Here is a 57,671-nt window from a genome sequence, read left to right as displayed (position 1 = left end):
GATGGCCTGCATGTGGTGAAATTGATATCATGGAATATGTAGGTTACGAACCTGATGTTGTTCATGCTACAGTTCACACAACTGCTGGTTTTGGTTCTAATGGTGATGGCAGCAGTGTCACACTTTCAACTGCTGAAGAAGAATTTCATATTTACGGACTTTTATGGGATTCGAATGAGATGGTTTTCTATATCGACACTCCTGACAATATAACTCATACTTATGCACCATCTGTTAAAACGGCTGACAATTGGCCCTTTGACAATGCTCAATTCTTTATTTTGAATGTGGCTGTCGGTGGAGATTGGGGCGGAGCACAGGGAATCGACAATGCTATTTTTCCTCAAAGCATGGAGATTGATTACGTTAGGGTATATCAGTAAACAAAGAATTTCATAACACATACATTATGCCACTAAAAAATACCATCCTACTATTGGGGACAATATTTCTCTTGTCTTCTTGCAATTCGAAGAAATCTAAAACTTCGGATAAAAGTGAAGGCGATTCCGACAATTATCAATTGGTTTGGAGCGATGAATTTGATTATACAGGCTTGCCTGATTCAACAAAATGGATTTACGATACAGAAGGAAATTTAGAAGGTTGGGGAAACAGCGAAGCTCAACATTATACAATAGCAAAGAAAGAAAATGCCTGGGTTGAAGATGGTGTTCTCAACATCATTGCATTAAAAGAACAGTGCGAAGGCAAGGAGTATACATCTGCCCGTTTAAATTCAAAAGAAAATTGGCTTTGCGGAAAAATTGAGGTGAACGCCAAACTCCCTAAGGGAAGAGGTACTTGGTCGGCTATCTGGATGATGCCTGCAGACTGGTCTTTTAAAGATGGAGATTGGCCAAATATTGGTGAAATAGACATCATGGAGCATGTTGGACATAATTTAGGCACAATTCACGCTTCCGCCCACTCTAAAGATTACCAATGGCAAATTAACACACAGCAAACCGATACGATACATATATCCGATGTGGCTGAAAAATTTCATTCCTATATCTGGGAATGGACGCCTGAAGTAATGAGGGCCTATGTTGATGATCAATTTTATTTTGAATACAAAAACGAAGGTTTGGGCGTATCAAAATGGCCTTACACAAAACCCTTTTCTTTGATATTAAATGTTGCTGTCGGTGGCGCTTGGGGTGGTGAAGAAGGAATAGATGATAGTGCATTTCCTCAATCAATGGAAGTGGATTATGTAAGGATATATCAGAAAAAATAAAATTAGTTATTACTGATTAAGCTAAATAATTGTTAATTGTAAAATCGAATTTATGAATTTAAGATATACCGTTTTTGTTTCGCTCATAGTTGCATTAGGTGGTTTTTTAATGGGATTTGATGCCTCGGTTATATCGGGCGTTGTGAAATTTATTGAACCTCAATTCGATTTGACTAAAATTCAATTAGGATGGGCAGTTAGTTGTTTAACATTGACCGCAACCTTGGCAATGATGATGGCAGGCCCGTTAAGCGACAAATTCGGAAGAAGAACAATACTTAAATATGCAGCAGCATTATATTTTCTTTCAGCAATAGGATCTGCCTTTGCACCCAATTTTTTGTTTTTAGTAGTTGCTAGAATGCTTGGTGGTTTTGGTGTTGGTGCTTCATTAATTATTGCACCTGTATACATTGCCGAAATTGCACCTTCTAAATTAAGGGGAACTATGGTTTCCTTTAATCAATTGAATATTGTGTTAGGTATTACGGTTGCTTTTTTCACAAATTACATGATTTTGCAATTGGGAAAATCAAATGCAGGCTGGGCTGAATTCTTACAGTTTAGTACTTTCAATTGGCGTTGGATGTTAGGTCTGGAAGCCTTGCCTGCAATTATATATTTTGTATCTCTGAATTTTGTTCCCCGTAGTCCTAGATGGTTAGCCATGAATGGTTTGGATGATGAAGCCTTAGTGGTTATGACAAAATCTCTGGGTGCTGAGGAAGCGGAAATTCAACTGAAATCCATTACTAAAAGCATTAAATCATCCCCACAAAAGGAAAAAGTATCTTTTAAAGAGCTGTTTAAGCCCTCCATGAAATTGGTGTTGCTGATTGGTATTGTGATTGCGGTTACGCAACAAATTACCGGTATCAATTCAGTATTCTTTTATGCTCCTATGATTTTTGAACAAACCGGTATTGGTACCGATGCTTCATTTTCTCAGGCAATTTTAGTTGGCCTGATCAATCTGATATTTACACTTTTTGCAATATGGTTAGTCGACCGTGTTGGAAGAAAGCCACTTTTGATTTTTGGATTAAGCGGCATTGCAATTTCCATGTTTATTCTGTCTTCAGGATTTGGGCAGGCAACCTATCAACTTACTGCGAAAAATATTCAGGAATGCTCGTTAATTGCCGGTTCCGAGGATATTACTTCCATGGAAAACATTGTTTACAATAGCGATGTAGAATTTAATGAAGCTCTAAAGGCTTGCCTTAGTGAACAAACCTTCAAGGAACATCAGACCGATTTTATCTCGAAAGCAATTAGTATCAATCCTTGGTTGGTTCTGATAGGTATTCTTGGTTTTGTAGCCTCTTTCGCTGTTTCAATTGGACCGGTTATGTGGGTTCTTTTTTCAGAATTATTTCCGAACCGTGTTCGGGGTTTAGCCATTTCATTTGTTGGCTTAATAAACTCAGGAATCAGTTTTCTCGTTCAGCTTGTTTTCCCATGGGAGCAGATCAATTTTGGCAATGCAACAACATTTTTGATTTATGGAATTTTTGGTGCCATAGGACTTGTATTTGTCTTTTTCATGTTGCCCGAAACCAAAGGCAAATCTTTGGAAGAATTGGAATTGATCCTTGTAAAAGAATAATGAATGCTTAGATCGGAAGAGTCCGATTGTGAGCTTTAAAATATAAAAAACAGAAGTTTTTACTATAAAAAGGAATTGAAGTAGAATCAATTAAAAATAAAATGAAGAAGAATAACATTTATTTGGGAGACACGAGTTTGAATTGCAGCAGGGCTGAAGTTGAGGGGGAATTCGTAGAACTACATAATGAAAAGTTTTACAAGATCAGCAATTCTGATCAAATGTCAGACTTCTTTATGAGTATAGTTAGTGATTCCGATCACTGGATGTTCATATCGAGCAATGGTTCTTTGTCGGCAGGAAGAAAAGACAGGAATAGTGCATTGTTCCCTTATTATACTGTTGATAAAATTCACGATTACAGAGATAAAACAGGCAGTAAAACTATTGTACTGGTTGAAAAGAACGAGAAAACCTTTCTGTGGAAACCTTTCTCTGATGGTCTGCGAAATATATACAAGATCGAAAGAAATTTGTATAAGAGTATGTATGGCAACAAAGTCATTTTCGAAGAGGTGAATTTGGATTTGGGAATGAGTTTCCAATACGGCTGGAACAACAGTGAAAAATTTGGCTGGGTAAAAAAATCGAAGGTTAGCAATTTAAGCGATGAAGCAGTAAAATTTGAGATACTTGATGGTATTGAAAATATTCTCCCTTACGGTTTGGATTACGATTTTCAGAATGAATACAGCAATTTATTAGACGCCTATAAGAAAAGCGAATTGCTTGCAGAAAGTGGTCTTGGTTTATATATGCTGAGTTCAATTCCTGTTGATAGAGCTGAACCTAGTGAATCATTAAATGCAACTACAGTATGGTCGCATGGATTGGATGAAGAAGGGAAAATTCTTTTATCAAGCAAACAATTCGATCGTTTTAAGGATGGTCTTTCAATTGAGGCTGAATTTGATGTTAGAGCGACAAAGGGAGCCTATATTTTGAATGCAGAATTGGAATTGGGAGCAAAAGATTCGCGCGAATGGATCATTGTTGCAGAAGTAAATCAAACTAGTGCTGATGTTGCCAATCTAAATAATTTTATCAATACTGAAAAGAACATATTCGAATTGGTATCCAATGATATTGCATTAGGTACAAAGAATTTGATTCAAATTGTTGCCGACGCCGATGGTTTGCAAATGGGAAATGATGATTTAGCTTATGCCCGTCACTTTTCGAATACGCTTTTTAATGTGATGCGTGGAGGTATTTTTACTGATAATTACCTTGTTGGATCAGCTGATTTTAAGCTTTTCGTTTATCAAACCAATAAATTGCTTGCTAAGAAATTTGAAGCGTGGATTGATCAATTGCCATCAAAAATCACCTATGCTGAATTGAATCAACTGGCCGAAAAAACCGGCAATTCTGATTTGATTAGAATCTGTTATGAATATCTTCCGCTAACATTCAGCAGAAGACATGGAGATCCAAGTCGGCCATGGAACCAGTTTTCTATCGAAACAAAAAATGATGATGGTTCACCAAAACTTACTTATCAGGGAAACTGGCGAGATATCTTTCAAAACTGGGAAGCTTTAGGCTTGTCGTATCCTGAATTCATTGAGGGAATGATTGGCAAATTTGTAAATGCATCTACTGCTGATGGTTATAACCCATACAGGATAACACGAGAGGGAATTGATTGGGAATGTCCGGATCCGAATGATCCATGGGCTTATATCGGATACTGGGGAGATCATCAGGTTATCTATCTTCAAAAATTTCTGGAGTTATCTAATGAATATCATCCACAGAAATTAGATGAGATGCTTTCGAAAGAGAATTTTGTGTACGCAAATGTACCGTATCGAATTAAATCTTATAAGGATATTGTAAAAAATCCAAAGGATACCATTGAGTTTGATTTTGCTCTAAATGATCAGATTCGAAGCAGGGTAGAGCAAATTGGAGCTGATGCCCGAATGCTGACAAATGGAGGCGATCAATTGTATGAGGTGAATCTTACCGAAAAGATATTGGTAACATTATTGGCCAAATTGAGCAATTTTATTCCTGAAGCGGGTATCTGGTTGAATACTCAACGCCCCGAATGGAACGACGCTAACAATGCCTTGGTGGGCAATGGAGTTTCGATGGTTACTTTGTGTTACCTAAGAAGATTCCTGAAGTTTTGGACCATTAAATTTAATGATATATCCGTTGAGGAAATTCGCATTTCTGAAGAGGTAAAAACTTTACTCGATAGCATTTTTAATCTGTTTACTGAAAATGCATCTCTATTGGAAAAAGGATTTTCGGATGAAGACAGACGCCGTTTTGCCGATGTTTTGGGCGAAGCAGGAACGACTTACCGAAATGGAATTTATGCCAATTCTTTTTCAGGAGTGAAAAAAACAATGAAGGTGAGCGAATTGCTCGATTTCACCAATTTGGCTTTGGTTTATATGGATCAATCCATTAAAGTAAACAAACGTGAGGATGGTCTTTATCATGCTTACAATCTGATCTCATTTACTGATAAAACTGTTTCGGTTCGTTATTTATATGAAATGCTCGAAGGACAGGTTGCTGTTTTAAGCTCTGGCTATTTATCGGCAGACGAAAGTCTCGATATACTGGATTCATTAAAGGCAAGCGCATTGTTCAGACAAGATCAATACAGTTACTTTCTTTATCCAAACAGACAGCTACCTCTTTTTGCAGAAAAGAATAACATCCCTGCCAAACAAGTGAAAGAGTCTAAATTATTATCTCAGCTAATTGCTGATCAGGATCCTTCAATTCTGAATGTAGATAATTTAGGAGGCTATCATTTTAATGGCACATTTAGGAATGCTCAGGTTTTGGAAGATGCCATTAACAATCTGAACACAAATAAATACGGACAGCTTGTTGAAGAGGACAAAAAGAAGGTGCTGGGTATTTTTGAAGAGATGTTTGATCATCAGTCATTTACCGGCCGTTCTGGTACTTTTTATGGATTTGAAGGTTTGGGTAGTATTTATTGGCACATGGTTTCGAAACTATTGCTTGCCACACAGGAAAGCTATTTTAATGCCATCGCACAGGGAGCTGATCCAGTGGTAATTGGTAAAATCAAGGATCATTACTACGAAATTAAAGCAGGTATTGGATTGTATAAATCACCGAAATTATACGGAGCCTTTCCGACAGATGCATATTCTCACACACCTTCACATGCCGGTGCTCAACAACCAGGCATGACAGGTCAGGTAAAAGAAGATTTTATATCAAGAATTGCAGAACTGGGAATTCAGGTTAGAAAGGGTGAGATCGTATTTGGCACCTCTTTGTTTAACGATCAGGAGATGTTGAATCATGAGGAGTTATTTGTTTACTATGATGTGAATAAACAGGAGAAAGAAATTGCTATTCATAGCGGTCAGTTGGCGTTTACTTACTGCAAGGTTCCTGTAATCTATACTTCCGCAGAAAAAAATCAAATTACAATTGCATTTAAAAATGGAGAAACGAAAGTGATTCCAAGTAATACAATAGATGGGGAGACAAGTGCTTTGATTTTTAATCGAAGTGGAGAAGTGGAGAGAATTGATTTTTCAATCGGCAGAAAATAATAATTGATACTATCTGTACTCACAAAACACGATTGTGATTGTACAGATTGCCTTAAACTCTAACCTAATAAACTTAAACCGATGTCAGTAAGAAGTGAATATTTAATGTCTCTTGCCGGAATGGATCTTTCCGGTAAAACGGAAGATCAATTAGTCTCTCTGTACAATAAATTGTTGAATAATGGCATGCACGGATTATGTTTTAGTCCATACGAGGAAGGGCAAGAGCCTGGAACTGAGCTGAGCGAGGAGCAAATTAGAAGAAGAATTGATATTATCAAGCCACATAGCAAATGGGTTAGATCATTTTCTTGTACCGAAGGCAATGAATTGATTCCCAAAATTGCCAAAGAAAATGGGATGAAAACCATGGTTGGAGCTTGGTTGGGAAAATACAAAAGCATTAACGAACAGGAAATCACTAATCTGATTGAAGTTGCTAAAGCCGGTTATGCCGATATTGTTGCGGTTGGAAACGAGGTGCTTTATCGGGAGGATTTAACTGAAGATCAATTATTGGATTACATCTATAGGGTGAAAAAAGCACTTCCGGGAATTACTGTCGGATATGTTGATGCTTACTACGAATTTGGCAACCGTCCAAAAATAACAGAAGCTTGTGATGTGATATTAGCCAATTGTTATCCTTTTTGGGAAGGTTGTAGTTTGGAACAGTCTTATTTGTATATGAAAGACATGTACAATCGTGCATTACAAGCTGGAAAGGGAAAAAAAGTAATTATTACCGAAACAGGTTGGCCTAATGTTGGTGAGAATTTTTATGGTGCGGAACCGTCTACTGTAAATGCCCTTAAATATTTTATCAACACGCAATTGTGGTCAAAACAAGATGATATTGATGTTTTTTACTTCTCATCTTTCGATGAGACCTGGAAGACAGATGACGAAGGGGACGTAGGAGCTTCCTGGGGAATTTGGGATAAGAATGAGAAGCTAAAGTTTGCCCAATAAGTTGATTTGCAAAAACAAAACCACACTAGCCACATCAGAATGAATAGAAACGAACCACTTACTATAGAACCTGGAAAAGCGATTTGTTATTCGGGTTTCAGAGAAGGACAGAGCCCGGATACGGGTGTTTATCCAACTTACGAGCAAATAAAAGAGGATCTTTTAATCCTACATGATCATTGGAAATATCTTCGATTATATGATTGCGATGAGCAAACAGATCTTGTTTTGGAGGTGATTCGAAAAGAAAAGCTCGATTTTAAAGTAATGTTAGGTGCCTACATAGGTGCGGAGATGAATAATTTTGGTTGTCCGTGGGGAGGTTCATATTCCGAAGAGGAATTGATCCAAAACAAGGAGCGAAATCAGACTCAGATTTATAAGCTAATTAAATTGGCCAATCAATATCCTGAAATTATTTTTTCCTTATCGGCAGGGAATGAAGCATTGGTTAACTGGTCAGATCATTACGTGCCAATGGAAAGTGTGATTAAGTATGTTCGCATGATTAAAGCAGGAGCGAAGCAACCTGTTACATTTTGTGAAAATTATGCGCCATGGCTCGATAAATTGAAAGCTCTGGTTGATGAAGTTGATTTCATATCCATTCATACTTATCCGGTGTGGGAATATAAAAATATTCATGAGGCAATGGAATACACCAAGCAAAATTATTACAGTGTAGCCGATAAGTATCCTCACAAACCAGTTGTGATTACCGAAGCTGGTTGGGCAACCAACTCTAACGGAAGAGGTATTTCGTCTGAAAATGTGAGTCAGGATTTACAGGAAATTTATTACAATGATTTGATCGGTTGGAGCGAGAAAGAAGAGGTTCTAACTTTTGTTTTCGAGGCTTTTGATGAGCCATGGAAAGGATCTCAGGAACCCATGGAACCGGAAAAACATTGGGGCCTTTTTACGGTCGATCGAAAACCAAAAAAGGTGATGCGAAAAATATACACAGAATTATAATTGAACACAAGCTCGCAATCTATACAAGGATGAAAAACTCACGACTAATTAAAAGGAATACTGGCATGATGATCACTTTGGTGATTTCAATCATGTTGATATCCTGTAAAAATGAAAAGAAAGTGTCTCAAAAAGATTTAGATTCAACCAAGACAACTAAGATAGAAATTAAGCAAACTAGTAAAGACTTATTAAATGGAGTTTCGAAGGCGGTTTGCTATTCTGGTTTTAGAACAGGTCAGCATCCCGATAGAGGAGAAGGAGCCGTTAATCCAAGCGATGAACAGATTCTTGAAGACCTTCAGATTATCTCTCATGATTCACTTTTCAATTTGATTCGTTTGTACGATTCGGGTGAAAATTCGGAAGCTGTACTTCAAATAATTGAAGAAAATAAGCTTGACATTAAAGTAATGTTGGGCATTTGGTTAAAAGCAGAATTGAGTGCTCATGAAACTTGTGAATGGTTAACGGAACCAATTCCAGCTGACGTTTTAGCGCAAAACGCCATTGCAAACCAGAAGGAAATACAAGAAGGAATTCGTTTGGCTACAAAATATTCCGAATCAGTAATTGCTGTTAATGTTGGCAATGAAGCTTTGGTTGAATGGAACGATCACAAGGTAGATACAGATTCAATTATTTCCTATGTGCAGAAAGTTCAGAAGGCAATTCAACAACCCGTTACTGTTGCTGATAATTACGAGTGGTGGGCTGCTAAGGGGCAAACATTAGCGAAGACAGTCGATTTTATTTCAATTCATGTTTATCCTGTTTGGGAAGGCAAAGACATTAACGAGGCGATGTCTTATACCATTGAAAATGTACAAAAAGTTAGAAATGCACTTCCTGACAGCAAGATTGTAATCACCGAAGCAGGATGGGCGACAGCAGCCTCTGAATTTGGAGAAAGAGCCAGCGAAGAAAAGCAGAAACAATATTATAATGACCTGATGAAATGGTCTTCCGAAATGAACATTACAACCTTCTTTTTTGAGGCTTTTGACGAAGATTGGAAAGGAGAAACTGCGAATGCGCTAGGAGCAGAAAAGCATTGGGGTTTATATACTGTAGACAGAAAACCCAAAAAAGTGATGCTGTAATTTTTTCTCAGATCTAGAATCTAACACCTCATAATCTATAAAAACATGACACACTATAAAACAGCACAGGAAGACATTGTCCCATTAGGACAGAAACTCGCATTTGGATCAGGACACTTGGCGAATCAGCTATTTCCAGCTGCGCTTGGTGTGTTTATGGTTGTTCTTGTAATGTCTTTGGGAATGAATCCAGTGCTAGCTGGTATCTTGGGTGCGTTACCCAGATTTCTTGATGCTTTAACTGATCCTATAATGGGATTCATTTCGGATAATACCAAATCAAAATGGGGACGACGAAAACCATATATTTTGGTTGGAAGTGTTATAACCGGTGTTGCCTTTATGGTGATGTGGCAATTGAATCCAGAGGATTCACAAACTTATAATTTCTTCTATTTCTTATTCGTTTCTATATTTTTCTACATCGGATATACCATTTTCGCTACTCCCCTAATAGGTTTGGGCTACGAAATGACTCCAGATTATAATGAGCGCACTCGTTTAATGGCTGTTTCGCAGTGGATGGGACAGATCGCATGGATGATTGCTCCATGGTTTTGGGTGATTATATATGACCCTACCATTTTTGAATCAGCACCCGAAGGAGCACGTGTTTTGTCAATTTGGGTAGGAGCTATTTGTATGGTGCTAGGTATTTTACCGGCTTTATTCAATAAAGAATTGATATTGCCAGAAGATAGCAAGCAGGCCAATTTGTCAATGAAAGATTTAGCTGTTAATACCAAAGAATTTTTGAGAGGTATAAAACTAACGATCAAGAATAAACCATTTATGAAGCTTTGTGGGGCTACATTTTTCATATTCAATGGATTTCAAACTGTCGCACAGTTTGCAATGTTCATTATTGTCTATTATCTTTTTCAAGGAGATAAAGTTGCTGCAGGAGGTTGGCCGGCATGGTTTGGTACTATTAGTGCTATGGCCACCGCTTTTCTTGTTATTCCCGTTGTGACAAAAATATCAGAAAAATTAGGGAAGAAAAATGCCTTTGTTATAGCAACAGTGATTTCCATTATTGGATATGCCCTTAAGTGGTGGGGATTCAATCCTGACAATCCATGGTTGATGTTTATGCCTATTCCATTCTTATCATTCGGAATTGGTGGATTGTTTACACTTATGATGTCGATGACAGCTGATGTTTGCGATTTAGATGAACTGAACAATGGGGAACGAAGAGAGGGAATGTTTGGAGCCGTTTACTGGTGGATGGTTAAGTTGGGGACAGCCTTGGCATTGCTTACAAGTGGTATTGTTTTGCAAATGGTTGGTTTTAACGAATCAGTCGATCAACAAAGCGTTGAAACATTAACTAATCTTCGAATTGCAGATATAATAATTCCAATTGTTACAGCATTAATGGCTATTCTACTTGTGTGGAAATATGATATAACAGAGAAGAGATCTCATGAAATCAGAGAAGCTTTGGTTGCTCGACGCGGTAAGGTGAAGCATGAAGGTAAAGAGATTGGTAATAATGATGTTATAGGCGAAATTATACCTGATAAAATATAAGATAAGCTTAGATGAATAGTTGTGAAGGCATATGTGAGAATGACAATTTAAATCATGCCGAATTTGATTAAAGAGTAACACGATAAAAGCTGCAAATGAAAAATTTTAAATACTACTTATCCTTTTTATTCATACTTGTTTTAATGGGATGCAATGCAAAGCAAGACGATTTGTCCGTTGAGGTTTACGAAACTTCGGCTAATGGCAATAAGCTAAAAAAGATAACTGAATTTACTTCAGGGAATGATGCAGTAACTATTCAGTTATTGCCGGATAATCAGTATCAAACCATTACTGGATTTGGTGGATCGTTTACCGAAGCATCGGCATACTTGCTAAATAATTTGAGTAAGAAAAATCGAGAATTAATTCTGGAAGCCTATTTTGGATCGGAAGGTGCCAAATATTCCTTAACACGCACACATATTAATTCTTGTGATTTTTCCTTGAGCAACTATTCCTACGCACCTGTTGAAGGAGATATGGCTTTGAAGAATTTCTCAATTGAAGAAGATCGGGATGATATCATTCCAATGATCAAAGAAGCAATGGCAATATCCGAAGATGGATTTAAAATTCTTTCGTCGCCATGGACGGCACCGCCTTGGATGAAAGATAATAAGCAGTGGTGTGGAGGTAAATTGCTGCCTGAATACTACGATACCTGGGCGCTTTTTTTCTCAAAATACATATCTGCTTACAAAAATGAAGGCATCGATATTTGGGGATTGACAGTAGAGAATGAGCCACTGGGAAATAACAGCAACTGGGAGAGTATGCATTATTCTCCTGAGGAAATGGTTGAATTTGTAAGTAAGCATCTGGGTCCTAAATTAGAAAATGACGGTCTTGATGTTAAGATTTTAGGCTACGACCAAAACCGTGATGAGCTGGAAGAATGGGCTGATATCATGTACAAAGATGAGGAATCGGCGAAATATTTTGATGGCATGGCCATACATTGGTATGCCAGTACTTACGATTTTATGCCTGAAACTTTACAAAACACCTACAAGAAAGCGCCAAATAAATTAATGATTCAAACGGAGGCATGTGTCGATTCAGAGATTCCTCATTGGCAGGATGATGCATGGTATTGGTCAAAAGAAGCAACTGATTGGGGCTGGGATTGGGCACCGGAAGAACAAAAGCATCTTCATCCCAAATACGTGCCAGTATACCGTTACGCCAGAGATATCATTGGTTGCATGAACAATAATGTACAAGGGTGGATAGACTGGAATATGGTATTAGACAAACAAGGTGGTCCTAATTGGTTTCAGAACTGGTGCGTTGCTCCGGTAATCGTTGATATTGAAACTGATGAAGTCTACTTTACGCCTTTGTACCAAACTATGGCACATTTTAGCAAGTACATCAGGCCAGGTGCAGTTCGTATTGGATTCGAAATTTCTGATAAAGACCTAATGATGACAGCGGCACAAAATCTTGATGGATCTATTGCAGTGGTGGTTCTGAATATGAATAAAGAAGCCAAACAATTGAAATTAGAATTGGAAGGAAAAGAAACTACTTTCAAAATTGATGCTCAAGCTATACAAACAATTATAATTAATACCGATTGGATAAATTAGTGGGCTATTTTTATTCACGAATAATTACAGAGGTGTTCATGAGCTCACTTTGTTCGGTACGCTTTGCTCAATATCGCTTCCTATTTATTCCATCGGCATTATACTGACATGATTTCGTTCGCAATGGCTCACCAATTATTTAAAATGGTATAAGTAGTAATTGATAAGGCTGAAAGCATTAAGCATAATAATTCGAGGCATCGCCCCGGGTACGAAAGTCAATTGTTAACGTCGCAACTACAATATTTAAAAGGAGCAGAATCGTTGTTTTCGACGAAATTAGATTAGGTAGATAAAGTTTGTTTTATATTTAAATAATACTCAGAAATGAAAATCCATATAAGCATTCTTATCCTCTTCATTTTAACGGCATGTAAGTCAGAGGGAATTAATAATAAAGTATCAGTTTCGGAAAGAAATATTCTTGTGAATGATTCGGTTTATACAATCAAAGGGATCTGTTATCACCCGGTACCAAAGGGGGGCGATAAACGGAGCTTTAGTAATTTGACCGAAGATTTAAGTTTGATGGTAGAAGCGGGAATCAATACCATTAGGGTATATTCTCCAATTACAGATCTTGCCGTTCTGGATCAGATTCATGAGGCCGGACTAAAAGTGATTATTGGCTTTGGCTACAATCAAGGCGGACAAAATGATATTCTTTCCGGCACATTTATCGATTATATAAACAGGTACAAGAATCATGATGCAATCCTCTTTTGGGAGCTGGGTAACGAGTATAACTACCATCCTGAATGGTTTGGCAATGATCTAAGGAATTGGTATGTGGCGCTAAACAATGCAGCTGAACTAATTCACAAAAATGATCAGTTACATCCGGTAGCAACAGCACATGGCGAATTACCGGATTCATTAGCTCTTGCAATGAGTCTGAATATTGATGTTTGGGGAATGAATGTTTATCGATGGGACAATCCGGAAAAGATTTTTACTGAATGGAAAGCTGTTAGCACAAAGCCAATGTATTTGTCCGAAGCAGGCACCGATAGTTATATGACTATCGCAAAAAGTGGCTACAGCAAAGGCGTAAATGAGTTGGCACAGGCCGATGCTACCCAAAAAATATTGGATGTCACTTTTCAGAATCAATCGATTTGTTCAGGGCTAACATTGTTTGCTTTTGTTGATGAGTTGTGGAAAGCAGGCAACAATAATATACAGGATAAGGGAGGATGGGCGCCAAACAGCAGTGGTGTTCCTTACGACGGAGCACCAAATGAAGAGTATTGGGGAATAGTAGATATTGATAGAAACAAGAAGAAAGCTTTCTCTGTGGTAAAAGAAAAATATTCAAGTTTATCGGTTTCCAAATAGTCCAATCCAACATCCATAAGAATGAAAAAAGCAGTATTGTTTTTAATGATAATCTTACCCTTGGCAACTATTGGTCAGCATAAAAAAGATAACAGCATGACACACATCCTAAAAAATAAGAATCTGGAAATTCACATTGATATGCCATTGGAAAATTATCAGTTTTCGAGATTCGATTGGACAGGTAAAATTACCTCAGTAAAATTTAAAGGAATTCCTGTTTGCACTCAAGAAAAAATAGAAGGGGATGTTGACAATATCTATGGCAAAGGCTTTTACAATGAATTTGGCATTGAAATGCCTATCGGCTTTGATGATATTAAAGATGGAGAATGCTTTCCTAAAATAGGAGTAGGATCACTAAAGAAAGAAGGAGATTCGTACGGTTTTAGCAAAGCTTATGAGATTCAACCAGCCATTTTTAATGTGACTACCGATACCAATAAACTCATTGTTGAATGTGAATCACAGACTGTGAATGGCTATTCCTATGTATTGCGAAAAGAAATTGAACTATTGGAAAGTAGTTTTGTAATTCACTATCAATTGAGAAATACCGGTGTAAAAACGATTACAACGAATGAGTACACTCATAACTTTTTAGCCATCAATAAAGAATTAATGGGTAGTGATTACATTTTAAAATTTCCATTCGATCTTAAACCGGAATCTTTCGATGCAGCACTTAATCCAGAAGAGAAAGTTGTAGTGGGAGAGAAACAAGTTACATTCAACAATACACCTGAAGAACAATTCTTTTACGGTAATCTGACCGGTAATAAAATAGTCGACGCACACTGGGAATTGATAAACACAAAAAGTAAAATTGGCATCAGCGAAACAGGAAGTTTTAAAACAAACAAAATCAATCTGTGGGGATGGAAACATGTGGTGAGCCCAGAATTGTTTTATGATGTGAACGTTGAAGCCGGAAAGACGATTGAATGGTCAAGAACCTATGCGGTGTTTGAAACCGATAAAAGAGAGAAATGAAAACCGTATTTCACTGAAATAGCTTGACTATAAATTAAAACACATTCAATTTATTAATATTTGTCAAAAAAGAAGTGTATGAAACGAAGTTTAGTATTAATAATCATCCTGTTTCTTGTTCCGGTTATCTCTGGATATTCGCAATCAAAAACGAAAATTGAATTAAAAGACAATTGGTACCACCTTGACGGGGAAAAGTACTTTATTAAAGCAATCGGGTATGAAATCGGTGCGCGTCCGGGACAAGCCCCTTATGAGGATGAACGGAAAGATGAACTTGAATTAATGAAATTTGATCTGGAAAATATTAAAGAAGGTGGTTATAATACCATTAGAACCTGGAGTCAATATTCTGAAAATCAATTGAAACTTGTTCAAGAATCGGGTTTGAAACTTATTATGGGTATAGATATTAAACCTGAGGAAGATTATGGCGATCCAGAATTTGTGAAAGATAGCGAGATAGAGCTGAAAAGAGTTTTGAATTATGCAAAAAAATATGATTGTATCATTACTTATCTGGTTATCAATGAACCTCAAACAGACCATATTCATAGTGTTACAGGCAAGGCATTTGTCGATCTGATGAATACCCTGATAAATATAATCCACAAGGGACACCCTGGAATTCCGGTAACTCTTTCGGCAAATGCTATGATTAGCGACTATATGGATGAAAGTATATTTGATGTATATGCCTACAATTGTTATGATCACAATGAGGGTCAAACAGCAACAATGGGATTTAAAGATTATATTAAAGGCTTGAATGAATTAAACGGATTGGACAAACCATTTATAACTACCGAATTTGGATATTCGGTTTCGCCAGAAGGCGGCAATGGCCAGTATGGTTCGAATACCCTAAAACAACAAAGCGATGGGCTTATCTCGAATTATCGAGACCTTATTGATGCTGGTGCTGTTGGCATGTGTCCGTTTTATTATGCTGATGGTTGGTGGAAAGGTGGCGAAAAAAGTGATCATAGTTTAAATCAACCAGAGGAATGGTTCGGTTTCTGGGGCTATAGCGATTTGAACGACAAATATGGTACGCCCCGTCCAGTTTGGTTTGCAATGCGAGATTATATGAAAGGACTGATTATTAGTCCAAAAAATAAATCCATCCATACCAATACTAAAATTCCTTTAGAGCTTTATAATGACAAGGATGTAAAAAAAGTTGTTGTAAAATTTCGTGATAAAGTCATCTATTCTAAAAATATAACAAGCGAAGGATATATGGCTGATGAATTGACAATTGACCCAGTTGGAATAGAAGATATGGAACTTGCTTTCGAATTTTACGATAGTGACAATAAAATTATTAAAAACGAATCTATCAATATTTTGGCGTCAAAAACAGCTTTTGAATTGCCTGAATTAACCATTGAAGTGACACCTGAAAAAGATTTAAATGAAGGAAAAATAGCGAGCATCAAAACCAAAATAGAGACCAGTGAAAATTTTACATTACTTGATGATTTGAAGATTAGCTATAATACTCACCTTGGATGGGCAATAGGATCACAGGCATCAGTTTCTATTTCTGATCAATTGGATAAAAAGATAATCACTTCTGAAAATTTCTTTAACATCCCTGATAATTGCTGGGTTGTAAATGCATCAGCTGGAATATCTGTTAGATATGGCAAATTCACCTTTAAAATTCACGACCAAAAAATAATTTACAGGGGTGATTGGGCTAAGGAAGTTGGTCGGAAATAATCCATCAACTTCAGTGACATTTATCCTTTGATAATTATTGTGCTTTTATCATGATTCCATGCTTCAAGCTAGTTTGGCCGCATGTAAGCTAATGTCTTTCATGGGAGGGGTTGAGTAATATAACAAGAAAATAAAATTTAGCCTAGCGCGAATAAAATATATTGGAAATGAACGAAATAGAATCAAAACTGTCGATAAAAGAAAAAATAGGCTACAGCTTAGGCGATACCGCTTCTCATTTTGTATGGGATATGGTAGGCTTCTGGATTCTAATTTTCTATACCGATACCTTTGGAATCTCCGCGGCAGCAGCAGGAACCATAATGCTTATCGCTCGTTTTTGGGACATGATAAGTGATCCAATTATGGGAATTATTGCTGACAGAACAAACACTCGCTGGGGAAAATTCCGGCCTTACATCTTATGGATGGCTTTACCCTATAGTGTGCTAGCAGTTTTGACTTTCACCACTCCAGATCTCGGACCAACGGGTAAAGTGATTTATGCTGGCGTTACCTATATGTTATTAATGACAGTATTTACGGCTATAAATCTACCTTATTCATCATTAGGAGCGGTAATGACTTCGGATTCTTACGAAAGAGCAGGCTTAAATTCGTACCGATTTATTTTTGCTTTTATTGGTCAGTTTATCGTGTCAGGAACAGCTCTTTCACTTGCCTTGTATTTTGGTCAGGGCGATAATGCAAAAGGATATCAGTACACTTTGATTCTATTTTCCATTATCAGTTTTGCGCTGTTCATGATTACTTTTAAAACAACTAAAGAGAGAGTGAAACCTCCGAAAGAACAAAAAGAGAACTTAAAGGAGGATTTTAGGAATCTGTTTAAAAATCGTCCGTGGGTAATTTTGTTTTTTGTTGGAATTATCTCATTTATCATGTTTGCAATGCAGAATTTATCCATTGCATACTACTTTAAATACTATATAGGCAAGGAAGAAAATGTTCAGTTGTTTAATGTGATTGGAACTGTTGCATTGATTGTGGCAATACCTTTCTCAAAACCATTGGCAAAAAAATTCGGAAAACGTAATGTGTTTTTGGCTAGTTCATTACTTTCCGGATTTTTCTTCATCTGCCTATACCTTCCGGGAGCCAATAATATTAGCATGATTTACATCCTTAATATCCTTGCTAAAATGACTTATGCTCCGGCAGTGCCTTTGCTTTGGACCATGCTTGCCGATACTGCTGATTACTCCGAATGGACAACAGGACGACGATCAACCGGATTGGTATTTTCTGCGGCCACCTTTGCTCAAAAGGCAGGTTGGGGAATTGGTGGAGCTTTGGCAGGATGGATGCTTGCCATATTCAAATTCACACCCAATGTTGAACAAACAGAAACAGCCATAACAGGAATAAAACTGATGATATCGGTTATTCCGGGAATCCTATACATGTCCTGTGCAATTCTATTGTATTTCTATACCATCGATCATGAAACTTGTGTGATCATGAAATCTGATCTAGACAAGCGCAGATTGGCAGAAACAACGACTTAATTAGTTTTGGTTAGCGAAGGAAATAGAAGTATTCCCTTCATTCATTTTGGTAAAGATCATCTCGAAAGAGATGGTCTTTTATATTTCAATATTGTTATTCAAATAGGCTCTTTACTATTTTCTCGAAGTATATTCTATCTTTTTTTTTGAATAGAGATGGTTTGTTTATTATAGAATTTATATTAAATCGTCAATTTCCATAATAATATGTACTGAAAGTAATCGATATTTAATCTGCTTTTAAAGTATATGATTTATTGTATATTTGAGAGTTCATAGCCTCTACCGATGATGAAAACCATAAAAAATAAAAAGTTTTTTTTAAGTGTACTGTTTATTTTGTGTCTTAAATTTTCGTTTGCACAATACAGTTTCAATAAGATCACAAAAGAACAAGGCCTCCCTCATAATAATATCGAATGTATTTTGCAAAGCAGTACAGGATTTATGTGGTTCGGTACTCGTGATGGCCTTTGTCGTTTTGACGGTTATGAGGTAAAAGTTTATCGAAATACACAAGATTCCAATTCTATTTCCGGTAATAGAATATTATCCATGGCAGAAGATAAAGATGGATTTGTTTGGGTAGGCACTTATCAAAACGGACTTAATAAATTTGATCCCAAAACCAATCAATTCAAAAAATATGGCTCCGAATATGGCGTTGGAAATCAAATTCATCGAATCAAAGTTCTAAAAGATGGAACGGTATGTATTGGCAGTAATGATGGTCTTGCTTTGTTTGATAAAAACACAGATTCATTTGTGGTATATCGGTCTGATGGTAAGCCTTTAAGCTTGAATTCTGTTGTTGTTAGTGATATTCTCGAAGCAAAGGATGGACAATTATTTATTGCTACTTGGGAAAAAGATATACAAAACTTTGATAGAGCTACAGGTCAATTTATCTCCATACCATACAATAATTTAGAGCAAAATGCATGGAATTATCGAAAACGCCTTCTTGAGGACAGAGAAGGTAATTTATGGATATCTGCAGACAAACACGGTTTATGCAAATACGATAGGAAGACAAAAAAATCAAAATTCTATTTTAAAGAAAATGGCTTGAGTTCTGAAGTACTTACTGGAGACTTGATTTTAAATTCGGACGGCAAAATTTGGATTGCCACAGATGGGGGAGGAATTAGCATATTGGATCCTCAAAAAGGAACCTTTGAATATGTGAATTTTGATGATGAAGATTTTAATAGTTTGCCAAGCAATCAGGTATATACCTTATATAAGGACAATGCCAACAGGATTTGGGTAGGAACCTACGATAAAGGTGTAGCTTATTATGATCCCCTCGCAAAAAAAATTACAAGTAAATTATTCCCTGATAGTATTCATTCATTTTTTAAAGGTAAATCTGTACTTAGCATTTTACAGGATAGTAGAGGAAATATTTGGATAGGGACGGATGGATCTGGTTTACACGTAATCGACAAAGAGTATAAATTGACTCATTTTTATTCTGAGAACCTGGATGAATCAAGTATATCTGGCAATGTTATTACTAGTTTGGCCGAGGATGTAAATGGTAATATACTGGTAGGGACTTACAATACGGGATTAAATATATACAATTATAAAACGAATTCGTTTACAAATTTTCATCAGAATTATCAAAACAATTCGAGTTTACACTCCGAAAATGTTTGGACCATGCTGGTAGATAGTCAGGGGAAAAATTGGTTGGGACTGTTGGGTAATGGCGTTGATTTGTTTAATGCTGAGACAGAGACATTTAAAAATATAGGTCCTTACTCTAATGAATTGATTAAAATTGATCATCCCAATGTAATGTCTATAATGGAAGATTCCGATGGCGATATATGGTTCGGTACCGAAGGGAATGGGATATTTGTTTACGATAAGCAAGCTAATAATGTATTGAGAATAAGTACAAACTCAAATATTACCACTGAAGGGGTAATTAAGGATTTATTTCAAGATACGTGGGGGAATGTTTGGATTGGAACAGAAGGAAATGGCCTGTTTAAATACAATAAAAAAGACAAGGAGGGCATTCAATACACATTGGACAATGGTTTGCCATCTATGATTATTCTTGGTATACAGGAAGATGCGAACGGTGGAATTTGGGTAACGAGCTATGATGGAATTGCTTTTCTAAGTAAGGATTCAAACGAATTTATGTCTTTTGATAAGTCTGATGGATTATCATCGAATGAGTTTAATGCTCAGGCTTTTATTAAATTACAAGATGGTGCTTTTTTAGCTGGATCAAAAAATGGACTGGACATATTCAATCCTTCTGAATTGTCTTTAAATCTTACGATTCCAAAAGTTTATTTTACGAAACTAAAAATCCAAAATCAAGAAGTTTTACCAGGTGATTCAATTAATCAGCACGTTAAATTGCATAATGATATCACATATACTAAAGAGATTGAGTTAACTTATTCCGATAAGGTTTTCTCAATTGAATTTGCCGCCTTAAATTATACACATCCAAAAAAGTGTCAGTACAAATATAAACTGGAAGGGTTCGATGAAAATTGGTATAATTTAAATTCTGAACATCGCTTTGTATCTTATTCAAATTTAAAGAATGGAAGTTATACCTTTAAAGTTCAAGCTTCAAATAATGATAAAAAGTGGGGAGATAATATTGCAGAGCTTAGTATTCGTGTTCTTCCTCCTTTCTGGAAAACTACATGGTTTGGCTTCTTGGTTGTTGGTTTAATAGTCGGTGTTATAGTAGCCACTTATAATTATCGATTGCGTATTTTAAAGATAAAATTCCTACAGGAACAGGCGTTAAAGGAAAAGAGAATCACTGAACTTGAAAAGGAAAATATCGAATCGGAATTGGAAAAACTAACCTTCTACACGGTAAATCGAAACAGGGTTCTGATCAATTATAAAAATCGTATGCTTGGTCTTGCGGCCAAAGCAATGCCTGCAGTAAAAAGTGGTTTGCAAATCGTAATTGATGAGATTGATAATGAAATCAACGATGATAAGGAGTGGAAATACCTTGAGCCTCGATTGGATAAAATGTACAATGAATTTATAAGTAAGTTACGTAATGAATATCCAGATTTAACTTTGTCGGAGGTTAAGGTTGCTTCGTACGTAAGAATGAACCTCTCCTCCAAAGAGATTGCGGAATTTATGCATAAAACTACACGAGCGATCGAAAACGACCGTTATCGCCTTCGAAAAAAATTAGAACTCGATTCCAATGAGTCATTACAGAGATATTTAATGGATTTATAGGTTTTTTCTCTACGTTTATCACCCTGTTTAGCATCAAATTAATGTGATTTCTTGTTTTCTCAAGAATCAGTTTATGAGGGTGTTGCGTTGATTAGAGTGGTTTTGAGTAGTGTATGTAAACGTTTGAGGAGTATTTGAGAGGCATCAAACTCAGGTTGCCATATTGTGCATATATATATTTGTTTTGAAAATCAAACAAATAGATAGATGACAAGCACAATATTGAAATATTTTTTATTCGCAATTATTAGCATAGGCACTCTTAATGCATGCAATCTAATTGCTGGACAAAGGAATCAACAGGAGGGAGTTGAAAATTTGCAGACGAATAGTCGAAGCAATAATAAGATTACTCTTGAAAAAGCAATTCAATATACTACCGCAAAAGATGGGGATTTAAGATTCTCAAAATCTGATGACCTGTTGGTTGGTGATTTTAATCAGCCGGGAGAACATTTTTCCACTCTTATAATCGATGCAAAAAAGCGTTTTCAAATTATTGAAGGCTTTGGCGGTGCACTTACTGATGCTGCAGCAGAAACTTTTTACAAGCTTCCCAAAAACAAACAAAGCGAAATTTTAGAGGCTTACTTCGATCGTGAAAAGGGAATTGGCTATAGTTTGTGTCGTACTCATATTCATAGTTGTGATTTTTCAAGTGAAAGCTATGCTTATGCAGAAGTCAGCGGCGACACAACTTTAGAGAATTTCTCCATAGAACACGACAACAAATATAAAATACCTTTCATTAAAGAAGCTTTGGCTAAATCAGGGAATGAAATGAAACTTTTCGCTTCTCCCTGGAGTCCTCCTGCGTGGATGAAAACCAACAATAACATGTTAGAAGGAGGAAGCTTAAAGCCGGAATATTTCCAGACTTGGGCTGATTATTTCGTTAAATTCTTTGATGCTTATAAAAAGCATGGGATTGATTTCTGGGGGCTTACAGTTCAAAATGAGCCACTGGCTGTTCAGCGCTGGGAATCCTGTATTTTTACTGCCGAGGAAGAGAGAGATTTTGTGAAAAACTATTTGGGTCCAACTCTCGAAAATAGTTTGATGGGGGATAAGAAAATTATTATCTGGGATCACAATCGAGGATTAATGTATCAGCGCGCTCAAGTTGCTTTAGATGATCCTGAGGCTTCAAAATATATTTGGGGTACCGGTTTTCATTGGTATAGCGGAGATCATTTTGAAAACGTGAAACTTGTATCCGAGGCATTCCCTGATAAGAAAACCATTTTCACTGAAGGATGTGAATTCCCATTTGATTACAACATGTTGAAGAAATGGACTTGGGGAGAAAGATATGGGGAGTCCATTATTCATGATCTTAATAATTCGGCTTCAGGCTGGGTTGATTGGAATATTTTACTCGATGAAAAAGGAGGTCCTAATCATGTTGCCAATTATTGTTACGCACCAATTATCGGTAATACAAAAACGGGTGAAATCATTTACATGAATTCCTATTATTACCTGGGGCATTTCTCAAAATACATCCGTCCAGGTGCACAACGTATTATTTGTTCTTCGAATGATGACAATATTCTGGCAACAGCTTTTGTAAATAAAGACAATAGCATTGCTGTTGTAGCTATGAATCAAACTGATCAGCAACTTGAATTTAAAATATGGTTAGAAGGAAGAGGTACTCTATCTGTTCTTCCTGCTCATTCAATTGCAACAATTGTTATTAACTAAAAATCCATTACCAACTCGGAATAAATCTATACTAATGAAAATACTGCTAAACCATAAAAATATGTTACGACGACTTGAATATCAATCAGAAGGAAAAAGTTTGAATTGTTGGATGAAGAATTTCATTGCTCTCTCTTTTCTTGTATTGTTTTCCCTAAGTTTTTCTGTCACTGCTTTTTCACAAGGCTTTGTGCATGTAGATGGGAAAAATATTGTCGACGGTAATGGTGATAATTTCCTTATTAGAGGTATTGGAACTGGGAATTGGATGATACAGGAAGGTTACATGATGCAAACCGAAGATGTAGCAGGAACTCAACATGAATTCAGAAAGAAATTAGAAGAGACTATCGGAGAGACAAGAACAGAAGAATTTTATGATGCCTGGCTTGAGAATCATTTCAGAAAAATTGATGTTGATTCAATGGCAGCATGGGGATTTAATACTGTGAGAGTTGCTATGCATTACAAGTGGTTCACGCCACCTATCGAAGAGGAAACCGTACAAGGAGAAATTACTTGGAAGGATAAAGGTTTTACGATGATCGACAACCTTTTGTCTTGGTGTGCCGATAATCAAATGTATCTGATACTTGATCTTCATGGAGCACCTGGAGGACAGGGCGGAAATGCTGCTATATCTGATTATGACGACACAAAGCCTAGTCTTTGGGAGAACGATTTAAACAAAGATAAAACAGTGGCTCTTTGGCGAAAACTTGCAGAGCGATATGCTGATTCACCATGGATTGGTGGATATGATTTAATCAATGAAATTAACTGGACTTTTCCGGAAGGGAACAACTCACAAATTAGAGATTTATATGGCAGAATTACAGATACAATTAGAGCCGTAGATTCTAATCACATCATTTTTATCGAAGGAAATTCTTGGGCCAATGATTTTTCAGGTTTAACTCCTGCCTGGGATGATAATATGGCTTACAGTTTTCACAAATATTGGAATTACAATGATGTGAATGCACTGAAATGGATAACCGATTTTAGAGAAGAACACAATCGTCCTATTTGGTTGGGGGAAACCGGAGAAAATTCTAATACATGGTTTGCTAATTTAGCAGCCTTGTCAGAAAGTAACAATATAGGATGGTCTTGGTGGCCAGTTAAAAAGTCAGGCATTAATAATGTGCTTAAGGTGGAGACCAATGCCGATTATACCCAAATGGTGGAAATGTGGAAAGGTAATGGTAGTATGACTGCTGACGAAACATACAATGCTGTAATGACTTTTGCAGATAAACACAAATTTGAAAATTGCAACATTCAATACGATGTAATTGATGCACTTATTCGTCAGCCACATACCACAGAAACAAAACCATTCAAATCACATACTACAAGCCAGAAAATATTTGCCGTCGATTATGATTTGGGAAGAAATAACTATGCTTACTTCGATACAGATACTGCAAATTATCATCTAAATACTGGTGAATTTAAAGCTTGGAATCAGGGATGGGAATATCGTAATGACGGTGTTGATATAGAGAAATGTGATGATTCTGAAGCAACCAACGGATATAGTGTCGGTTGGGTGAGTGGAGGAGAGTGGCTTCAATATACTATCAATTCGGAAGCACACGCATCGTATAAATTAAAACTTCGCACTGCCAGCGAAAATATAGCCTCAATGCATATTGAAGTGGATGGTAAGCTTGCTTCCGAAACATTTGATCTGCCCTCGACTGGAGGTTGGGCAACATACTCTACTAAAACGATAAACAATATTATACTGCCGGAAGGTGAGGTAAAAGTAAAACTTGTGTTTGATGGAGGTGCGGTAAACCTTACTTATTTTTCTTTTATCGAACCTGCTGAAATCTCTGATGTTCCTTTTGAATTATTCAATGCAAACACGCCAAAAATTGATAATGAAATATATATCAATCTCAGTAAATCGATTACTTCTACCGAAAACAATATCGATAGGAATGAATTTGAGTTAAAGGTAAATGATGTTGTAGTTGCAATTTCTGATTTGTTTTTAAATGATGAAAATGATCAGCAAATCATAGTAAAGGTAGATCAAGATTTGTTTTATAATGATGAGATCAAGCTATCTTATCAGGGAACAAGTGTGAAATCCGGGGTTCAAAATTTATCAGCTTTTTCAGAAGTTCTGGTAAATAATGAATTCCAAAAGCATTACGAAATTCCAGGAAAAGTTGAAGCTGAGGATTTCATGGTAAATAATGGTTTTGAATTGGAGGATTGTACTGATACAGGAGGAGGTAAAAATACTTCTTACGCTGCAGATGGCGATTATCTTGATTATCTACTATATGTTCCCGAAGCAGGAATGTTTGAAATCGAGTTTAGAGTAGCGACTTCTATGAGTGCTGAAATCCTTATTCAAAATTCATCTGAAGGCGAAATGGTAAACAATGAAATAGTAAGCTTTGGAAGTACAGGTGGATGGCAATCTTGGCAAACGAAAACAATATCACTTGAATTACCTGCAGGAAAAGTAGTCTTACGTTTGTATTCGCAGGCAGGTGAGCACAATCTGAATTGGATTTCATTAAAACCGGCCACAGTTACTGGTATCGAAGATCAGATGCATGAATCCAAATTGAAAGTTTATCCCAATCCAACATCTGACATCTTAAAAGTTGATTTCGAAACCTATTCAGTAAAACAAATCAGCCTTTTCAATATGGGAGGAAAACAAGTCATGTCTCAATCAAGCACCGAAGAAAGGGTTTGGATTGATGTTAATAAATACCCGGCTGGTACTTACTTACTTCAAATTTCAGGAGAAGAAGTGAATGAAACGCTAAAGGTTTTGATTGTCAGATAAATGTCTTCCAGTTCAATGATCAACATTAGAGTCTAATGCATTTTGAATGAATAGAAATAGATCAAGTTAGCTTAAGAATATAAAACTGAGGTGATTCTACGGAAACCGGATAAACCAGTAAAAACAAGACCGTTTAAAAAGTTTCAAAAATTACGATAGTAAATGGTTTCACCTCAGCAATATACTTGATCGCAAGCTCGAACGATATCGTGTTTTTCCGTTTTTCATTATGGAAAGAATGAATAATTATAAAGTAAAAAACTTACTATGAGATTAATAAAATATACCTGTTAGTTCATCATTGGATGCTTCGATTGCTGCAGGAAATCAGCAAGAAGGAAATATTGAGTTTACTATTATTCGAATATAATTATTATGGATCTGAAAGCTAACAGACAGATCCATTTATTGAAAATAATTAACTAATCATCTTAACTAATTATCTATGAAAAAAACAGTCTTGTTTTTAGTTCTGGCATTCTTTTGTATGCAATCTTTTGCACAAAAGCATGCTGTAACAGGTCTAGTGACCTCAGCGGAGGATGGCATACCATTGCCATTTGCTTCGGTAGTGGTTAAAGGTACTACAATTGGTACTTCTACCGATATGGATGGGAAATTTCAAATGGAAGTTTCGAATGACGAAATTCTGATATTTTCACTGATCGGATTTACCTCGCAGGAAACTTTGGTGGGGAATAAAACTGAAATAAATGTGATTTTAAGTATTGAAACAACCGGGCTTGATGAAGTGGTGGTTGTAGGTTATGGAGTGCAGAAAAAGAGCGTTGTAACTGCTTCAATTGCTAGCGTTTCAGCAAAAGATTTAGAAAACATTGCACCAGTTCGGATTGATAATGCCCTGAAAGGATTGGCCTCAGGAGTTACTGTTACAACATCTTCCGGACAGCCAGGAGCTTCTTCACAAGTAAGAATACGTGGTGTTGGTACTATTAACAATAGTGATCCACTCTATATTGTAGATGGTATGCCAATTGACGGAGGAATAGATTATTTAAATCCAAGTGATGTTGAGTCTGTTGAAGTTCTAAAGGATGCTGCATCAGGTGCAGTGTATGGAGCTCGTGCTGCCAATGGAGTTATTCTAATAACTACAAAAAGTGGAGAGAGAGGTAAATTATCTGTAACCTATAATGCCTCAAGAGGTTGGCAAAATAAATGGAATAAAAGGGATGTGTTAAATGCCTAACAATATGCTTTACTGATAAATGAAGGTTTAGTTAATTCAGGTGAAACTGCAAGATATGATGATCCTTATGCTTTGGGTAAAGGTACAGATTGGCAAGATGCGGTTTTTTATGACAATGCTCCTGTTGAAAACCACCAATTGAGTGTTAGTGGTGGATCTGATAAAGTTTTATACTATTTCTCTGCTGGCTATTACAAGCAGGATGGAATTGTGGGTGGAAATTTCGATCGTTCTAATTATGAGAGAATTTCATTAAGATCAAATACAACCTATAATCTTTTGGATAATAAGGACCGCAACTTTTTAAATAAAATTACAGCTGGGGTTAATCTTGCCTACACAAGAATTAATTCAAAAGGTATTGGAACAAACTCAGAGTATGGTTCTGCACTTGGCGGTGCAATCTCATTTTCTCCATTGTTGGGTTTGTATGAAGAAGATCAGGCTGCTGCTGCTGCATTGCATCCAACAGCTGTTCGTGACCCAAAGAATGGGTTGATTTATACGATTGCAGGTGACGATTATAACGAAATTACAAACCCGGTAGCTCAGCTTGCTTTGCCAGGTGGCGAGGATAGTTCAGACAAGTTTGTGTCTTCGTTCTGGGGTGAGTTAAATATCTGGGACAATCTAAAGATTCGCTCTTCATTTGGTACTGATTTAGCTTTCTGGGGAAATGATGGTTGGACTCCTGAATATTACTTAGGTAAGTCTTCTCATGTTGATGACTCAAAAGTTTGGTCAAGTATGAATCGTGGATTTACCTGGCAGGTAGAAAATATTTTATCCTACGAGAAGAGTATAAACAACAAGCATAATTTCAACATCATGTTGGGGCAATCTGCTAAAAAAACTACAGGGCGTAGTTTAAGTGGTAGTAATAGGTTTATGGTTGAAGAGAATGGTGATAAAGCCAATATTGATTTCACTACAGGTACAGCTACGAATGGAGATCAAACTGCTGGTGGTGGAGCTTGGAGTCCACATACATTATCATCTATTTTTGCTCGATTAAGCTATAACTTTTCAGAAAAGTACATGTTTCAGGCTACAATTCGTAGAGATGGTTCGTCCAATTTTGGACCAGGGAAAAAATATGGTGTATTTTCTTCATTCTCATTTGGATGGAATATTACAAAAGAAGCATTCATGGAATCTCGTCCGGAATGGTTTACCTCTTCAAAGTTGAGAGCTTCATGGGGTAAAAATGGTAATGAAAACATTGGAGCTTTTGGTTATACTGCTCTTACTTCAACAGGAAATAACTATGCTTTTGGACCTGGTGATGGTACAATTGTGAATGGAACGAAAGCATCAGGCTTAGCCAATACTTCATTGGCGTGGGAAGAGTCTGAACAAACCGACATAGGTCTTGATTTCGGATTTTTAGATAATTCATTGACATTAACTGTTGATTACTACGATAAAAAGACCAACGGAATGTTGATGACCATGGCTATTCCTTCTTATGTAGGAGAATCAAAGCCAACAGGTAATGTTGGAGATATGAAAAACTGGGGCGTTGAATTTGATTTAGGATATAGATTCAAAATTGATGAAATCAAATTTAGAATTAGTGGAAATGCCTCCTATCTTGAAAACGAATTGGTTAATCTCGGTAATGCAGATGGATTTGCTAATTACGATAGCTATCAGAATGTTGGAACTATTTCGAGAGCCCAAAATGGGTTGCCATTCCCATATTTTTATGGATATAAAACAGATGGTATTTTTCAAAACTCCTCAGAAGTTAATGCACATGTTAATAATGAAGGTGGTTTAATTCAAGAGAATGCAGGTCCTGGTGATGTAAGATTTGTGGATGTTAATGGCGATGGGACCATTACTGATGAAGATCGTACTAAAATTGGTAAAGGTATGCCAGATTGGACTTATGGTTTTAATATTGGCATTGATTACAAAGGCTTTGATTTTAGCATGATGCTGCAGGGTACTGTAGGAAATGATATTTATGATGCTACAAGACGTACAGACTTACGTTACATCAATTTACCTGCATATATGTTAGATCGCTGGACAGGAGAAGGAACTTCTACTACAATTCCACGTTTTTCATTCTCAGATAACAATGGCAACTGGTTGTCATCTGATCTTTACGTTAAAGAGGGTGATTACATGCGGGTTAAAAATGTGACATTAGGCTATACTTTGCCAAAACATATTATTAATAAGGCATTTGTAAAGAGCTTGCGTTTATACGTTACGGGCGAGAATCTTTTCACTTTCACAAAATATGAAGGTTTTGATCCGGAAATCTCTGCAGGAGGTACTTCTCTGGGAATTGATCGTGGTATATATCCACAGGCAAAAACCTATACAGTTGGTGTAAACCTTTCTTTTTAACAACTAAAAATACAAAGAAATGAAGAATAAATATATTTTAATTTGCACCCTTCTTTTTTCTATCCTTTTGGGATCTTGTAAAGATGAGTTCCTTGAGGTAGATGCTGCGAGCAGTGTATTGATAGATGATTATTATAACACAGAGGATCGTATTTTCGAAGCTCTTGTAGCTGCCTATGATCCATTGTCTTGGACCGATTATGCATGGGGACAACAGGTTCAACTGAATTTGGTTTCGGATGTAATGTCTGATGATGTTTATGTTGGTGGTAATGATCAGGGTGACCAGGAAAACTTGCATAAGATGTTTAATTATGATGCAACTCCTGAAAAGGTATGTAGTGATTTATGGACAACTTTGTATTCCGGAGTAAAACGTGCCAATTCTGTTTCCGAATATATGGATGATGTTCAGGATATTACTGAACCTACAAAAGCACTTTATTTAGCGGAAGCCAAAGTGTTAAAAGCATACTATTACATGTGGCTGTGGAAGCTATGGGGAAATTTACCTTATTACGAAACGAATCTGGATTTTCCTTATTTAACTGATCAGTTAAGTGCTAATGAAGTTTATGAAGGTATTGTTACAACATTAGAAGATGCTATTGACAATGGTGGCTTGCCAATGAAAACAACTTCTGCAAACCAAGGCCGTGTGTCATTGGCAATGGCTTACATGATTTATACTGAGGTGGTAATGTACCAAAATGACGAAAGCCGTTACGCTACAGCATTAGCATATATGAACGAAATTATTGCAAGTCAGAATTATGGTTTAAATAGTGATTTTGCAAATATTTGGGAAGAAAGTGGTGAGTGGACTGATGAATCAATATTTGAAGTGAATTACTTTAGTAATAACGGAGAAAAAGATTGGGGATTTGCTTTGGGCGATGGTGGTACAGTTTATCCTAGACTGATTGGAATTAACAGTTTATCAGGGAGTAGTGATTTTGATGGTGGTTGGGGATTTGAACCTGTTCGCCAGGAAGCATATGATTTATACAATGATAATGATCAACGTAAAGATGGTGGAATTTTAAACTTTCCAACTTATTCGGCACAAACTGGAGCCACCTACGAAGGACGTTATCAGGACACTGGTAATTTTTTGAAAAAATATCTTCCAAGAGCTAACGGCAACGAAGGTGCTTCAGGTTCTCCAGATATGAATTTTAACAATAATCTTAGAGTTTATAGATATTCTGAAACCTTGTTAAATGCAGCTGAATTGTTAGCACGAGGTGTATCAGGATCAGGAAGTGCTCAAACTTATTTAGATGCGGTTCGTGATCGAGCTGGTGTTGGTAGCCTAACTGCAACGGTTGATAACATTATTGCGGAACGACGCTTGGAGTTTGTTGGAGAAGGTAAGCGTTACTGGGATTTAGTTCGTACAGGAAAGGCTGCTACAACTCTTGTTCCAAACGAATACAGAACAAACACTTGGACAGAGAATAAAAAATATCTGCCAATTCCGCAGTCAGAGATGGATTCAGATAGCGGTTTAACTCAAAATAATTATTAAAGAACAAAATATAATTATATGAAACGTATAGAAATAATATATATAGGATTATTCGTCATGTTAACTTCTTTAGGAGTGGTTTCCTGTACTCAGGATACTTATGACGATCAAGAACCTGTAACTGAACAAATGTTAGATGCGACATTTTCAAATGAGGTCCTTTCTGTAAATAATTTTCAAATTACTGCCAATAGTAGCAAGAATGTTATTAGTAATTACTGGGATTTAGGTGATGGGACAGGTTATGGGATAGGTAGTAACTCCTTTGAGCTATTTTTGCCTGATGCAGGAGAATATGTAATCAAACATCAGGTTGTTGGAGCCGGAGGTATTTACAGTAGTGAAGAATCGGTTACTGTAAATGTTGAAACATCTGATCCAATTGCTGGAAATATTGTTAGCGGAGGTAAGTTTACCTCTGAAGACGATATAGCACAATGGACTATTGGTGGCACCGGAGCTGGTAATGGTATCTGGGACTTTAGTGAAGGAAATGCTAATTTAACAGCGCCTAGCTGGGGAGGTAATGGTATTTACCAAGGCATCCAGGTAGAAGAAGGACGTAGTTATCAAATTGAAATGTATATCAGTTCTACCACAGGCTGTTCTGATACATGGTTTGAAGTGTATTGTGGTTATAGCGATCCGGAAAGTGTATCAGGTGATTACAGTGAAGGAGGAAGCTTACTGAAAATTAATACTTGGGAAGGAAGCGGAAATGCACCATTTGCAGGGAAATTTACTAGCGTAGGAAGTTCAACTGAAACCAATGGTGTTTTTACCGCTACAGCTACAGGAACCGCATATCTTCTTGTAAGAGGTGGCGGTGGTGATATGAAGGAAGGAATCTCTATAGATAATGTGGAAGTCCGTTCAGTTCAATAACACTTCTGAATTAGATGAACTGTATATAAAAGGGGCTAAATCCTGAAGAGTTCATTACGATAAATTAGATTAGTTTTTGGGGCGTTGCATATTAGGAAAGTAGTTTTCCTATATGCAACGTTTTTTAAAATTTTAGAGAACAATTAAAAATGATGGTATGAGGTTTCACAAGTTGCTATTGGAGAGTGCGATACTATTTGCATTGATGCTTTTTTTTCAATCCTGTATGCTTACAGATAAAAGTAAAAATAGTGAGGAGATAGTAAAAGAAGTCCGTGTTGAAGCAGAAGACTATACCGGTTCAAGTAATAATCCTGAAATAAGAATTACGAAGTCTGGTGACAAATATGTGAGATCTGAAAAAGATGGCTGGATTGCTTTCGATGTGAATGTCCCAATCGCTGGTAGATATAAAACACAAATTTCCTTATCCTCTGCTGATTCACTTCAAACATGTTGGATTGAGGATCATTGCGACAATAAAGATGATCGAAATTACAACATTACAAGTGCGGTTTTAGTTCCGAAATCTACATCCGAAGAAAGTTTCACAACGGTTTTTAAAGATGGAAGTCCTTTAAATTTAGGTGTTCATAAGATGAAATTGCATTTGCCTAATGCTAAGGTAAATATCGATTGGATTAAATTTACATTACTGCAAGAGCATACAAAAACACCAAAATTACTAACTCAAAGTACTACAGGAGAAAAATGGGTAATTGTTTGGTCTGATGAATTTGAAAAGAATGGACTACCGGATAGTACGAAGTGGAACTACGACTTAGGAAACTGGGGATGGGGAAATTCCGAATTACAATATTACACCCATAGTCGTGCTGAGAATGCTCGTGTTGAAGATGGTAATCTGATTATTGAGGGGCGAAAGGATGATATGGGGCAAAAATGGACATCTGCAAGATTAACGACAAGAGGAAAAGTGAGCTTTTTGTATGGGAAAATCGAATTTAGAGCCAAAGTTCCCCACAATAAGGGCAACTGGGCTGCAGGATGGACTTTAGGCGATGAATATCTTGATGAATTGTCATGGCCCTATTGCGGAGAGATTGATATTCTGGAAAGTGTTGGTTACGAAATGGATGATGAAACCGGCAATGGAATTGCTCACGCTTCAGCTCACAGTGCCGCACGTTATTTTAAATTGGGTAATCAACCGACTAATACTGTTGAGGTAAAGAATATGAATGGAGAATATCATACCTATGGAGTCGAATGGTCTCCCGATTATGTAAAAATTTATGTGGATGATAAGCATTACTTTTCTTATACGGATAACAGTACGGAATTGTCTTGGCCATTTGGCAAAGCACAGAATATTATATTGAACCTTGCTATTGGTGGAGGTTGGGGTGGTTACTATGGAATTGATGAAACAATTAGTTCTCAGAAAATGATTATCGATTATGTGCGGGTGTATGAACTTCAGTAACTAACAAAGATTCCCTTATTCTGAATAAAAAAATATTCATTATTGTTTTATCCTCTTGCTTTTTTTAGGCGTATGTTTTTCAGGTAAAAACAATAAATCGGTCCAATTAAAAGACCTCGCCTTTGTTGGGGAAAATAACCAGTGGACTAACGAGACGGGAGATTTTAAAATACTGATTGGTGATCATTCTAAAGCCTCGAAATTCAAAAAGTTTTACTATAATAAATGATAGTTGTTGCATCAACTATTTGTATTTTAAACATTGTAATTATTAACTAATAGCATATGAGAAATTTATTTTTGTTTAGTGTCTTTATTTTAACTTCACTAGCTATGAAAGCTCAATCTACAAAAGACGAACAAGCTATTCAGGATAAGATAAACCAATTGGTTTCTGAATTAACTTTAGAGGAGAAAGCAGCTCTTTGTTCCGGTCGCGATGACTGGAGTACTCAGCCAATCGAACGCCTGAATATCCCTTGGATTTGGGTAGCAGATGGTCCCCATGGCCTGCGCCGTGCACCAGCAACCAATAAACCGGGTTATGGCGATCAATTGCCCGCTACTTGTTTCCCAACGGCATCAGCATTGGCTGCAACCTGGGATTTGGATTTGCTTTATAAAGTAGGACAATCCTTGGGAGAAGAATGTCAGGCACAAGATGTAAATGTGATTCTGGGTCCTGGTGTAAACATCAAACGTTCTGTTTTGGCTGGTAGAAATTTTGAGTTCTTCTCTGAAGATCCAATTTTATCAGGTGAACTGGGAGCGGCTTATATTAATGGCGTTCAAAGTCAGGGAGTAGGCACATCATTAAAACATTTTACCGCCAATAATGTGGAGACCATGCGTATGTACAACAACTCCGATATGGATACGCGTACTTTGCACGAAATCTACCTGACTCCATTCGAAATTGCTGTAAAAAAAGCACAGCCGTGGACAATTATGGCTTGTTACAATAGAGTTCAGGGTGTTTACGGTACTCAAAGTCCTTACTTGTTAACCGATATTCTTAAAAAAGAATGGGGATTTAAAGGCATTGTTATTTCAGATTGGTTTGCAGTGGTTAACCGGGTTGAAGCAATGAAAGCTGGCATGCATATCGAAATGCCCAGCGTTAGTGCTGTAAATGACTCTCTTGTTGTGGAGGCTGTTAAAAATGGAGATCTGGATATAGCCGTTGTCGATCAATTGGTGAAAGAAATATTGACTGTTGTTTTTAAAGCGAAATCACTTGAAAAAGAAGGTGCAGAACTCAACGCGGATAAGCACCATAATTTTGCACGACAGGTTGCTTCCGAAGCCATAACACTTTTGAAGAACGAGAATCAGATTTTACCTGTCACAAAAGAGAAGTACAAGCGTGTAGCCATTATTGGAGAATTTGCTTCAGCGCCCCGTTATCAGGGAAACGGAAGTTCTGAAGTGAAACCGACCCAACTCGATAAGGCCTTAGACATGATCAAAAAAGAATATGGCAAGGACATAAAAGTAAGTTACGCTCAGGGCTATAAATTGTCTGATGATAATGATACTTCACTAATAGATGAGGCCAAAAAAGTGGCTGCTGCTGCCGATATTGCATTGGTATTTGCAGGTTTGCCATTGCAGTACGAATCGGAAGGCATTGACCGAACCCATATTCATATGCCTGCTTCTCACAATAAACTAATTAGTGAGATTGCGAAAGTTCAGAAAAATACGGTTGCGGTACTTACCAACGGAAGCGCAGTTACCATGCCATGGATAAATGAAGTGGATGGCATTTTGGAAACCTGGTTAGGCGGACAAGCAGGAGCAGGAGCTGTTGCCGATGTTTTGTTCGGGAAAGTAAATCCATCAGGTAAGCTGGCCGAAACATTTCCAATGAAATTGGAAGACACACCTTCATTTTTTAATTTTCCGGGTGAGCAAGGCGAGGTTCTTTACGGCGAACGCATTTTTGTTGGTTATCGTTACTACGATGAGAAGAAAATTGAACCTCTCTTCCCATTTGGCTTTGGATTGTCATACACTACATTTGAATACAGCGATCTTAAATTATCGGCTAAAAACACTACCGATAAAGACGGAGTAAGTGCAACAGTAACTGTTAAAAACACAGGTGATGTGAAAGGAAAAGAAATCGTTCAATTGTATGTTACCGATCAAAAATCAACACTTCAGCGTCCAAAGAAAGAGTTGAAGAAATTTGTTAAAGTTGAGTTGGAATCTGGAGAAGAAAAAGAAGTGACTTTCAAATTGGAAGCACGTGATTTTTCCTACTACGATGGCAAAAGAGAAATGTGGATTGCCGAAAGTGGTGATTTCTCAATTTCAATAGGAGCTTCTTCCCGTGATATCAGATTATCTGAAGTTGTTGCTTTGCAATCGACCCAGCAAGTTCCTTTGGCTTTCGACGAGTATACATTTTTTAGCGAATACTGGAAAAACAAGCAAACCCGTGCATTGCTAATGGAATTAGTTCCAAATTGGATCAAAGGATTCACAGGAGAAGGAAAATCAGGTTATACTGCAGATTTCCCAGGCTTTCTGGTCGATCATCCATTACTTAAATTTCCATACATAACACATGGTGAAATATCTCATGCACAGGTTATGGAATTGGTTGAAAAATGTAAAGGTTTTACTTATAATCCATAATAATGATCACAAATATGTAGATAAGAGGAATTTCGACCGGCTGTTTTGATAATACATCAAAAACAGCCGGTCGTTATCTTAGGAATGAAAAGTTTAATTTTCTGATAAATGAGACTGTCTCGTTCAATTTTTAATCAATAAAATTTATTGTGATATGAAATTTATTTCTGCATTTATTTTATTCTACTTAATGGGCTTTTCAATTTCTGCACAGGTTGGAAATCTAATTTGGGAAGATAATTTTAATGATGGTGTTTTAGATGCAAGCAAATGGACTTACGAAACGGGAACAGGTGTAAATGGAGATTGGGGAACAGGTCAGCTTGACCGTGCAACAAATAGAATTGATAATGTAAGCTTTCAGGATCATATTGATGGAGCAGAAGGGGCTTGTTTGGTCATAACCACACAAAAAGAATTTTATGTAGATAGAAATTACACAAGTGGGAGAATAAATACTGCAGGTAAAGCCTCTTGGGGGCCAGGACATAGAATTGTTGCGCGGGTTTTTCCCCGTGATGTGAAACACATGGGACAAGGTTTTGCGTTTTGGATGATGCCGGATGAAATACCGAATGGATTGGACTATATCATGTGGCCACAGGGCGGAGAGATTGACATCATGGAATATGTTGGTTCAATTCCATTTCATAATCTTGGAAGTGTCCATTATGCTTGGTTTTGGGAAAATAACCAGTGGCAAGAATGGAATCATGCACATGCAGGAGCTTATTACAGCTACGAATTTCAGGAAGTTCCAATCCCATCTGAACCGGGTTATGGATCTTATCCACCTTCGTTGGATGATTCTAATGCAGGAAGTTACGGTTTCCATAATTACGGCATAGACTGGTATGATGATAGAATTGAGTTTTTTGTCGATGATCATGTGTATCATATTCATTATTTGAATGACGGTGATGGTTTTCAAAAAGACGGGCAGGATGCTTTTGCCATTTCAGAGATTGAAGGGAATAGAACTGGAATTTCTGAGTATTCCAATCATTTCGACGAATGGCATCCTTTTGAGAATAAGATGTATGCAATTTTAAGTGCTGGAGTTGGTGGTGGACAAAATTCTTATGGCGGATCGATTGTTCCTGAGGCAAAATTCCCTTGCTCAGTAATCATCGATTGGGTACGGGTTTATGAATTAGGAACCATTACTGGAGTATATGAAGAGGTGAATCGATCCAGCTTAAAGATCTTTCCAAATCCTGTAAATACCTTATTAAATATTCAAATCGATAAGCCTGAAGATTATGCTGTTAAAATTCTTGATAGTTCAGGAAGAACAGTGCTTACTACGTCATTAAATCTGTCATCGGCAATTGATGTATCCAACCTAAAAGAAGGATTATACTTAGTTCAATTAAGTAATGGTGAAATAACATTGACAAAGAAAATGATAAAGCTATAATTGTAATATTCAAAGCTTTCATTTTCTGATAAATGAGAAGTAACTCTAACAAAATCCAATATTTATACTAAACTCTTTTATCGAACTAATGGTGAAGGAACAGAATCTAAAGGATTCAAATGTTTATAGAAATAGTCAATTCGTGGATGTACGACCCCGATGGGGGCGAATTTCTTATTTTCAATCACTTGCTATAAACGTAAAATCCCTTCGGGATTGCCCCTCAATAAGTTTAAATTATTTCAGACGCAGATCCTCATGATGTTTATGATTTTTGCAGATAATGTGAGTGTGAGTTTCAAGTAAATACTCTGTGTTTTCTCGGTGACCTTTGTGGTGATAAAATAAGATTGCTTTTAAAGATTTCTGAGTATTAATTCCCTAAGAGAACGCCTTTTTAACCGATTCTATTTGTATTTCTTACACCTGTGTTCCAAATACGGTAATTAGAGAGTGGTGTTGACTGTTTTTATTCGCTTCATAAAAGAATAAACCCAGTCATATTACGAACTCCAATTACGATATCCTGACAGCGTAGAATACCTGGCAGCGTTTCGTGATTTGCTGTGCCCTTTAAGGAAAATCAAGGCTGAGCCACCCGCCCAGCCTTTTTCTTTCCCGAAGCTAAGTATTTCCCTCCCAAACCCAATTTCAGCATCGCATCAGCAGTATAAAATCCTAAAAAGCTCAGGAGAACATCACCCAAGTGTAATAAAATGCTAGCAAAGCGTGGGGAATTAAACAGCTTATCGTTTTTTCACTATTCTCGTATCGGTATTGCGAAAAACTCTAGTCTTTCCCTATTTATTCTCATCTTTCCGTCATATACTTAATCTTGCTCATAAATTTCAAGTATTTCTATGATTTTCGCTCTCTTTCCCTATTATTTAGTTTCTTTCCCGGAAAGCTTTTAAAATTTGGGGAAAGACTTAATATTTATTGCATAGAGACTGATATTTATGGAAAGACTATGGATTTTATAGCAATAATCATTTTTTGTTCTCAAGTGTATCTCCGTTGGAAATTTCAACACTCCTTTTGAATTTTAAATGATGATTTAAACCAGAATCAGTCGCACAAGTTGAATCTGAGATTTAACATTGAGACTAAAGATTAGAACCCGCATAGTGAAGAGAGCAGTAAGAACAAAAAGTTGTTTAAGCCTAGCGAGTTCTTTTTATTCAGATATAAATTTCATGAATACCCGTTAAATCTAAGAATGAATCAAAAATGAAAAGCCCGTCCGGCTAAAGGACAAGCAGAAAATAATGAGGTTCACTCCTTTTATTGAAAATTGGTAACATTCGAAACCATCCTAAAATCAAGCTTTGACTCACAAATTATCGGAACTGTTCTAAGGTTCGGATTTTAATTTTTATATTAATATCAAATTTCAGATAAAATAGAAAAGGCTTAAAACCAAAAAATCGCCAACAAATAAATGATGACGATTCTCTAGCTTAGAGGGTGGAAGCCCCTTGACCTAAGTAAGATTTTTATTGTGAACACGGAGGGATTATTCCTCGTTCCTCGTCATGAACATGTTACGAACACCAACCTTTACGGCCGTAACTTTGGATGGATCATGCACTATCCACTTATGCTACGCGTCCTGATCTCTTTTTCTATTTTAATCAAATTTCAGATTCTACAGGGAAAAATAGAAAAGGCTTAAAAATAAAAAATCGCCACCGAATAAACGATGACGATTCTCTAGCTTAGAGGGTGGAAGCCCCTTGACCTAAGTAGATTTTTTTGGTGAACACGGAGGGACTCGAACCCCCAACCTCCTCGGCCGTAACGAGGTGCACTATCCAGTTATGCTACGCGTCCTTTTTTCTTAATAGCCCTGCAAATATAGGGGTTTTAGACTGACTAGTCCAAATGTTTTGGCATTTTTTTAACGAATAATATGAATGATTTCGCTAAGAACTTTACAGGTAGGATTTTACAATTGAATAAATCATACTTCAACAAGTCAAAAACGGGTGGTTGCCAGGATTATTAGTTAGGAATACGGCAATATAGTCGAATTTTAACATCCGATTAACAAGAATAAGACGCACAGGTCTGGAATTAATTGCATAAATTTACTAGAACAAAAAAAAAGATCAGATGAAGAGAGAACCTTCAGAATTATTTGAGGAAGTAGCAGAATCCAATGCGTTATTCCATATTCACAAACTTCAGAACATGTGTACTGAGGTTAGAAAGCAGAATGGGGACGATCATATGCATGATTTTTATACAATAACATGGATTAAGGAAGGCCAGGCTATACACGCCACCAAATATGTTGAGTATACCTTACGCGAAAATTCAATACTTTTTGTGCCACCAGGTTTAATGCACCGTTTTATTATTAATGCACATTGCACAGGCTACAGCATTACTTTTAATGAAACATTTTTTGCCGTGAAAGAGAGTGGGGCCGATTCTGTTTCCGATTCTACTTTGTTCAGTAATCCTGATTTTCGGTCAATAATTCAGTTGGATGAAAAGCAACAAATCGTTTTTAAAGGAATTACCGATTTGATGGAAAAAGAATTTGCTAATGATGATCGCTACCGTCACGAGATGTTACTGCAACAGCTAAAACTCTTTTTATTGGAATCAAGAAGGATATACGAAGATCAACACGACTTGAATGTAAGTTTTGATGAGGATCATCCAGGTTCGGTAATCATTAAATTTAAACAGTTAATTGATGATAAATACAAGGAACAAAAAAATGTTTCGTCCTATGCCGACTTGCTTAATTTGAGAGCTACATGTTTGAATGATATTACCAAGAAAACAACAGGTATTACAGCAGGAGAACTAATCAGAAACCGAGTCATAAAAGAAGCTAAGAAAATGCTTTACGGCTCCGATTTAAATACGAAGGAAATCGCTTACGAACTGGGATTTCAGGATCCGGCTTACTTTAGTCGCTTCTTTAAAAAATACACCAATCAAACCTTGAGTGATTATCGAAATCTAATTAGAAAATAATCCATCAATAACGGGAATTTGTCCATTTACCGGGCAAGGTTTATCCTCTACATTTGTAATTGTACAATTCTTACAGAGATTTTTAAAAAAAGAATAAAAGAAATAATTAATATTTGACGTTATGAAAAAAATAGGTTCATTAATAATAGCAGCTCTTTTTGCGAGTGTTGTTTTAACTCCGGGTACTGCTTTTGCAAAAAAAGATAATTTAAAGGTAAACACCGAAAATAGTAAAGTTGAATGGCTTGGTAAAAAAGTGACTGGCGAACATTCTGGAACTATTAAAGTGAACACTGGAAGCTTGGTTTTAAACGATGATAAGATTGTAGAGGGTAGTTTTGTTGTTGATATGAAGAGTATCGTTTGTACTGACTTAAAAGATGAAGGTTATAAAACAAAATTGGAAGGTCATTTAAAATCTGACGATTTTTTTGGTGTTGAGAAATTTCCCGAATCAAAATTTGTAATTACTACTGCCACTAAGATGGATGATGGTAATTATAAAGTAAAGGGAAATATCACAATTAAAGGGATTACTGAAGAAGTTGAACTTATGGTGAGCTTACACAAACATGATGCGACCGTTCATGTTAGTGGTAAAATAACTATTGATAGAACTAAGTTTAATGTGCGTTACGGATCGGGTTCATTCTTCGATAATTTGGGAGATAAGACAATCTATGATGATTTTGAATTAAATTTAGATCTATATTTAGAATAAATTATTGCACATCTAACCATAGGCCAGAATTTAATTATTCTGGCTTTTTTTGTGCAGTATGTTTACTATGAATAGTCGGTTAATTGCTTGGCAAATAGGTGTAAACCTTTGATTTTATTCTAAATAATTGTAATTTGTTGCAAGCTTTAAATCTAAACCAATCCTATTATGATGCGAATTTTGCTTTCGACTCTATTTGCTTTACTTATTTGCTTGAGTTCGTATGCCAAAGTGAACGTAAAACAATTGCGCAATTCCCGTCTTTATTCCACGGTTCTTAAGGAATATCGCGATGTTAAAATTTTGCTTCCTAACGAATACGACGATACTTATTACACCTATCCAACCATTTATTTATTGGATGCTGAGACGAACTTCGATATGGGAATTGAGGTTCTAAGTTTTCTCATGGATAATCATTTTATTCCTCCACACATTGTTGTCGGGCTTCCTAATACCGATCGCTTTCGCGATATGACTCCTGTTGACTCAATCATGAATAAAAGTATTTTTAAAACTCGTGGTGGAGCCGATGATTTTATCAAAACTCTTGAGTTGGATGTATTCCCATTTATAGCCAAAAGTTTTAGAGCGAACACACAAAGACTGCTTATGGGACATAGCTACAGTGGTCTTTTTGTCGTTCATGCATTTTCTACTCGACCCGATTTATTTGATAAGTACTTAGCATTTAGCCCAATTCTTTGGTGGAATAATAAGGCGATAGTTAAGGATGTTGATCAATTCTTAAGCAAAAATTCATCCATAAGAAAACACTTATTTATCTCATTTGCCGAAGAAGCTACCGAGATGTTGAAATCCTGCAAATCTTTAATTTTATCCTTAGAGAAAAAAGCACCATCCGATCTTAAATGGCATTATGCCTGGATGCCCGATGAAAGTCATTACACACTGTATCGTAAAAGTTTAATGCAGGGAATGGAAACAATATTCACAGAATATAAATATCCTGATGTAAAAGTATTAGCTGAAAAGGGCGTAGAAGTAGCTCAAACATATCAGAGACAAGTATTGTTGAATTATGGAAGGAATGAAAAATTACCCTATTCACTTTTAGAGAGTGTATGTGTTCAGCTTAAAGATGAGGAACGTTACAATGATGCAATGGCTTTTTTAAAATATTCTATTTCAAATTATCCCGAAAGGGCAGAATCATTCTTCTACGTGGGTGAAATTTACGAAAAAGTTAATCAGCCTGAGGAGGCAGTTCAATTTTACGAATTGGCGCATAACAAAGACAAAGGCCGATGGGATTATGAGAATAAATATCTGGAGATGCAGAAATTACTAAATGAACTCCAAAATAAAACCCAAAACAATAGAGATTTATAATGTAAAGCAGAAGAGATTTATTTCTATTGGGTTCTTTAAATTATTTCAATTTTATTTAATCTCCCACACAATTACTTTTATTCTAGCTCGTTACACACTATAAAATAGTGATGTGTGTTTTTACTGATGCAATAATAATGCTTTGGTTTATAATAAAGCGGAGGAACGATGAAGGGAATATTTTTCACGGAATTTTTGGAAATGATAGAGAAGGAGTATGGTATAATTCTCACCGAAAAAATCATTTCTGATTTAGGCGTTGGTAACAATGGTGTTTACGAAGCCACAGCAGATTATCCATATGATCAATTTGTTGAGTTGTGCTCCTTGTTAAGTTCCGAAGTAAAAAGTTCGGTTCCTGATGTCGCTAAAAATTTTGGCGAATATCTTTTTTCTCGTCTTGTTATATTGTTTAGACCCAGTTTTGCAGGCAACAGTAGTATATTTGATTTCCTCGGTCAGATAGATGATTTTATACATGAAAAAATTAAGGAAAGATTTACTACGATTGAGATTCCTCGATTCAGAGCAATTCAAATTAATGAATCTACTTTTCAGGTGAGTTATCAGACTGAAAATTTATTGATTCACTTAGCGATTGGATTATTTATGGGTTGTCAAAGGTTTTTTAATGAGGAAATAACTTTAAATACAGAGTTTATTTCAGAGAAAAGTAAATTGGTCTGTTTTACTCTTTCTAAATCTCAGGTGTTAGTTTGATTCCATATTGTGAAAGGTAAAATAGTTGGTTCTTCCTGCTTTAACTTCAAGATCTACTTGTTGATTTTTACTTTTCCCATTTGGAGAATTTACTTTGAGAGTTACAGTATGTTTTCCTTCTTTCAATCGAATTCTGGTGTAATGAATTGAGTTGGGTAAGGTTTGCCAATTTCGTGTGTCTGCTTTTTCTGTAACGGCATTAAATATACTAATTAGGGCACCTAAATTTTCATCTTTACTTCTTGTAAAACTTTCAATAGCTTGTTTGGTAGCAAGCCTTAGTAATGAGTTCGCCATTTCGCGTACCATTCTATCTTTAAGGGTTTTAAAAGCAATTGCATTGATGTCTTCTCCTTTGTCCAGATGATATCTAATAGAATCATTTATAAGAATATCAGCATTTGTGTAGAAAGCACCGCGTTCCTCATATTTTGGAAAAGCAACACGTACAAAATCCAAATTGCTAAATGAATTTCGAGTACTGTTATCCATATTGCCTACAAAAAAGGGCAGAGTGATATTTTCTTCGTTATTAACCATAGTCAGGTAACCATTGCTACCATTAACGGCACTAAAATTTATACTCCATTCTGCTTTTACAGGACCAAGTCCCGTTAACCAAATAATAATTACATCACCTTCATCCTTGTCTGTCTTTTTAAAATCAAAGCCAAATTTATTCTTGAAAAACTCATATTCCTGATTCAAGCCTGTTTCGTAGGCAGTTCGAAGAAGATCTTCTTTTAATTGCCGGGGAGCCGGAGTATTAAAGTTTTTCAGGTAATTATCTTCATAAATTTTGAGCGCATTTCGGTAGGCAATAAAAGCATTATTCGAGTCGCCCGTCGAATCGTAAATCAATCCCATCAATGTGTGTGCAAAAGCATCATCACTATATCGGTTCTGATAATTCTTAGGATACTTGTCGTTTATAGCATATAGCTTTTCGTTCACTCTTCGGCATTCAACCAAAGCCTCCTGAGTTTGGCCCATTTCCAAATAGCTTAAAGCCTTATAGAAATTAAGCATTACATTTTCAAAATCCTCGGGAACATAAGGTTTGGTCATTGGGTTGATGAGCATTGCCAATGCTTCCGAGCCAATACTTTTTCGTTGATCTTCAATAAAAAGATCTGCTTCGTTAAAATAGTTGGTTGCGGAAACATAATCTTGCTGCATCCACGATAAAGTTCCTTTGTTCAATAAAAACAAGGCCCTGTTTTTAGTTCGGTTGCTCTTTTTATCCTTATCCAGAACTTTTTCAGCACTAGCAATATCACCTTGCAAAAAATAGCTGTTAAAAGCTTCATTTTGCATGTAATAGGTAGCACATCCGGATAATAGAAGAAGAAAACCAAATAGAAATACAGGGAGTATTTTACCTGATATGTGTAAAGGTAGTTTTTGATTCATCGATAAAGGAATAAAGAAATTCAGGAAGCCAACTAATGACTTCCTGCTAGTACCAATTTATTTGTTAATGTACTTTTTAATTTTTTTATCGCCCATCCAAACCATTTCACTCGTCTCAAGATTGGTTAATTCCATATTTAACTGATAGTATCGAAGGTTTTCTTTTTTATAACTATCAATAATTGAGTTGATATCACCTTGCAGGATAAAATCAGCACCCAATTCCTGTCCCCATTTTTTTATCGTTGACTTAGATGCAAAATCTTGTTGGTCGGCACGTTCTTGACGAAGATCTTCTCTTTTAGCACCTGCTTGAACCAAACGTACTCTTCCATCATTTAAAATGGCTTTTTCGATGTCTTTTATGTAAGTGTCGGAATCGATATGTTCAGAACTCTTATTGGTAATTAAACCAACAATAACGACAGGTTTACGATTAAATTCCTGCTTGTAATCTTCAATCCAGTTTTGACTCAGTAATTGATCAATTAGAGCCTCTGCAGTCAATTTTGAATCGGTATCGTTCCATCGTCCGCTTAAATCAATTTGCTGATCAGGTGATACTCTGGTAATTTGTCTTGAGCAGGAAACGCCAGCTAAAACAGCTAGAGCGAAAACGAATAGGCGAAATGAGTATTTCATAATATTTTCATTTTTTTGTTTAAATAATATTCTAAATTAGTAATGGAAATTCTCCTTAGTTAAGAACAAATTTTATGCCAATACAATCATAAATTATCGAGTTGTTTACAATATTATTGCTTTTTTATTTGTGAAAGATATTTTAAGCTTTCGCTGATTAGATTTTCTATTGAATTATTTTTCCCTTGATCAATCATTAAATCGAGATGCTCACAATTATCACCCAAAGAACCAATTTTACAAGCGGCCATTGAAACTTGTGTAATATATTTAATCGAATTGTGCTCCGACTTAGTCAAAACAAAAAGTAAATCGAATCTATTGTTGGTGAATTCGATTAATTCAGGAATTATTGGCTCTCCACTCCATCTAATGTCCTTATTGGTATAGAACAATATTTTTTGAGCAACGCCAAAATTAGGCAATTCATCAGCATTTATCCAACCCACAATTTGTACTTTATAGCCTTTTTTTTGTAAATCTTCAGCGAAATTTTTAGCAATAGAGCGATTATTTTCCTGAAGAGTATCAAATAGGATGCCTATATTTTTAGCACTCTCTAAATTGTGAAATTCCTTTTTACGCGGATTTTTCTTTTGCTTACTTCTTATCTTTAATTCGGTAAGTTGATTTAGTATATTTTGAAAAAAACTCATTGTATATTCAATAGTTAAGTTGTAGGATCGAATTTATTGTTTGAATGGGCGATTGTTACTTGAAATCACAAGTTATGAAAAATTTCATTCTGGAAATCATCAATTAAACTTATTTAATCTTTTTTGGAGCCTTGTAACCATTTGGGTTCAATTTTCCGGGAGCAATGCAGATTTCCTGAGCCAGATCGGTAAGACTGTTCACATTCATTACTTGGCATGCTTTTATGGCAATTTTAGCACAAGCCAAAGTATCTTCCAATGCATCATGATGCCTTAGTGGAATATTGAACATATCTGCCATCGTGTTTAGCTTATGGTTTGGCATATTGGGCCAAATGTTACGACTGATTTGAACGGTGCACAGGTAATCAAATTCGGGAAACCGAATGCCATAGGTTTCTAAACAAGCCCGAAGCACCGATACATCAAAACTGGCATTGTGAGCAATCACCATTTCTCCATGCAAGTAGTTTTCCACCTCTTCCCAAATGTAATTGAAGCTGGGTTCGTTCGTCACATCTTCCTCTGTAATTCCGTGAATACTAACATTCATTGGATGAAAATACATTTCCGGCGGCGAAATCAACCAATCTTTACTTTCAACAATTACTCCATTCTCAACACGAACCAAACCAAGCGAGCAAGCTGAATTGCGTTGTCCGTTTGCTGTTTCAAAATCTATTGCGGTAAAATTCATTTATTTAAAATCTAAATGGTAAAGGAAATAAGAACTAAAACTTTTAATTTTGTGCTAACTGCTAACTGCTAACTGCTAACTGCTAACTGCTAACTGCTAACTGCTAACTGCTAACTGCTAACTGCTAACTGCTAACTGTGCATTCCAATCATCTCCAGAAATTCATCTTCTGTTTTTATTCCGATGCCCAATTTTTCGACTTTTTCAAATTTGCTCGGGCCAACTTTTTCGCCAGCCAAAAGGAAGCTTGTTTTCTTCGATATGGAACTCACATTTTTCCCGCCGTGAAGTTCGATCATTTCCTTTAACTCATCTCTGCTGAATTTTGAGAAACTACCGGATATAACAATGGATAATCCTTCCAAAGTATTGCTGGCATTCTCATTTTCAACAATTTTCCTCTCCAATTGCAAGCCAAATTCTTTTAATTGGGCAATTAAATTTTGATGGTATTCGCCCGAAAAATATTCTACGATGCTTTCAGCAATTTTCACTCCAATTTCATCTACCTCAATTAATTCTTCGAGAGTAGATGCTGCCAATTTGTCGATAGAAGGAATCGCTTTGGCCAATTTTTTGGCCACTGTAATTCCAACATACCTAATTCCCAAAGCATACAAAACTCTTTCGTAAGGAACCTGCTTCGAATTTTCAATGCTGGTCAATATCCTCTCGGCAGATTTATCGCCCATCCGTTCTAAAGGAATAATATCTTCTTTAGTAAGACTATATAAATCAGCAATATTTTTTATTAATCCTTTCTGAAAAAGCAGGTCGATGGTTTCTTCGCCCAATCCATCAAAATCCATGGCGCGTCTACTAATAAAGTGTTCTATTTTTCCTTTAATCTGTGGCGGACAGCCCATATCATTCGGACAATAATGATTTGCTTCACCTTCTTTACGAACCAAATTGCTACCGCATTCGGGGCATTCCTCAATGTATTTAATTGCCTGTGCTTCCGCAGATCTTTCAGAGATTTCCACCCCAACAATCTTTGGGATAATTTCACCGCCTTTTTCTACATAAACAGTATCATTTTCGTGCAAATCTAAATTTTGAATAATATCTGCATTGTGCAAAGAGGCTCTTTTCACCGTTGTACCTGCCAATAGCACCGCAGTTAAATTGGCAACAGGTGTAATCGATCCGGTTCTACCCACTTGATAAGTTACTTTTTCTAATTTTGTGGATACTCTTTCCGCTTTGTATTTATAGGAAATTGCCCAGCGAGGCGATTTAGCCGTAAAGCCTAATTCCTCCTGCATATCCAGCGAATTTACTTTAATTACAATTCCATCAACTGGCACAGGTAAGCTGTCGCGATTTTCGTCCCATTCTTTAATGAATGCAATTACTTCGTCGATATTTTTGCAGATAGCTGTGTTTGCCGGAATTTTAAAGCCCCAATCTTTAGCGGCTAATAAATTGCTGTAATGATTTCGGGTCGGAATTTCTTTGCCCAACAAATAATACAAGTAGCAATCTAATTTGCGCTTGGCAACTACCGATGAGTTTTGCATTTTTAAAGTACCCGAAGCCGCATTTCGGGGATTAGCAAAAGGAGCCTCCCCAATTTCTTCACGTTCCTCGTTCAAGTCATTGAATACAGCAAAAGGCATTAATATTTCGCCTCGTATCTCAAATTCTTTTGGATATCCTTTACCACTTAATTGCAAAGGAACCGATCGTATGGTTTTTACATTTGCCGTTACATCATCGCCTTTTACACCATCGCCACGGGTGACAGCTTGAACCAGTTTACCATTTTGGTAAGTCAACGAGATTGATGTGCCGTCGTATTTCAGTTCACAGACATATTCCACATCGCCATCAATTAATTTTTTAATTCGGTTCTCGAAATCGCGGATTTCTTCTTCCGAATAGGTATTGCCCAACGAAAGCATTGGGTATTTGTGCTCTACCTGATTGAATTCTAAGTTGATATCGCTCCCAACACGTTGGCTTGGTGAATTGGGATCGTTAAACTCAGGAAATTTCTTCTCCAGAGTAATTAGCTCATTCAAGAGCATGTCAAAGTCGTAATCGCTGATGCTAGGCTGCGATAATACGTAATAATTGTGATTGTATGTATGTAATTGCTCACGTAATTCTGCAATTCGAACTTGTGCTTCTGCCTGATTCATAATTGTAAAGGTCTACCGTTGTGTGAATAGATGAGCTGTGTTTTCAATAGCAAGCCCGAATGGTAAAAATAGTAAACCTTGCGGTGATTTCGCAAATGATTTTAATGATTTTTGAGATGGAGAACAGTAATTGGTGATGTGCCTGATTAAGAGCTCTTAAGTGCAGTCGTGTGGTAAGCAATTACAGGTTTGAAGCGGTGGTGTTGAAGAATCCTTATTTTTGAATAACAGATGTTTCGTCCCGGTAGCCATAGGGATCGTTCAACATGACTGTCCAAGTGAAACTTTACTTTTCGGACACCCTCTTTCATTTTACACCATTCACCGATTTTTGACCACGCTTAACCGATTTAAGCAAGTAAATGCTTTGATTTTGCGCTACTTTAGAAGTAGAAACAAAGGGAATCGAAATCTTAAAGCATAATGTCATGGATGAAAATAAAAAAAATAAAAGTTTGTTTGTTGGCCTACTCCTAATAATTGTTGGGATCGTAATTGTTTTTGAACGACTTAACTATCAATCTAATTTTATTGAAATATATCTGTATCGATGGGAAGCCTTTTTAATTCTTTTCGGTGTATTACAGGTATTGATCCGCAGAAAAATTTTTGGTGGATTAATGGCAATTGCCGCGGGAACCTATTTTATGATGGATGATTTGTATTTTCTACCTCAAAATTGGGAGATTTGGTTTTTTCCAGTATTACTTATTATAGGTGGCATTGCATTTATTTTTGCTCCCGATTCACCTTATTGTTGTAAAAATAAATAAATTCATATCGTAAAATATTTCATTATGAGATCACAACATAAATCAAACCCAAACAACCGTGCGATATTCGGTATTTTCTTAATCCTTTTTGGATGTTTACTGGTTCTTAAAAATCTGGATTTTATTCCTTATGAATTAAGACATATTATCTTTTCGTGGCCATCATTATTACTAGGCTTAGGGGCTCTTTTCTTCTTCGGTAAAGAGGATAAAACAACAGGAGTAGCTTTGATGACCGTGGGTGGACTATTTTTACTCCCAACGATATTCGATTGGAGCTTTGATTGGCGAGGATTATTTTGGCCGATTATGCTTATTGCCATTGGAGTTGTTGTTATTCGCAAACGAAATGTTTGTGAATTTGATAAAAGGTCAGAAGTTGGATTTGATTCGGATTATATTGATGAATTAAATATTTTTGGAGGAGGAGAAAAGGTTATCAACAATAAAAATTTTAGAGGGGGAAAGGTGACTTGTATCTTCGGGGGAACTGAATTAAACTTGAGTAATGCAGCACTTTCCGAAGGCACAAATGTGATTGACATATTTACCATGTTTGGCAGTTGTGTTTTAATCGTACCATCCGATTGGGACGTTAAGGTTGAGGTATCTGCAATTTTAGGTGGTGTTTCGGATAAAAGAATGTCAACAACAAATTATATTGTAGAACCAAAAAAGGAACTAATCATTAGAGGTACTGTAGCCTTAGGCGGTTGCGAAATAAAATCGTATAAATAATTTAAATGCAACATCCGCTTTTAAAAAATCGTTTTGCTATTCCTGTTTATCTTGCGTCCTGGTCTTTTTTTGTTGCCATGCTATTTATTATTGGATGGTATTTTGAGGGAAGAACATCATACGATGCAGTGGTAAATGCCATTAGTTTTTCTTTTCCTTTATTGATTTTGGGAGCATGTATTTGGTATATTGTTGTATATACCAGTATTGAGAATTTGGGTGTTTTTCATTTTCTTTTGCATCATTTAACAGCAGGTGCTGTTGTTGTTGGGATATGGGTATCGGTGGCTTATCAGCTTAGGATTGTAGTTTTTGGTGCTTCAAGCGAAGGGCTGGATTATTTTCTCCCGATACATTGGCAGATTTTTATGGCCTTTGGCTTGTACGATTATATTGTAATTGTTTACTATTTAGTTTTATATTATCGAAATTTTCAGGACAAATTAGTTCACGAGTCAGAATTGAAAGAATTGGTGAAAGAAGCTGAGTTAACAGCACTAAAATCACAAATTAATCCACATTTTCTATTCAATAGTTTAAATTCGGTTAGTTCTTTAACTTTATCAAGACCCGAACAATCAAGAGAAATGCTTGTTAAATTATCGACTTACTTACGTTACTCACTCGCTCAGGATTTAAAGGAGTTGACGAATTTAAGCAATGAATTAAGTAATATACGTTTGTATATGGAGATAGAGAAAGTTCGTTTTGGGGATCGGTTGCAGCTTGATTTTGATTTGTCAGCAGATTGTGAGAAATTTAAAATACCAAATCTCATTTTACAACCATTGTACGAAAATGCAATTAAATTTGGAGTGCATGAAAGTCTTGAACCAGTTTGCGTAATGACAAAGTGTAGTTTCGAGAATGATTCATTAAAAATTAATATTAGTAATAATTTCGATCCCGAATCGATTCCTCCCAAAGGAAACGGTATTGGATTACGAAATATACAGGAACGCTTACATTTAATTTATGGTCGCACCGATTTGATGAGAATTGTAAAGAGTGAGAATCACTTTTCTGTTAATTTGGAATTTCCGCAAAGTAGTTAAGGTATGAGAACAATTAAAGCAATAATTATTGATGATGAAGCCTTGGCAAGGGATTTGGTTCGGTCCTATTTGGGAGCTTATGACGATATTGAAATTTTAGGTGAATTTTCTGATGGATTTCAAGGCTTAAAAGCAATTAATGAGTTACAGCCCGATTTGGTGTTCTTAGATGTTCAGATGCCAAAACTAAACGGTTTTGAGATGTTGGAATTACTTGATAAACCTTGTAATATTGTATTTACTACCGCCTATAATGAATATGCTATTAAAGCATTCGAACACAATGCAATTGATTATTTATTGAAACCATTCTCGAATGATCGTTTTCACGATGCGTTAAATAAAGTGAAGGATCGCATCGCAAATTCAGTGACGAGCGAAGATCAGATTGAGAAAATAAAAAATCATAACGATTCATCGGAAGAGTTATTGACCCGTGTTGTGGTAAAATCGCGAAATAAAATTGATATAATTGCAATTGATAAGATTAAATATTTTGAAGCCCAGGATGATTATGTCATGATCTACACCAATGAGGGCAAGTACTTGAAGCAAAAGACAATGAAGTATTTTGAAACTCATTTAAATCCGAATGAGTTTTGCCGGATACATCGTACTTTTTTGGTTAAGATCGATCAAATTGCACAATTGCAACCTTACGAGAAAGATCATTGGATCGTAATTCTGAAAACAGGGGAGAGTTTGAAGGTTAGTAGAAATGGGTTTAAGCAATTGAAGCAACAATTGGAAATCTGATCATCGAATGGGTAAGTACATACTAAGCATCTTTCTATTATGAATTGATGCTTTTTTTATATCTAAGAAAAACCATAATCTCAACGCATCATTTTCAGATTAAAATGGTAGTTCTTTAAACTATTATTCTTTTGTTAAATATGTTTTATTCTTAGTTCTTCCGAAGTGTGAGTTTGAAAAGGGGACTGAATTGTTATTTCTTTTTTTGCTGTGAATAGATGTAAATTGGTGATAAACCGATGGTTTGTGTTTGTAAGTAGATTATAAAGTTTTTTTATTATTTGCTTGTTCTCTAACATAAATTATTTACTTTTGTGCAACCCGATTTTAAACACTAACTAAATTACACACTACTAATGAATCTGAAATTTAATTACAGAATTGGATTATTGCTGGTCTTTCTGTTTCTTTTAAGCCCCACAGTGAATTCCTATGCCCAGAATAATACAAAAATTGCAACAAATTCTGGATTGAAGGGCACTATAATTGAAAATGAACGACAGAAAGCTCTCGAGTACGCAACTGTCTCTATTTATTCTTTACCTGATTCTTTACTGATAAAAGGTACAATTACCGATAGAAAGGGCGAGTTTGAATTAACAAATTTAGAAAGTTCTACTTATTTTTATAAAGTTGAATATCTTGGTTTCAAAAGTTATAAAAGTGGTTCAATTCTATTACGTGAAAATAAAACGCAATCATTGTCGAATCCAATTTCTTTACAGCCTGACACAAAATCCATCTCTCAGGTAGAAGTTACCGCGAATCTTGATTTTGCACGCATTGAACTGGATAAAACCATTTACAGTGTGTCAAATTCTCCTATCTCTGATGGAGGAACTATAAATGAGGTGTTAGCTACCATTCCTACATTGAATGTAGCAGCCAATGGAGACATTCAATTGCGTGGAAGTTCTGATGTTAAAATATTAATCGACGGAAAGCTGAGTGGTTTGTTAGGAATGAGCCCGGGAGATGTGTTGAGTAATATGCCTGCGGGAGATGTTGATCGTGTTGAAGTGATTACAAGTCCATCTGCAAAATACGATGCTTCTGGTTCTGCCGGAATTATTAATATTATTATGAAAAAGGAGCGTGCAAAAGGGTTTAATGGAAATGCTTCTGCAACAATTGGTACGATTAATAAACATTCAGGTCATACAGGACTAAGTTTACGAACCGGAAAAGTAAATTTCTCCGGATCGTACAGCTATCGAGACGATTGGTCAGGAGGGGATTATGAATTATCGCGATTAACAGAAATTCAAAATAATTTCGAGATCTTGAATGCCAGAGCTGATGTAGACTTAGGAACTCGAAGCCATATCGGTCAATTGGGAATGGATTATCTGATTAATGATAAGAATACCATGAGTTTTTCTGTTACCAATCGGAATGTGAAACAGAACAAGAACGGAACCTATAATTATTCCCGGAATTTAGTTACAAACAGCTCTTCTCCAACAGAAACATACCGTGAAAGTGCTGTTGATATTGATCTGGATTCCTGGGTGTACAATGCCTCTTATATTCGTAAGTTTGATCGAAAAGGACAGGAGTTTTCTTTTGATGTAGCCTATACAAGTAATAGTGCAGAAAATTACGGAAATTATACTTCTGAAGTAGAAGGAAATACTAGTGACTTTTTCAATTCGGACCGTGAGGAAGCAATTATTCAAATGGATTACACACAACCTGTAGGTGAAGTGGGTTCCATAGAAACAGGTTATTTGTACCGAACTAACGAGATAAAGTATAATGAACCAATAGATTTATCTACTGCGTTTAATTATAAAGAGAGTATTCATGGCTTGTATTTTCAGTTTAGTGGAGAGAAAGGTAATTTTGCATATCAGTTTGGTTTGCGATCTGAGTATTCGGATATTGAGACGAATAAAGCATATAATGACGATTATTTAGACTTTTTTCCTAGCGTGCATCTTTCTTATAAATTATCAGACAATAAGCAGGTATTACTAACTTATTCTAAAATGGTTTATCGTCCTGATTCCGGAATGCTAAATCCATTTCAAAATCTTCAAGATCCGGAAAATCAGAAATTAGGAACTCAAGATTTGGGTGCTTATTACACTCATATGCCAGAGTTTACCTTTATTTATAAAAGGGATAAAATAACCTATACGACAAATTTATATTATCAGTATAAGGATAATATTATAAAGCAGTATCGTTCTGTTAATGAAGATGATGTGGCAATTGTAACTTCTGAGAATTTAGGAAGCCTACAATATGCAGGTATTGATTTTAACATTTCTACAAAATTTAACAAATGGTGGAGTGTCAATTCTTATTTGTCGGGGATTTATCAGAAATATACCTCCATAGAAGAATTAGATTATCTAGGGAACGATGCTTATAGTTTTTTTGGAAAACTTACTTCCACCATGAGGATACCTAAATGGTTCAATTTTCAGACAACTTTAAGTTATGATTCTGATATGCCCGTTGCTCAAGGAAGTTACGATCAATCCTTTCAGGTTAATTTGGCGTTTGGTAAAAGAATCATGAAAGGCAAAGCAAGTCTGTCATTATGGATTTACGATGTTTTAAATACCAGTAAGTATAATGTAAATACTTCAGGAGACCGATTTTCTCAACAAATGAAGTATAAGTATGAAAATAGAACAGCAAATCTGACCTTTCGATATTATTTTGGGAAAAAGTACAATGTGTTAAAGACCAAAAAAAGAAGTAGTGGAGCTCATCATACAGAGAAAGATATTTAAATATGCATTTTATTAAAAAAAACCTCGTTCGTTAGAACGAGGTTTTTTTGTGTCTGGAGTTTTGGTTCAATTGATAATTATTTTTTTAGTGAGAAGATTAGTACTTGTTTGAATATTTAGTAAGTAAACTCCTCTTGGAAAAGAATGAACATCGATGATATGCTGTGAATTATTTATTTGTTTTTGGTAAACTATCGAACCTTTTAGATTGATCATTCGCAATAGAGTCGGCTTATTATTAGCTAAGTCAATTCGTAAAAATGTACTTGCCGGATTGGGATAAATAGCAATAGCTAATTCTTCTTCCACAAAATCATCAATATCAGTAACTGGTGCAACATTAATTGTCACTTTTGTCTTAACTGAGTGGCCACCATCGTCAAAAGCCCGGTAGGTGAAAAAGTCTTCACCACTGTAACCCGTATCTGGGATGTATTCAAATGATCCATCATCCGAAAGGAAAACAAAGCCATTTTTGCAGAACTCAGACAACTCTGAATAGAGTGAATTGCCATCAAAATCGAAGTCGTTGGATAAGAGTCCGTTTTCAGTATCAATGATCAAATTTTCGCCTTGATTTGTAGCATAGCTATCAGTATATGCAATTGGTTCATTATTAAATTCAACCAATCCATCTTTTACAACATAGTAAGATTGCTTTTTCACTTCCACATAATTAGTTGGTGCAGCCCAACTCCAAATAAAGCGGTTGCTTCCTTCCAATAATACATCATTATGAAGAATGCTTAGAGCTATACCATCAGAAATGGCTTCTTCTGTTTCTGGTGTGGCTCGATCGTCATTCATTACTTTTGTGTTAGCAGGATCGGTAACTTGCAGCAATGACCAGGGAAGATGAATGTCAATTGAATCATTTGAGATGATGACAGCATCCAAACTTGAAGGAGGTAATTCTGTTCTTCGGGTTTTTAAATTTCCAACATATTGTATTTCATGACTTTCGTTATTATTCTTCCAACGAACCAGATTCCATGAATCTCCATCAGTTGCTATGGAATGATAAAGCTGTTTGGGTTCTGAAACACCATGCCATAAACCGTATAAATCATAGGCTTGGGTTACGTATAATTCAGCAGAATAATTGGTGATACGAAGAGCGAATTCAGCTCTATTCGATATAGAATTTCCTGAAGGCAACATCGATTCACCTAAAGAAGCATCATAGCTGTCAATGGCTATCCAAATCGTATCTATATTCGAAAGTTCCTTCTCAAGCATCAAACGAATGTTGAAAAAATCAAAATCAGCTGCTGCAAGAACTTTTTTGATTGGTTTATCATTACCAAAATCTTCTAACTCGGAGTAAATGGTTTCTGATGGTCGGAATGCGATTAATCCAAAGTTCTGTTCGGCAGCGGTAACATTATGCCAAAGAATTCTTGCTTCAGGATTGAAATCAAAAGGATCCGTAATCCAGGTTCGTTTGAACCACTCATCTATCCATGAAAATTGTATTCCTCCTGCACAGCCAGCTTCCTCAATGTTATCAAGAAGTCTTAGGAAATTGAGTCCTTGTTCAATCTCAGAACAACCTCCATGATTCATTCCATTGGATGAATAATGTGCAATACCCCAACTTGAAGGAGTACCAATTTCGGCAATAAGAACTGGGAAATCTTTGTAATATTTTTTAAGATCGGTTATATAGCCGAGATAGCTGTTCTGCCCTAGTGGGTCGGAGTATTGTTGATAGTTGGGATCCTCGCTTATGAAATCGGGATAATATGGGTAAGCATGAAAGCTGGCAAAATAACCAGCAGGTGCTCCATCAAAGTTTAAATTGGATAAATCCAGTGATTCTTTATCTTCATCTGTTCCCGATTCTGTGGGGTGCGTTAAGGGATCCAAAGTAGGCCAACTGGAAATACTAACAGGACGCTCTGTGTTATAAGTGTTACGTTCGTATAGTACTAGAGATTCTAAATGCGATGTTGCCCAAACTTCGGATGGAGAAGCACTTGCTAACCTAAACACAGTGCCGGAAAAGGAAGTCTGGTCGGCATGTTTACTATTAGTTTCTTCAATCTCGTCAGGATGAATTTCTCTTCCAATAATATAAGACATTATCCAAGGGGATACATCAACAGTATATGATCCATATGCCTTTCCAAAACGGTGATCGATACTGTTATTTCCATGAATACAGTCAAGCATATCTTTAATTTCCTGATTGAATACATCATTTAACTCATGTAAATCTTTGGTGTACCCACCTAGCTCTTCTTCTAGCCAGACACCGTGCATTATATACATTGGACTTGCAGGATTTGCGTCGTTGAATTCTTTTAAAGCCTCGTAAAAGCGGGGGTAATGAAGCGTGTAGACTCTAATGCAGTTAAATCCAACATCATGAATCCCTTCTATCCAATTGGTATATTGATCTTTACTTGCAGCCAGTTCGCCGGGGAATGTGCCGGGAATTGAAACTCCAAGATTAATCCCTTTTATAAAAAAAGGGACGTAATTTTCTCCATTCCAAACGGTGAAGTTTTGTTTGTTCGTTGAAAATGGAACTTGAGTTTTATTTGGATCAATTTCCTCGGCTTGAGTGTTATGTGTCCCTAGAATAGATAGTGTTAGAAAAAATCCGATTAGTATTGTAAGGTATTTATTAGGATTCATTTTTGTTTAGTTCGTGATAATTTGAAGCGTAAGGTACAATATCTTTATCGTTTAATCTCCCAAGTATTATGTTTCCGAATAGTGCTTGTCTGATCTATGTAAAATACGCAATAACAAGGTGTTTGTGACAAATTGCGCTAGTGATTATAATT

General features: G+C 36.3%; 38 protein-coding genes and 1 tRNA gene (1 of these 39 only partly in view). 32 read left to right on the top strand and 7 right to left on the bottom strand.

Going from position 1 to position 57,671, the window contains the following annotated elements:
- The 23 genes from ALGA_RS23300 to ALGA_RS21945 form a co-directional block, all read left to right on the top strand.
- Positions 1 to 383: the 3' portion of a family 16 glycosylhydrolase gene (locus tag ALGA_RS23300; RefSeq protein WP_197705650.1), read on the top strand. 958 nt of this gene lie to the left of the window's left edge; 383 of the gene's 1,341 nt are visible here — the last part of the coding sequence; its start codon lies off the left edge, out of view; the stop codon is at positions 381 to 383.
- Between the two features lie 26 nt (positions 384 to 409).
- Positions 410 to 1,243, top strand: a complete 834-nt coding sequence (locus ALGA_RS22045; RefSeq protein WP_096433042.1) for a glycoside hydrolase family 16 protein — start codon at positions 410 to 412, stop codon at positions 1,241 to 1,243.
- A 52-nt stretch (positions 1,244 to 1,295) separates the two neighbouring features.
- Positions 1,296 to 2,852 (top strand): sugar porter family MFS transporter, encoded by a 1,557-nt coding sequence (locus ALGA_RS22040; protein ID WP_096433040.1) that lies wholly within the window; start codon positions 1,296 to 1,298, stop codon positions 2,850 to 2,852.
- A 101-nt stretch (positions 2,853 to 2,953) separates the two neighbouring features.
- Entirely contained in the window at positions 2,954 to 6,415 is a 3,462-nt protein-coding gene (locus ALGA_RS22035) for a hypothetical protein (RefSeq protein WP_173804029.1), read from the top strand.
- Positions 6,416 to 6,496: 81 nt separating this feature from the next.
- The gene (locus ALGA_RS22030) at positions 6,497 to 7,387 is read left to right on the top strand and encodes a glycoside hydrolase family 17 protein (protein WP_096433038.1); all 891 of its coding nucleotides are present in this window, start codon (positions 6,497 to 6,499) and stop codon (positions 7,385 to 7,387) included.
- 39 nt (positions 7,388 to 7,426) lie between these two features.
- On the top strand, positions 7,427 to 8,362 hold the full coding sequence (locus ALGA_RS22025) for a glycoside hydrolase family 17 protein (RefSeq protein WP_173804027.1): 936 nt from the start codon (positions 7,427 to 7,429) through the stop codon (positions 8,360 to 8,362).
- A gap of 29 nt (positions 8,363 to 8,391) precedes the next feature.
- Entirely contained in the window at positions 8,392 to 9,465 is a 1,074-nt protein-coding gene (locus tag ALGA_RS22020) for a glycosyl hydrolase family 17 protein (RefSeq protein ID WP_096433036.1), read from the top strand.
- Positions 9,466 to 9,510: 45 nt separating this feature from the next.
- On the top strand, positions 9,511 to 11,001 hold the full coding sequence (locus ALGA_RS22015) for an MFS transporter (protein WP_096433034.1): 1,491 nt from the start codon (positions 9,511 to 9,513) through the stop codon (positions 10,999 to 11,001).
- 95 nt (positions 11,002 to 11,096) lie between these two features.
- Positions 11,097 to 12,596 carry a glycoside hydrolase family 30 protein gene (locus ALGA_RS22010; protein ID WP_096433032.1) on the top strand — a complete coding sequence of 500 codons (1,500 nt, stop codon included), beginning with the start codon at positions 11,097 to 11,099 and terminating at the stop codon, positions 12,594 to 12,596.
- Positions 12,597 to 12,923: 327 nt separating this feature from the next.
- The gene (locus ALGA_RS22005; protein ID WP_096433030.1) at positions 12,924 to 13,934 is read left to right on the top strand and encodes a glycoside hydrolase family 2 TIM barrel-domain containing protein; all 1,011 of its coding nucleotides are present in this window, start codon (positions 12,924 to 12,926) and stop codon (positions 13,932 to 13,934) included.
- Positions 13,935 to 13,955: 21 nt separating this feature from the next.
- Positions 13,956 to 14,927 carry a hypothetical protein gene (locus ALGA_RS22000; RefSeq protein ID WP_197705649.1) on the top strand — a complete coding sequence of 324 codons (972 nt, stop codon included), beginning with the start codon at positions 13,956 to 13,958 and terminating at the stop codon, positions 14,925 to 14,927.
- A 78-nt stretch (positions 14,928 to 15,005) separates the two neighbouring features.
- Entirely contained in the window at positions 15,006 to 16,655 is a 1,650-nt protein-coding gene (locus tag ALGA_RS21995; protein ID WP_096433028.1) for a hypothetical protein, read from the top strand.
- Positions 16,656 to 16,822: 167 nt separating this feature from the next.
- Complete coding sequence (locus ALGA_RS21990; protein ID WP_096433026.1) at positions 16,823 to 18,184, top strand: MFS transporter; 1,362 nt, start codon at positions 16,823 to 16,825, stop codon at positions 18,182 to 18,184.
- A gap of 288 nt (positions 18,185 to 18,472) precedes the next feature.
- Complete coding sequence (locus ALGA_RS21985; protein WP_096433024.1) at positions 18,473 to 21,433, top strand: two-component regulator propeller domain-containing protein; 2,961 nt, start codon at positions 18,473 to 18,475, stop codon at positions 21,431 to 21,433.
- A 207-nt stretch (positions 21,434 to 21,640) separates the two neighbouring features.
- Positions 21,641 to 23,140 carry a glycoside hydrolase family 30 protein gene (locus tag ALGA_RS21980; RefSeq protein WP_096433022.1) on the top strand — a complete coding sequence of 500 codons (1,500 nt, stop codon included), beginning with the start codon at positions 21,641 to 21,643 and terminating at the stop codon, positions 23,138 to 23,140.
- Between the two features lie 61 nt (positions 23,141 to 23,201).
- On the top strand, positions 23,202 to 25,961 hold the full coding sequence (locus ALGA_RS21975; RefSeq protein ID WP_231706021.1) for a carbohydrate-binding protein: 2,760 nt from the start codon (positions 23,202 to 23,204) through the stop codon (positions 25,959 to 25,961).
- 445 nt (positions 25,962 to 26,406) lie between these two features.
- Entirely contained in the window at positions 26,407 to 27,171 is a 765-nt protein-coding gene (locus tag ALGA_RS23425; RefSeq protein ID WP_231706019.1) for a TonB-dependent receptor plug domain-containing protein, read from the top strand.
- Positions 27,172 to 27,243: 72 nt separating this feature from the next.
- Positions 27,244 to 29,535, top strand: coding sequence for a SusC/RagA family TonB-linked outer membrane protein (locus ALGA_RS21970; RefSeq protein ID WP_231706017.1), 2,292 nt, complete (start codon positions 27,244 to 27,246; stop codon positions 29,533 to 29,535).
- Positions 29,536 to 29,554: 19 nt separating this feature from the next.
- The gene (locus tag ALGA_RS21965) at positions 29,555 to 31,066 is read left to right on the top strand and encodes a RagB/SusD family nutrient uptake outer membrane protein (protein ID WP_096433020.1); all 1,512 of its coding nucleotides are present in this window, start codon (positions 29,555 to 29,557) and stop codon (positions 31,064 to 31,066) included.
- Positions 31,067 to 31,084: 18 nt separating this feature from the next.
- Positions 31,085 to 31,951, top strand: coding sequence for a hypothetical protein (locus tag ALGA_RS21960; protein WP_145957699.1), 867 nt, complete (start codon positions 31,085 to 31,087; stop codon positions 31,949 to 31,951).
- Positions 31,952 to 32,108: 157 nt separating this feature from the next.
- Positions 32,109 to 33,398, top strand: coding sequence for a family 16 glycosylhydrolase (locus tag ALGA_RS21955; RefSeq protein ID WP_096433016.1), 1,290 nt, complete (start codon positions 32,109 to 32,111; stop codon positions 33,396 to 33,398).
- 285 nt (positions 33,399 to 33,683) lie between these two features.
- Positions 33,684 to 36,044, top strand: coding sequence for a glycoside hydrolase family 3 C-terminal domain-containing protein (locus tag ALGA_RS21950; RefSeq protein WP_096433014.1), 2,361 nt, complete (start codon positions 33,684 to 33,686; stop codon positions 36,042 to 36,044).
- Between the two features lie 154 nt (positions 36,045 to 36,198).
- Positions 36,199 to 37,464: a T9SS type A sorting domain-containing protein gene (locus ALGA_RS21945; protein ID WP_096433012.1), complete on the top strand. Its 1,266-nt coding sequence runs from the start codon at positions 36,199 to 36,201 to the stop codon at positions 37,462 to 37,464.
- Between the two features lie 1,756 nt (positions 37,465 to 39,220).
- Here the strand turns inward: ALGA_RS21945 and ALGA_RS21940 are convergent.
- Positions 39,221 to 39,297: transfer RNA gene (locus ALGA_RS21940), tRNA-Arg, on the bottom strand.
- 282 nt (positions 39,298 to 39,579) lie between these two features.
- On the opposite strand from ALGA_RS21940, the gene ALGA_RS21935 reads away from it, so the two are divergent.
- The 4 genes from ALGA_RS21935 to ALGA_RS21920 all read left to right on the top strand — a co-directional run bounded on the left by ALGA_RS21935 (position 39,580) and on the right by ALGA_RS21920 (position 43,252).
- On the top strand, positions 39,580 to 40,458 hold the full coding sequence (locus ALGA_RS21935; protein WP_096433010.1) for a helix-turn-helix domain-containing protein: 879 nt from the start codon (positions 39,580 to 39,582) through the stop codon (positions 40,456 to 40,458).
- 121 nt (positions 40,459 to 40,579) lie between these two features.
- Positions 40,580 to 41,179, top strand: coding sequence for a YceI family protein (locus ALGA_RS21930; protein WP_096433008.1), 600 nt, complete (start codon positions 40,580 to 40,582; stop codon positions 41,177 to 41,179).
- Positions 41,180 to 41,347: 168 nt separating this feature from the next.
- Positions 41,348 to 42,532 carry an alpha/beta hydrolase-fold protein gene (locus ALGA_RS21925; RefSeq protein WP_096433006.1) on the top strand — a complete coding sequence of 395 codons (1,185 nt, stop codon included), beginning with the start codon at positions 41,348 to 41,350 and terminating at the stop codon, positions 42,530 to 42,532.
- 168 nt (positions 42,533 to 42,700) lie between these two features.
- Positions 42,701 to 43,252, top strand: a complete 552-nt coding sequence (locus ALGA_RS21920; RefSeq protein WP_096433004.1) for a heme NO-binding domain-containing protein — start codon at positions 42,701 to 42,703, stop codon at positions 43,250 to 43,252.
- Here the strand turns inward: ALGA_RS21920 and ALGA_RS21915 are convergent.
- The 5 genes from ALGA_RS21915 to ligA all read right to left on the bottom strand — a co-directional run bounded on the left by ALGA_RS21915 (position 43,244) and on the right by ligA (position 48,807).
- On the bottom strand, positions 43,244 to 44,665 hold the full coding sequence (locus tag ALGA_RS21915) for a COG3014 family protein (protein ID WP_096433002.1): 1,422 nt from the start codon (positions 44,663 to 44,665) through the stop codon (positions 43,244 to 43,246). The genes ALGA_RS21920 and ALGA_RS21915 overlap by 9 nt on opposite strands.
- A gap of 57 nt (positions 44,666 to 44,722) precedes the next feature.
- A complete protein-coding gene (locus tag ALGA_RS21910; RefSeq protein WP_096433000.1) occupies positions 44,723 to 45,307 on the bottom strand; it encodes a penicillin-binding protein activator LpoB in 585 nt (194 codons plus the stop codon).
- A gap of 113 nt (positions 45,308 to 45,420) precedes the next feature.
- A complete protein-coding gene (locus tag ALGA_RS21905; RefSeq protein ID WP_096432998.1) occupies positions 45,421 to 45,963 on the bottom strand; it encodes a DUF6913 domain-containing protein in 543 nt (180 codons plus the stop codon).
- A gap of 109 nt (positions 45,964 to 46,072) precedes the next feature.
- Positions 46,073 to 46,660, bottom strand: a complete 588-nt coding sequence (locus tag ALGA_RS21900) for an exonuclease domain-containing protein (RefSeq protein ID WP_096432996.1) — start codon at positions 46,658 to 46,660, stop codon at positions 46,073 to 46,075.
- A gap of 131 nt (positions 46,661 to 46,791) precedes the next feature.
- On the bottom strand, positions 46,792 to 48,807 hold the full coding sequence (gene ligA, locus ALGA_RS21895) for an NAD-dependent DNA ligase LigA (RefSeq protein WP_096432994.1): 2,016 nt from the start codon (positions 48,805 to 48,807) through the stop codon (positions 46,792 to 46,794).
- Between the two features lie 428 nt (positions 48,808 to 49,235).
- On the opposite strand from ligA, the gene ALGA_RS21890 reads away from it, so the two are divergent.
- From ALGA_RS21890 to ALGA_RS21870, 5 genes are all read left to right on the top strand, one after another.
- A complete protein-coding gene (locus tag ALGA_RS21890) occupies positions 49,236 to 49,580 on the top strand; it encodes a LiaF transmembrane domain-containing protein (RefSeq protein WP_096432992.1) in 345 nt (114 codons plus the stop codon).
- 24 nt (positions 49,581 to 49,604) lie between these two features.
- Positions 49,605 to 50,318: a LiaF transmembrane domain-containing protein gene (locus ALGA_RS21885; RefSeq protein WP_096432990.1), complete on the top strand. Its 714-nt coding sequence runs from the start codon at positions 49,605 to 49,607 to the stop codon at positions 50,316 to 50,318.
- Positions 50,319 to 50,323: 5 nt separating this feature from the next.
- Positions 50,324 to 51,373 (top strand): sensor histidine kinase, encoded by a 1,050-nt coding sequence (locus tag ALGA_RS21880; RefSeq protein ID WP_096432988.1) that lies wholly within the window; start codon positions 50,324 to 50,326, stop codon positions 51,371 to 51,373.
- Positions 51,374 to 51,376: 3 nt separating this feature from the next.
- Complete coding sequence (locus tag ALGA_RS21875) at positions 51,377 to 52,129, top strand: LytR/AlgR family response regulator transcription factor (RefSeq protein WP_096432986.1); 753 nt, start codon at positions 51,377 to 51,379, stop codon at positions 52,127 to 52,129.
- Positions 52,130 to 52,485: 356 nt separating this feature from the next.
- Positions 52,486 to 54,876, top strand: a complete 2,391-nt coding sequence (locus ALGA_RS21870) for a TonB-dependent receptor domain-containing protein (RefSeq protein ID WP_096432984.1) — start codon at positions 52,486 to 52,488, stop codon at positions 54,874 to 54,876.
- A 66-nt stretch (positions 54,877 to 54,942) separates the two neighbouring features.
- Here the strand turns inward: ALGA_RS21870 and ALGA_RS21865 are convergent, their stop codons facing one another.
- Complete coding sequence (locus tag ALGA_RS21865) at positions 54,943 to 57,519, bottom strand: T9SS type A sorting domain-containing protein (RefSeq protein ID WP_096432982.1); 2,577 nt, start codon at positions 57,517 to 57,519, stop codon at positions 54,943 to 54,945.
- Positions 57,520 to 57,671 lie beyond the last annotated feature (152 nt).

It is taken from the genome of Labilibaculum antarcticum (assembly GCF_002356295.1).
In the GTDB taxonomy this organism is placed as follows: Bacteria; Bacteroidota; Bacteroidia; order Bacteroidales; family Marinifilaceae; genus Labilibaculum; species Labilibaculum antarcticum.
The sequence above is the reverse complement of the archived record's forward strand: the minus strand, read 5'-3'. Positions and strand labels throughout refer to the sequence as shown.

Coding starts and splice junctions, on each gene's coding strand:
- ALGA_RS22045 (WP_096433042.1), top strand. CDS start 410: ATGCCACTAAAAAATACCATCCTACTATTGGGGACAATATTTCTCTTG.
- ALGA_RS22040 (WP_096433040.1), top strand. CDS start 1,296: ATGAATTTAAGATATACCGTTTTTGTTTCGCTCATAGTTGCATTAGGT.
- ALGA_RS22035 (WP_173804029.1), top strand. CDS start 2,954: ATGAAGAAGAATAACATTTATTTGGGAGACACGAGTTTGAATTGCAGC.
- ALGA_RS22030 (WP_096433038.1), top strand. CDS start 6,497: ATGTCAGTAAGAAGTGAATATTTAATGTCTCTTGCCGGAATGGATCTT.
- ALGA_RS22025 (WP_173804027.1), top strand. CDS start 7,427: ATGAATAGAAACGAACCACTTACTATAGAACCTGGAAAAGCGATTTGT.
- ALGA_RS22020 (WP_096433036.1), top strand. CDS start 8,392: ATGAAAAACTCACGACTAATTAAAAGGAATACTGGCATGATGATCACT.
- ALGA_RS22015 (WP_096433034.1), top strand. CDS start 9,511: ATGACACACTATAAAACAGCACAGGAAGACATTGTCCCATTAGGACAG.
- ALGA_RS22010 (WP_096433032.1), top strand. CDS start 11,097: ATGAAAAATTTTAAATACTACTTATCCTTTTTATTCATACTTGTTTTA.
- ALGA_RS22005 (WP_096433030.1), top strand. CDS start 12,924: ATGAAAATCCATATAAGCATTCTTATCCTCTTCATTTTAACGGCATGT.
- ALGA_RS22000 (WP_197705649.1), top strand. CDS start 13,956: ATGAAAAAAGCAGTATTGTTTTTAATGATAATCTTACCCTTGGCAACT.
- ALGA_RS21995 (WP_096433028.1), top strand. CDS start 15,006: ATGAAACGAAGTTTAGTATTAATAATCATCCTGTTTCTTGTTCCGGTT.
- ALGA_RS21990 (WP_096433026.1), top strand. CDS start 16,823: ATGAACGAAATAGAATCAAAACTGTCGATAAAAGAAAAAATAGGCTAC.
- ALGA_RS21985 (WP_096433024.1), top strand. CDS start 18,473: ATGATGAAAACCATAAAAAATAAAAAGTTTTTTTTAAGTGTACTGTTT.
- ALGA_RS21980 (WP_096433022.1), top strand. CDS start 21,641: ATGACAAGCACAATATTGAAATATTTTTTATTCGCAATTATTAGCATA.
- ALGA_RS21975 (WP_231706021.1), top strand. CDS start 23,202: ATGTTACGACGACTTGAATATCAATCAGAAGGAAAAAGTTTGAATTGT.
- ALGA_RS23425 (WP_231706019.1), top strand. CDS start 26,407: ATGAAAAAAACAGTCTTGTTTTTAGTTCTGGCATTCTTTTGTATGCAA.
- ALGA_RS21965 (WP_096433020.1), top strand. CDS start 29,555: ATGAAGAATAAATATATTTTAATTTGCACCCTTCTTTTTTCTATCCTT.
- ALGA_RS21960 (WP_145957699.1), top strand. CDS start 31,085: ATGAAACGTATAGAAATAATATATATAGGATTATTCGTCATGTTAACT.
- ALGA_RS21955 (WP_096433016.1), top strand. CDS start 32,109: ATGAGGTTTCACAAGTTGCTATTGGAGAGTGCGATACTATTTGCATTG.
- ALGA_RS21950 (WP_096433014.1), top strand. CDS start 33,684: ATGAGAAATTTATTTTTGTTTAGTGTCTTTATTTTAACTTCACTAGCT.
- ALGA_RS21945 (WP_096433012.1), top strand. CDS start 36,199: ATGAAATTTATTTCTGCATTTATTTTATTCTACTTAATGGGCTTTTCA.
- ALGA_RS21935 (WP_096433010.1), top strand. CDS start 39,580: ATGAAGAGAGAACCTTCAGAATTATTTGAGGAAGTAGCAGAATCCAAT.
- ALGA_RS21930 (WP_096433008.1), top strand. CDS start 40,580: ATGAAAAAAATAGGTTCATTAATAATAGCAGCTCTTTTTGCGAGTGTT.
- ALGA_RS21925 (WP_096433006.1), top strand. CDS start 41,348: ATGATGCGAATTTTGCTTTCGACTCTATTTGCTTTACTTATTTGCTTG.
- ALGA_RS21920 (WP_096433004.1), top strand. CDS start 42,701: ATGAAGGGAATATTTTTCACGGAATTTTTGGAAATGATAGAGAAGGAG.
- ALGA_RS21915 (WP_096433002.1), bottom strand. CDS start 44,665: ATGAATCAAAAACTACCTTTACACATATCAGGTAAAATACTCCCTGTA.
- ALGA_RS21910 (WP_096433000.1), bottom strand. CDS start 45,307: ATGAAATACTCATTTCGCCTATTCGTTTTCGCTCTAGCTGTTTTAGCT.
- ALGA_RS21905 (WP_096432998.1), bottom strand. CDS start 45,963: ATGAGTTTTTTTCAAAATATACTAAATCAACTTACCGAATTAAAGATA.
- ALGA_RS21900 (WP_096432996.1), bottom strand. CDS start 46,660: ATGAATTTTACCGCAATAGATTTTGAAACAGCAAACGGACAACGCAAT.
- ligA (WP_096432994.1), bottom strand. CDS start 48,807: ATGAATCAGGCAGAAGCACAAGTTCGAATTGCAGAATTACGTGAGCAA.
- ALGA_RS21890 (WP_096432992.1), top strand. CDS start 49,236: ATGGATGAAAATAAAAAAAATAAAAGTTTGTTTGTTGGCCTACTCCTA.
- ALGA_RS21885 (WP_096432990.1), top strand. CDS start 49,605: ATGAGATCACAACATAAATCAAACCCAAACAACCGTGCGATATTCGGT.
- ALGA_RS21880 (WP_096432988.1), top strand. CDS start 50,324: ATGCAACATCCGCTTTTAAAAAATCGTTTTGCTATTCCTGTTTATCTT.
- ALGA_RS21875 (WP_096432986.1), top strand. CDS start 51,377: ATGAGAACAATTAAAGCAATAATTATTGATGATGAAGCCTTGGCAAGG.
- ALGA_RS21870 (WP_096432984.1), top strand. CDS start 52,486: ATGAATCTGAAATTTAATTACAGAATTGGATTATTGCTGGTCTTTCTG.
- ALGA_RS21865 (WP_096432982.1), bottom strand. CDS start 57,519: ATGAATCCTAATAAATACCTTACAATACTAATCGGATTTTTTCTAACA.